Origin of the sequence: Photobacterium sp. Hal280, assembly GCF_037162255.1 — a bacterium.
In the GTDB taxonomy this organism is placed as follows: domain Bacteria; phylum Pseudomonadota; class Gammaproteobacteria; order Enterobacterales; family Vibrionaceae; genus Photobacterium.
In genome coordinates this window covers 288358-346028 of sequence record NZ_JARLUO010000005.1, presented here as the reverse complement: position 1 = coordinate 346028, position 57671 = coordinate 288358, and the positions used below count along the sequence as shown (strand labels likewise).

At 55.4% G+C, this 57671-nt stretch carries 48 protein-coding genes and 3 pseudogenes (2 of these 51 only partly in view); 16 read left to right on the top strand and 35 right to left on the bottom strand.

What is annotated here, in order from left to right:
• Both kefB and kefG read right to left on the bottom strand, forming a co-directional pair.
• Nucleotides 1-1673, bottom strand: partial view of a glutathione-regulated potassium-efflux system protein KefB gene (gene kefB, locus P4S53_RS10705; protein WP_337112690.1) — the 5' portion only. Its footprint begins 133 nt before the window's first position; only the first 1673 of its 1806 coding nucleotides appear in the window; the start codon lies at nucleotides 1671-1673; its stop codon lies beyond the left edge, outside the window.
• Nucleotides 1663-2238 carry a glutathione-regulated potassium-efflux system ancillary protein KefG gene (gene kefG / locus P4S53_RS10700; protein ID WP_337112689.1) on the bottom strand — a complete coding sequence of 192 codons (576 nt, stop codon included), beginning with the start codon at nucleotides 2236-2238 and terminating at the stop codon, nucleotides 1663-1665. Before kefG ends, kefB begins: the two co-directional genes overlap by 11 nt.
• 242 nt (nucleotides 2239-2480) lie before the next feature.
• Between kefG and P4S53_RS10695 the strand changes: the two genes are divergently transcribed.
• Together P4S53_RS10695 and P4S53_RS10690 are read left to right on the top strand one after the other, a co-directional pair.
• Nucleotides 2481-4409 carry an ABC transporter ATP-binding protein gene (locus P4S53_RS10695; protein ID WP_337112688.1) on the top strand — a complete coding sequence of 643 codons (1929 nt, stop codon included), beginning with the start codon at nucleotides 2481-2483 and terminating at the stop codon, nucleotides 4407-4409.
• Nucleotides 4396-4869 (top strand): TIGR02444 family protein, encoded by a 474-nt coding sequence (locus tag P4S53_RS10690; protein WP_337112687.1) that lies wholly within the window; start codon nucleotides 4396-4398, stop codon nucleotides 4867-4869. Before P4S53_RS10695 ends, P4S53_RS10690 begins: the two co-directional genes overlap by 14 nt.
• Nucleotides 4870-4911: 42 nt before the next feature.
• Here P4S53_RS10690 and P4S53_RS10685 read toward each other — a convergent pair whose 3' ends face one another.
• Entirely contained in the window at nucleotides 4912-5514 is a 603-nt protein-coding gene (locus P4S53_RS10685) for a LysE family translocator (RefSeq protein WP_337112686.1), read from the bottom strand.
• 129 nt (nucleotides 5515-5643) lie between these two features.
• On the opposite strand from P4S53_RS10685, the gene P4S53_RS10680 reads away from it, so the two are divergent.
• Nucleotides 5644-7044: an aminotransferase-like domain-containing protein gene (locus P4S53_RS10680; RefSeq protein ID WP_337112685.1), complete on the top strand. Its 1401-nt coding sequence runs from the start codon at nucleotides 5644-5646 to the stop codon at nucleotides 7042-7044.
• A gap of 11 nt (nucleotides 7045-7055) precedes the next feature.
• Nucleotides 7056-8027 carry a hydrolase gene (locus P4S53_RS10675; RefSeq protein ID WP_337112684.1) on the top strand — a complete coding sequence of 324 codons (972 nt, stop codon included), beginning with the start codon at nucleotides 7056-7058 and terminating at the stop codon, nucleotides 8025-8027.
• A 39-nt stretch (nucleotides 8028-8066) separates the two neighbouring features.
• Here the strand turns inward: P4S53_RS10675 and P4S53_RS10670 are convergent, their stop codons facing one another.
• From P4S53_RS10670 to P4S53_RS10660, 3 genes are all read right to left on the bottom strand, one after another.
• Entirely contained in the window at nucleotides 8067-8936 is an 870-nt protein-coding gene (locus P4S53_RS10670) for a phosphoribulokinase (RefSeq protein WP_027250653.1), read from the bottom strand.
• 127 nt (nucleotides 8937-9063) lie between these two features.
• Entirely contained in the window at nucleotides 9064-9285 is a 222-nt protein-coding gene (locus P4S53_RS10665) for a YheU family protein (protein ID WP_337112683.1), read from the bottom strand.
• Between the two features lie 53 nt (nucleotides 9286-9338).
• Nucleotides 9339-9743, bottom strand: a complete 405-nt coding sequence (locus tag P4S53_RS10660; RefSeq protein ID WP_337112682.1) for an OsmC family protein — start codon at nucleotides 9741-9743, stop codon at nucleotides 9339-9341.
• A 274-nt stretch (nucleotides 9744-10017) separates the two neighbouring features.
• On the opposite strand from P4S53_RS10660, the gene crp reads away from it, so the two are divergent.
• Together crp and P4S53_RS10650 are read left to right on the top strand one after the other, a co-directional pair.
• Nucleotides 10018-10650, top strand: a complete 633-nt coding sequence (crp, locus tag P4S53_RS10655; protein WP_027250650.1) for a cAMP-activated global transcriptional regulator CRP — start codon at nucleotides 10018-10020, stop codon at nucleotides 10648-10650.
• A 182-nt stretch (nucleotides 10651-10832) separates the two neighbouring features.
• Entirely contained in the window at nucleotides 10833-11042 is a 210-nt protein-coding gene (locus P4S53_RS10650) for a hypothetical protein (protein WP_337112681.1), read from the top strand.
• A gap of 71 nt (nucleotides 11043-11113) precedes the next feature.
• On the opposite strand, the gene P4S53_RS10645 is transcribed toward P4S53_RS10650, so the two are convergent.
• The 9 genes and pseudogenes from P4S53_RS10645 to rpe all read right to left on the bottom strand — a co-directional run bounded on the left by P4S53_RS10645 (nucleotide 11114) and on the right by rpe (nucleotide 21930).
• Nucleotides 11114-11908 (bottom strand): DUF1338 domain-containing protein, encoded by a 795-nt coding sequence (locus P4S53_RS10645; protein WP_337112679.1) that lies wholly within the window; start codon nucleotides 11906-11908, stop codon nucleotides 11114-11116.
• A 38-nt stretch (nucleotides 11909-11946) separates the two neighbouring features.
• Nucleotides 11947-13404, bottom strand: coding sequence for a succinylglutamate-semialdehyde dehydrogenase (astD, locus tag P4S53_RS10640; protein WP_337112678.1), 1458 nt, complete (start codon nucleotides 13402-13404; stop codon nucleotides 11947-11949).
• 17 nt (nucleotides 13405-13421) lie between these two features.
• The gene (gene astA / locus P4S53_RS10635; protein ID WP_027250646.1) at nucleotides 13422-14438 is read right to left on the bottom strand and encodes an arginine N-succinyltransferase; all 1017 of its coding nucleotides are present in this window, start codon (nucleotides 14436-14438) and stop codon (nucleotides 13422-13424) included.
• A 136-nt stretch (nucleotides 14439-14574) separates the two neighbouring features.
• Nucleotides 14575-15792 (bottom strand): aspartate aminotransferase family protein, encoded by a 1218-nt coding sequence (locus tag P4S53_RS10630; RefSeq protein ID WP_337112677.1) that lies wholly within the window; start codon nucleotides 15790-15792, stop codon nucleotides 14575-14577.
• 409 nt (nucleotides 15793-16201) lie between these two features.
• Nucleotides 16202-16776: pseudogene (locus P4S53_RS10625) on the bottom strand (aminodeoxychorismate/anthranilate synthase component II).
• Between the two features lie 104 nt (nucleotides 16777-16880).
• Nucleotides 16881-19229, bottom strand: coding sequence for an ExeM/NucH family extracellular endonuclease (locus tag P4S53_RS10620; RefSeq protein ID WP_337112676.1), 2349 nt, complete (start codon nucleotides 19227-19229; stop codon nucleotides 16881-16883).
• 234 nt (nucleotides 19230-19463) lie between these two features.
• Nucleotides 19464-20468 (bottom strand): tryptophan--tRNA ligase, encoded by a 1005-nt coding sequence (trpS, locus tag P4S53_RS10615; protein ID WP_337112675.1) that lies wholly within the window; start codon nucleotides 20466-20468, stop codon nucleotides 19464-19466.
• Nucleotides 20469-20572: 104 nt separating this feature from the next.
• Entirely contained in the window at nucleotides 20573-21256 is a 684-nt protein-coding gene (locus tag P4S53_RS10610) for a phosphoglycolate phosphatase (protein ID WP_337112674.1), read from the bottom strand.
• Nucleotides 21253-21930 carry a ribulose-phosphate 3-epimerase gene (gene rpe / locus P4S53_RS10605; RefSeq protein WP_337112673.1) on the bottom strand — a complete coding sequence of 226 codons (678 nt, stop codon included), beginning with the start codon at nucleotides 21928-21930 and terminating at the stop codon, nucleotides 21253-21255. The genes P4S53_RS10610 and rpe overlap by 4 nt, the downstream gene beginning before the upstream one ends.
• 170 nt (nucleotides 21931-22100) lie before the next feature.
• On the opposite strand from rpe, the gene P4S53_RS10600 reads away from it, so the two are divergent.
• Nucleotides 22101-22298: a DUF2970 domain-containing protein gene (locus tag P4S53_RS10600; RefSeq protein WP_337112672.1), complete on the top strand. Its 198-nt coding sequence runs from the start codon at nucleotides 22101-22103 to the stop codon at nucleotides 22296-22298.
• Here the strand turns inward: P4S53_RS10600 and dam are convergent.
• The 10 genes and pseudogenes from dam to pilM form a co-directional block, all read right to left on the bottom strand.
• Complete coding sequence (gene dam / locus P4S53_RS10595; protein ID WP_337112671.1) at nucleotides 22276-23103, bottom strand: adenine-specific DNA-methyltransferase; 828 nt, start codon at nucleotides 23101-23103, stop codon at nucleotides 22276-22278. The two genes, P4S53_RS10600 and dam, sit on opposite strands and share 23 nt — an antisense overlap.
• Before the next feature lie 134 nt (nucleotides 23104-23237).
• Complete coding sequence (locus tag P4S53_RS10590) at nucleotides 23238-23540, bottom strand: SPOR domain-containing protein (protein WP_337112670.1); 303 nt, start codon at nucleotides 23538-23540, stop codon at nucleotides 23238-23240.
• A gap of 17 nt (nucleotides 23541-23557) precedes the next feature.
• Entirely contained in the window at nucleotides 23558-24865 is a 1308-nt protein-coding gene (locus P4S53_RS10585; RefSeq protein ID WP_337112669.1) for an ATP-binding protein, read from the bottom strand.
• Nucleotides 24866-24879: 14 nt separating this feature from the next.
• Nucleotides 24880-25952 (bottom strand): annotated as a pseudogene (aroB, locus tag P4S53_RS10580) (3-dehydroquinate synthase).
• 20 nt (nucleotides 25953-25972) lie between these two features.
• Nucleotides 25973-26490, bottom strand: a pseudogene (aroK, locus tag P4S53_RS10575) (shikimate kinase AroK).
• Nucleotides 26491-26697: 207 nt separating this feature from the next.
• Nucleotides 26698-28032 carry a type IV pilus secretin PilQ gene (locus P4S53_RS10570; protein ID WP_337112667.1) on the bottom strand — a complete coding sequence of 445 codons (1335 nt, stop codon included), beginning with the start codon at nucleotides 28030-28032 and terminating at the stop codon, nucleotides 26698-26700.
• Between the two features lie 67 nt (nucleotides 28033-28099).
• Nucleotides 28100-28546: a hypothetical protein gene (locus P4S53_RS10565; RefSeq protein ID WP_337112666.1), complete on the bottom strand. Its 447-nt coding sequence runs from the start codon at nucleotides 28544-28546 to the stop codon at nucleotides 28100-28102.
• Nucleotides 28543-29166, bottom strand: coding sequence for a type 4a pilus biogenesis protein PilO (locus P4S53_RS10560; RefSeq protein ID WP_337112665.1), 624 nt, complete (start codon nucleotides 29164-29166; stop codon nucleotides 28543-28545). The genes P4S53_RS10565 and P4S53_RS10560 overlap by 4 nt, the downstream gene beginning before the upstream one ends.
• Nucleotides 29159-29752 (bottom strand): PilN domain-containing protein, encoded by a 594-nt coding sequence (locus P4S53_RS10555; protein ID WP_337112664.1) that lies wholly within the window; start codon nucleotides 29750-29752, stop codon nucleotides 29159-29161. The genes P4S53_RS10560 and P4S53_RS10555 overlap by 8 nt, the downstream gene beginning before the upstream one ends.
• The gene (gene pilM, locus P4S53_RS10550) at nucleotides 29746-30696 is read right to left on the bottom strand and encodes a type IV pilus biogenesis protein PilM (RefSeq protein WP_337112663.1); all 951 of its coding nucleotides are present in this window, start codon (nucleotides 30694-30696) and stop codon (nucleotides 29746-29748) included. The genes P4S53_RS10555 and pilM overlap by 7 nt, the downstream gene beginning before the upstream one ends.
• A gap of 143 nt (nucleotides 30697-30839) precedes the next feature.
• Between pilM and P4S53_RS10545 the strand changes: the two genes are divergently transcribed.
• Nucleotides 30840-33389, top strand: a complete 2550-nt coding sequence (locus tag P4S53_RS10545; protein ID WP_337112662.1) for a penicillin-binding protein 1A — start codon at nucleotides 30840-30842, stop codon at nucleotides 33387-33389.
• Between the two features lie 72 nt (nucleotides 33390-33461).
• Here P4S53_RS10545 and oxyR read toward each other — a convergent pair whose 3' ends face one another.
• A complete protein-coding gene (gene oxyR / locus P4S53_RS10540; protein ID WP_337112661.1) occupies nucleotides 33462-34361 on the bottom strand; it encodes a DNA-binding transcriptional regulator OxyR in 900 nt (299 codons plus the stop codon).
• Between the two features lie 161 nt (nucleotides 34362-34522).
• Here oxyR and P4S53_RS10535 point away from each other — a divergent pair, with 161 nt between their 5' ends.
• Nucleotides 34523-35251, top strand: a complete 729-nt coding sequence (locus P4S53_RS10535) for a glutathione peroxidase (protein ID WP_337112660.1) — start codon at nucleotides 34523-34525, stop codon at nucleotides 35249-35251.
• Between the two features lie 74 nt (nucleotides 35252-35325).
• A complete protein-coding gene (locus P4S53_RS10530; RefSeq protein WP_337112659.1) occupies nucleotides 35326-36777 on the top strand; it encodes a dihydrolipoyl dehydrogenase in 1452 nt (483 codons plus the stop codon).
• Nucleotides 36778-36896: 119 nt separating this feature from the next.
• On the opposite strand, the gene argH is transcribed toward P4S53_RS10530, so the two are convergent.
• The 4 genes from argH to argC all read right to left on the bottom strand — a co-directional run bounded on the left by argH (nucleotide 36897) and on the right by argC (nucleotide 42019).
• Nucleotides 36897-38774, bottom strand: a complete 1878-nt coding sequence (gene argH / locus P4S53_RS10525; protein ID WP_337112658.1) for an argininosuccinate lyase — start codon at nucleotides 38772-38774, stop codon at nucleotides 36897-36899.
• A gap of 72 nt (nucleotides 38775-38846) precedes the next feature.
• Nucleotides 38847-40055, bottom strand: coding sequence for an argininosuccinate synthase (locus P4S53_RS10520; RefSeq protein WP_046220339.1), 1209 nt, complete (start codon nucleotides 40053-40055; stop codon nucleotides 38847-38849).
• Nucleotides 40056-40199: 144 nt separating this feature from the next.
• Nucleotides 40200-40979, bottom strand: a complete 780-nt coding sequence (argB, locus tag P4S53_RS10515; RefSeq protein WP_046220340.1) for an acetylglutamate kinase — start codon at nucleotides 40977-40979, stop codon at nucleotides 40200-40202.
• A 26-nt stretch (nucleotides 40980-41005) separates the two neighbouring features.
• Complete coding sequence (argC, locus tag P4S53_RS10510; protein WP_337112657.1) at nucleotides 41006-42019, bottom strand: N-acetyl-gamma-glutamyl-phosphate reductase; 1014 nt, start codon at nucleotides 42017-42019, stop codon at nucleotides 41006-41008.
• Nucleotides 42020-42581: 562 nt separating this feature from the next.
• On the opposite strand from argC, the gene ppc reads away from it, so the two are divergent.
• Nucleotides 42582-45215, top strand: coding sequence for a phosphoenolpyruvate carboxylase (ppc, locus tag P4S53_RS10505; protein ID WP_337112656.1), 2634 nt, complete (start codon nucleotides 42582-42584; stop codon nucleotides 45213-45215).
• Nucleotides 45216-45581: 366 nt separating this feature from the next.
• Nucleotides 45582-46154, top strand: a complete 573-nt coding sequence (locus P4S53_RS10500; RefSeq protein WP_120513767.1) for a PadR family transcriptional regulator — start codon at nucleotides 45582-45584, stop codon at nucleotides 46152-46154.
• 131 nt (nucleotides 46155-46285) lie between these two features.
• Here the strand turns inward: P4S53_RS10500 and metF are convergent, their stop codons facing one another.
• The 3 genes from metF to P4S53_RS10485 form a co-directional block, all read right to left on the bottom strand.
• Nucleotides 46286-47188: a methylenetetrahydrofolate reductase gene (gene metF / locus P4S53_RS10495; RefSeq protein ID WP_337112655.1), complete on the bottom strand. Its 903-nt coding sequence runs from the start codon at nucleotides 47186-47188 to the stop codon at nucleotides 46286-46288.
• A 281-nt stretch (nucleotides 47189-47469) separates the two neighbouring features.
• A complete protein-coding gene (locus P4S53_RS10490) occupies nucleotides 47470-49875 on the bottom strand; it encodes a bifunctional aspartate kinase/homoserine dehydrogenase II (RefSeq protein WP_337112654.1) in 2406 nt (801 codons plus the stop codon).
• Nucleotides 49872-51041, bottom strand: coding sequence for an O-succinylhomoserine (thiol)-lyase (locus P4S53_RS10485; protein WP_337112653.1), 1170 nt, complete (start codon nucleotides 51039-51041; stop codon nucleotides 49872-49874). Before P4S53_RS10485 ends, P4S53_RS10490 begins: the two co-directional genes overlap by 4 nt.
• A 187-nt stretch (nucleotides 51042-51228) precedes the next feature.
• Between P4S53_RS10485 and metJ the strand changes: the two genes are divergently transcribed.
• Complete coding sequence (gene metJ, locus P4S53_RS10480) at nucleotides 51229-51546, top strand: met regulon transcriptional regulator MetJ (RefSeq protein ID WP_027250617.1); 318 nt, start codon at nucleotides 51229-51231, stop codon at nucleotides 51544-51546.
• Nucleotides 51547-51621: 75 nt separating this feature from the next.
• On the opposite strand, the gene P4S53_RS10475 is transcribed toward metJ, so the two are convergent.
• Nucleotides 51622-52869, bottom strand: coding sequence for a malic enzyme-like NAD(P)-binding protein (locus P4S53_RS10475; protein ID WP_337112652.1), 1248 nt, complete (start codon nucleotides 52867-52869; stop codon nucleotides 51622-51624).
• Nucleotides 52870-53128: 259 nt separating this feature from the next.
• On the bottom strand, nucleotides 53129-53341 hold the full coding sequence (gene rpmE, locus P4S53_RS10470; RefSeq protein WP_027250615.1) for a 50S ribosomal protein L31: 213 nt from the start codon (nucleotides 53339-53341) through the stop codon (nucleotides 53129-53131).
• A gap of 229 nt (nucleotides 53342-53570) precedes the next feature.
• Here rpmE and priA point away from each other — a divergent pair, with 229 nt between their 5' ends.
• From priA to P4S53_RS10455, 3 genes are all read left to right on the top strand, one after another.
• Nucleotides 53571-55769, top strand: a complete 2199-nt coding sequence (priA, locus tag P4S53_RS10465; protein WP_337112651.1) for a primosomal protein N' — start codon at nucleotides 53571-53573, stop codon at nucleotides 55767-55769.
• A 177-nt stretch (nucleotides 55770-55946) separates the two neighbouring features.
• The gene (gene cytR / locus P4S53_RS10460; RefSeq protein WP_337112650.1) at nucleotides 55947-56960 is read left to right on the top strand and encodes a DNA-binding transcriptional regulator CytR; all 1014 of its coding nucleotides are present in this window, start codon (nucleotides 55947-55949) and stop codon (nucleotides 56958-56960) included.
• Nucleotides 56961-57121: 161 nt separating this feature from the next.
• Nucleotides 57122-57671 carry the 5' portion of an SPOR domain-containing protein gene (locus tag P4S53_RS10455; RefSeq protein ID WP_337112649.1) on the top strand. 104 nt of this gene lie beyond the right edge of the window, so the window shows 550 of its 654 coding nt (coding positions 1-550); it begins with the start codon at nucleotides 57122-57124; the stop codon falls past the right edge of the window.

Below are 57671 nucleotides of genomic sequence, written 5' to 3'. Positions count from 1 at the left end.
AAGGCGGTGGTATCTAATTTCCGAAAATGTGCTTCTGCCCGTTTGGCTTTGTAAGGATGCATGCCCAGTGCCACCAGTGCCTGGCGTCCCAGATCCAGCGCGCCGGCAAAGGTCTCACGGGAAAACCTGTCCACACCGTGGCTGAGTAACTGATGCGCTTCCACCCGGCTACGGGCGCGTGCCAGTATTTTCAGGCGCGGAAAATGTTGCTGACAAAGGACCACCACCTGCATCACCTCTTCCGGATTGTCGGTACAGATAATAATCGCTTCTGCTTTTTCTGCGCCCGCCGCACGCAGTAAATCGAGCTGACTGGCATCGCCATAATACACCTTATAGCCAAACTTACGCAGGAACTGAATCTGACTTGGATCCCGTTCTAATATCGTGACCCGGATTTTATTGGCAAACAGCAGCCTGCCGACAACCTGACCAAAACGGCCAAACCCGGTAATGATCACCCTGGGTTCGCGATCGACCACATCGGATTCCGGTTCGTCGCTGGCTTCAGCTTTAAAAGTGCGTATGAACCATTTGTCCTGCAAACGCAAAATCAGCGGCGTGGTCATCATCGACAAGCTCACCACCACTAGTAAGAAACTGCTGAGATCCGCCGCGAGCAACCCTTCACTGCGTGCCGCCGTAAAGAGCACAAACGCAAATTCACCGCCCTGGCTGAGAATCGCCGCCATCTGGCTGCGCGACTTGGCCTGAATACCGAACAGGCGGGCCAGCAGATACAGGATTAAGCCCTTGATGACCACCAGAGCCACAACAGCGCCGAGAATTTGTAACGGGTACTCCAGCAGCAGGCCGAGATTGACCGCCATACCGACAGAGATAAAAAACAGGCCGAGCAGCAAGCCCTTAAACGGCTCGATGGCAATTTCCAGCTCGTGCCGGTATTCGCTTTCCGCCAGCAGTACCCCGGCCAGAAAGGTCCCAAGCGCCATCGACAGGCCGAGAATTTCCATGCCCAGTGCAATCCCTATCACCAGCAGCAGAGCCGTGACGGTAAAGAGCTCGCGCACCCCGGACATCACCACCCAGCGAAACAAGGGCCGCAGGAGAAAATGCCCACCAACCAGCAACACGGCTATACCTGCCACCATGGCGCCTAAATCGAGCCAGGTGCCACCATCGCTGCCCGCCAGCAGGGGCAACACCGCGAGCATAGGGATCACGGCGATATCCTGAAACAGCAGCACAGCAAAACCGGACTGTCCGGTCTGCGAGCCGCCGATGCCCTGCTCTTCAATGATCCGCAGTGCTATCGCGGTGGAAGATAACGCCAGCCCCATCCCGATCACCAGGGCGACCCGCCAATCCACCGCCCCGACAAACTGGCCGCACAAGAGCACCAGAGTGGCAATCACTAAACTGGTCAGTACCACCTGACTGCCGCCCAGGCCCAGAATGGGCTGCCGCATCTGCCAGAGCTTGCTGGGGTTCAGCTCCAGTCCAATCAGAAACAGCAGCAGCACAACCCCGAACTCAGAAAAGTGCAGCACTTCCTCGACATCATTGATCAGCCCCAGCCCCCAGGGGCCAATGCCGATCCCGGCCAGCAGATAGCCCAACACCGATCCCAGCCCGAGGCGCTGGGCGACCGGCACAGCCACAACGGCCGCGGCCAAAAACACCACACCGGCACTCAATACATCAGACGCCATAGCGCTTCTCCCTGTCGGCGCCGGTCTCGGCCAATGGCGAGTTCAGCCACTCCCGGTACAACTGCGCATGTTCGCGCCGCTCGGCATCCGGCACCCGGCGTGCCCAGTGCAGCACCAGAGGCGGTATCCAGTGCATCTGACACAGCTCGGCTGTGAGCTCAAACGGTTTGAGGATGTCATCCACACTGCTGCGGTTATACCCGTCCGGCGTGTAAGCTTCGGCCGCCCCGCCCGTCGTGATCACTGAACGCCAGTATTTGCCCTTGGTGGCCTTACCATCCCCGTGGGCGAACCCTTTGCTGAGCACCACATCAATCCATTCTTTGAGCAGCGAAGGGCATGAGTACATATAAAGAGGATGCTGAAAAACCAAAATATCATGCTGCGCCAGCAAGGCTCGCTCATAAGTGATATCGATGAAAAAGTCCGGATACTTGCCGTAAAGATCGTGAAACGTCACATGAGGCAGATTCGCCACTGCCGATAGCATGGCTTTATTGGCAACAGACGCATCCGGGTCCGGATGCGCGTAAATCAGCAAAATACGTGGTGGGGCGTGCTCCATAGGCCTGGTCCTCATTTCCCTGAGTCACATCATGAGCATTAACGGGATGTCCCGGCTCTTGAAACATCATACCGAATTCTGGCGCCAAAAGGTCGCTTAATTCCTGAGATTTCAACAGCAACAATAATGCGCTGCCCGTTCCTGAGTCTTCGGCCTTGTTCGCAGTTCACCGAGGTTTAGTATAGACTGCCGCCCCAGAAACCTATTTGTTGTGGAGCGGCAACAGCCGGTAGTAACAGGCGATGATCACTTTTTCTGATATTCAATTACTCAGGGGCGGAAATGTCCTTTTAGATCAGGCAACTGCCACGATTCATCCGGGCGATAAAGTCGGACTGGTGGGCAAGAATGGCTGTGGGAAATCCACCCTGTTTTCGTTGATCAAAAACGAGCTGACCGTCGATGCCGGGCAACATTCTATCCCATCGCACTGGGAGCTGGCCTGGGTCGCGCAGGAAACACCGGCACTGGTACGCACCGCGCTGGATTATGTGATTGACGGCGACCGCGAGTACCGCCAGCTGGAGCAGACACTGCAGGCGGCAGAGCTGGCCGATGACGGCAACAAGGTGGCTCTGCTGCACGACAAGCTTGACGCCATTGGCGGTTACAGTATCAAAGCCCGGGCATCCGAACTGCTCGATGGTCTGGGCTTTTCGCAGGCCCAGATGGATTGGAACCTGACGCAGTTTTCCGGTGGCTGGCGGATGCGCCTAAATCTTGCCCAGGCTCTGCTGTGCCGTTCCGATTTACTGCTGCTCGATGAGCCGACCAACCACCTGGATCTGGATGCCGTGCTGTGGCTGGAAAAATGGCTGCAAAATTACCGGGGCACTCTGGTCCTGATTTCACACGACCGCGATTTTCTCGATCCGGTTGTCGGCCGCATTATTCATGTCGAGAACCAGCGCCTGAACGAATACACAGGCAACTATTCGTCGTTTGAGAACCAGCGGGCGGAAAAACTGATTTTGCAGCAGTCGATGTATCAGAAGCAGCAAAAGCAAATGTCGCACATGCAGTCCTATATCGATCGCTTCCGCTATAAAGCCAGCAAAGCCCGCCAGGCGCAAAGCCGGATCAAAGCGCTGGAGCGACTGGAAAAAGTGCTGCCCGCCCAGTTCGACAACCCCTTCAGCTTTGAATTTCGCGAGCCGGACTCACTGCCTAACCCGATTATGATGATGGATCAGGTCGCGGCGGGTTATGGTGACACCCGAATTCTGGATCAGATCCGTCTGAACCTGGTCCCGGGCAGCCGGATTGGTCTGCTGGGCCGTAACGGGGCCGGTAAATCCACGCTGATCAAACTGCTGTCGGGTGAACTGCCGGTGCAGGCCGGCGATCTGACCTTCTCACAAGGCGTGAAGATTGGCTACTTTGCCCAGCACCAGCTGGAAACCCTGCGCCTGGATGAAACCCCGCTGCAACACATGAACCGCCTGGCACCGGAAGCCACAGAACAGCAGCTGCGCGACTACCTCGGCAGTTTTGGCTTCAAAGGCGACAAGGCCCTGGATCAGGTTGGCCCCTTTTCCGGCGGTGAAAAAGCCCGACTGGTCCTGGCGCTGATCGTGTGGCAGCGCCCGAACCTGCTGCTGCTGGATGAACCGACCAACCACCTGGATCTCGACATGCGTCAGGCACTGACGCTGGCCCTGCAGTCCTTTGAAGGGGCGATGGTGATCGTCAGCCACGACCGTTATCTGCTGCGCGCCACCACAGATGATTTGTATCTGGTGCATGACAGAAAAGTTGAACCGTTCGATGGCGATCTCAATGATTACCATAAGTGGCTGGCAGAGCAGCAGCGCAGCGAACGCCGCGAACAGCAGGCCGGCAAACCGGACACCGCCAGTAAAGACCACAGTGCCGCGTCACGCAAAGAGCTCAAACGCCTGGAAGCTGAGTTTCGCAAGCAAACCGCGCCGTTGCGCAAGCAGGTTGAAAAACTGGAAGCGAAGATGGAAAAACTCAGCCAGTCTCTGGCGACAGCAGAAGCCGCCTTGTCTGATGCCAGCATCTATGAGGCGGACAATAAAGCCCAACTGAACCAGACACTGCTTGATCAGAGTCAGGCCAAAGCCGCTTTGGAAGAGGTTGAGATGGAATGGATGGAACTGCACGAGCAGTTAGAAACAATGGAACAGGAATTCAATGTCAAATTCTGAGCACTCCGCCCGACAGCCTTTTCAGCCGGATCAGTTCTGGCGCTTCTGCCTGCAGCACTACAGCCTGGGCGGGGTCAGCCAGGCCTGCCTGCAGCTTCAGGATGATTTCCGGGGCAATGTCAATCTGGCCCTGTTACTGCTCTGGCTCGACAGCCAGCAGTACCCCTTGTCAGAGACAGAAATCCGCCAGCTGAATCAGGCGCTGAGCGCGAGCGACAGCCAGCTCAAAGCCTACCGTCAGTTGCGGCGCACACTGAAACCTCAGCTCGACCAGTCCGGTTACCAGCAGATGCTGGATTTTGAGCTGCTGCTGGAGCAGAACCAGCAGCAGGATCTGATCCGCTGCCTGAACCATCAGGCGCAGCAGGCCAGAGCCGCGCTGCCGCCGCCGGCCGACAACCTGGCCCAGTACTGCCAGCAGCTGGATGCCGCCAGCCTGACCGCCGCGATTCGCGGCTGACCATCGCAGTAAAAGCAGCATGAACAAGGCAGCCTGGCTGCCTTACCATATCATCACCACACAACCCGCAGTCAGTGCGCCCATCATCAGATTGAAAATCTGTCTGGCTTTCGGCTGATCCAGCCAGCGGCCAATCATGGTGCCGAATCCTGCCCAGAGCGAGACGCAGGGAAAGCCCACTACAAAGAAAATCAGGGCCACCGCCGCCGCTGACAGCCAGTACCCGTCCCCGCTCATGGTAAAGGTACTGATCGCGGTCACCGACATCATCCAGGCTTTGGGGTTCACATACTGAAACAGGGCCGCTGCGAAGAATGGCATCGGTCTGGCGTCACTGTCTTCTGTCTGAACCTTGCCTCCGGCAGAGGCAATCTTCCAGGCCAGATACAGCAAATAGGCACTGCCCAACCAGCGCAGGGCGTCATGCAGCACAGGATATTGCACAAAAAGCACCCCCAGCCCAGCCGCAACCAGCAGAATCATACTCACCAGCCCCCCGCCGATGCCCAGCATGTGCGGGACGGTGCGCCAGTAGCCAAAATTGGCCCCCGAGGCCGTTACCATCATATTGTTCGGCCCGGGGGTTCCGGTCATTGTGGCCGCAAATGCGGCCAGAGAGATTAAAAATTGCCATTCCAGGTTCATCTGCGACTCCGTGATTCACACCTAATTGTATTGATACAATTTTAATTTTCACTTGCTTAAACCCCACTGAAGCGGTCAAAATGCAGACTATCAAGGGTGTAAATTGCGATCAAAGGATTTATTGTCACCATGACAATCGAGACCATTCAGCAAGAATTTTTCGCCAGGTGTGACGATGGCCTGCCCAAATACCGTCGCCTGGCCGAAACCATGGCACATCTGATTGAATCGGGCCGGCTGACCGCCGGCAGCAAGCTGCCGACGCACAGAGCCATGGCCGATCAACTGCAGGTCACGGTCGGGACCATTACCCGCGCCTATGCCGAAGCTGAACGCCGGGGGCTGGTGGAAGCCAGAGTGGGCGCCGGCACTTACGTCAGCCAGAGTCAGCGCCCGGGCTGGGTATTCAGTTACCCCACTCAGGCACCCGATGAGTGCAATTTTGGCTATAACATCCCGCCTTATCTCGACCGATCAGCGCCGCTGGCGCAGGCCATGCAGACGATCGCGCAGCAGGCCGATCAGCTCAACCACCTGATGCTGTATCAGGATCCGCAAGGACTGAGCGAACACAGAGAGGTGATTTGCCGCTGGCTCAACCGCCATGGCACTCAGCTCGACCCGGCGCGTATGCATTTCACCTCCGGCGCGCAGCATGCCATTCAGCTGGTGCTGTCGGTGTTCTGCCGCAGCGGCGATACCCTGCTGACCGAACAAGTGGTCTATCCCGGCTTTCTCGGGCTGGCCCGTCAGATGCAGCTCAATGTCAGAGCGGTGGAGATGGATGAGCAAGGCCTGATCCCTGAGAGTCTGGAGACGGCCTGCCGCCAGTATCAGCCCCGGATGCTTTACTGCACGCCCACCCTGCAAAATCCGACCACAGCCGTCATGAGCCGGGAAAGGCGCGAAGCCATTCTGGCGGTATGCCGCCGTCACCAGGTGCTGGTGATTGAAGATGATGTCAATGGCTTGCTGCCGGTCGACGCTCCGCCGCCGCTGGTCAATCTCGACCGTGAACAGGTGATCCACTTCGGCAGCCTGTCGAAATGCCTCGCCCCGGGTTTGCGGCTGGGGTATATCCAGGTGCCGGGCAAACATCAGGACCGGCTGAACACGGCGCTGCACCATCACTGCCTGATGATCAGCCCGTTGCTCAGTGCCCTGGCCTGCGAGCTGATCCACCAGGGCGATGCCGACCGGCTGCTGACCGCGATCCGGCAAGACATCGCCCAGCGACAATCGTTGCTCGACCGCTATCTGCACCCCTATCAGATACAGCATCACGCGCAGAGCTTCCATGCCTGGCTCAGCTTGCCGGACCACTGGCGCTTGAGCGACTTTGTCGCGGCCGCTGAAGCCAGAGACGTGATCGTCAAGTCAGCTGAGCTGTTTACGCCGCCGGGCAGTACCATCCCCCAGGCAGTGCGTCTGGCCGTCAGCGCGCCGCACAGTCATGATAAACTTGAACAGGGTCTGGCTATTCTGGCTGAGCTGCTGGCTCAGGAACCATACCCGGATTTTCCGCTGTGAGGGAGCAACTGATGCATCATTTTGAGCCTGCCGCTGGCCTGCGTAACGCCCATCTACAAACCATTCTGCCGCGGATGATTCGCCGGCAGCCCCGGTTCGAGCCGCTGACAGAACGCATTCAGACCCCGGATGATGATTTCCTCGATCTGGTCTGGACCGGCACGCCGTCTCATCACCCGGCGGAGAAACCCGTCATGATCCTCTTTCACGGCCTGGAAGGCAGTTTTCGCAGCCCTTACGCCCACAGCCTGCTGTTTGCGACCAGGCAGCAGGGCTGGCTGGGGGTGATGATGCATTTTCGCGGCTGCAGCGGCGAAGTGAACCGTCAAGCGAGAAGCTATCATTCGGGGGAAACTTCCGACGCCACCTTTTTTATCCGCCATCTGCGTGCGCGTTTTCCCCGCAATCCCCTGCTGGCGGTCGGTGTCTCGCTGGGCGGAAACATGCTGGTCAATTATCTTGCCGAAACTGGCGCCGCGTCGGAACTCACTGCCGCTCAGGTGATCTCACCGCCTTTGGATCTGGCGGCCTGCTCAGACCGGATACAGCAAGGATTTTCGCGGGTCTACCAGCGCTATCTGCTGGGTTCGATGAAGAAGAATATGCTGAAAAAAATGGCGTCCTTACCCGACGTGCTGCCATTTCAGAGTGAGCAGATCACGGCGCTGCGCTCGCTGCGTCAGTTTGACGATGCCGTCACCGCGCCCCTGCACGGCTTCAGCAATGCCGAAGATTATTACCAGCGCTGCAGCGGACTGGGCAAACTGGCCCGGGTCACCACGCCGTTGCGGGTGATTCATGCCGCCGACGATCCCTTCATGACCGAGGCCGTGATCCCCAAGCAACCGCTGCCGCCGCACATCGACTATCATCTGACCCGGCATGGCGGCCACGTCGGCTTTATCAGCGGCACCTGGCGCGAACCGGTATTCTGGCTGGATCACACTGTACCGGCCTGGTTCCGGGACAAACTGGGGGCATAAAAAAACAACGCCTGGCATCAGGCGTTGTTCCGTCACTGTCTAACCTATCTTACCGGTGTCAATGAGCTGTTGAATCAGCGGCCGCATGATCAGCTCCATCGCAAAGCTCATTTTACCGCCCGGCACTACCAGGGTATTGTGGCGCGACATAAAAGAGCCCTGGATCATCGCCAGCAGATAGGGGAAGTCCACGTTTTTGATGCCGCGAAAACGGATCACCACAAAACTCTCGTCCAGACTGGGGATCGCTTTGGCACTGACCGGGTTTGAAGTATCCACGGTCGGCACACGCTGAAAGTTGATATGGGTCCGGGAGAACTGTGGCGTGATGTAATTGAGGTAATCATCCATTGAGCGGACAATCGACTCCATCACCGCCTCGCGGGAATGGCCGCGATCCCGCGTATCACGGACGATCTTCTGGATCCACTCCAGGTTGACAATCGGCACCATGCCAATCAGCAAATCCACATGCTGTGCCACATTGACATCGCCGTCCACCACACCGCCATGAAGCCCTTCATAAAACAGCAGATCGGTATTTTCCGGCAAATCCTGCCAGGGGGTGAATGTGCCCGGCATCTGATTATACGGCACGGCCTCGTCAAAGGTGTGCAGGTAACGGCGAAACTTGCCGCTGCCGTCTTCACCATACTGGCGGAAAAAATTACCCAATTGAGCAAAGTCGTTGGCCTGCGGGCCAAAATAACTGATATGACGGCCTTGCTCTTTGGCTTTGCGGATCTCCACATCCATTTCAGGGCGGGTGAACCGGTGGAAGCTGTCCCCTTCCAGCCAGGCCGCATGAATGTTCAACATGTTAAACATCTTACGGAAGGCTTCTGAGGTGGTGGACGTTCCTGCTCCGGAGGAACCTGTTACTGCAATGATCGGGTGTTTTGCAGACATGACATACCTTGTCGTTAATCCTAACGGAATCAGTTAGTAACAGGGCCAGAGAAAGCAGTCAAGTTTCACAGGCCCGTTCATCGGCGTCAGCTTCCGTTTTCTGCTGCCGCTTTTCATTATGGCAGCTTTATTCTGCGCTCAGTGAACGGCGCAGTTTAATATCAACCGTTTCATGGAGTTCAGAGAACAGAATCACTGCCTCGCCACTCTCCAGTTGCTGCCTGACTCTGGCGACCTTCTGTTCCAGACTTAGCTCGCGTTCGCCGTAGTCCGTGCCTTCGCGCAGGACAAAGTGTTCAATTAAATTATCGAGTGTCTCTGAGTCCAATTCTTGCCAGGGGATGATCATACTGCTCACCGAAAAATAAGGGGAAAAACCGGCACGGCATTCCCGAAACACCATTAAGCGGCGACGATTTCATAAGAATGGGTCAGCGTGACACCTTTACCCAGCATCAGGCATACAGAGCAATATTTTTCCAGCGAATCACCGACCGCTTTGGCCACCAGCGCGTCATCCAGATCATGGCCGGTCACCACGAAATGCAGATTGACCGAGGTAAAATAACGCGGCGCCTGCTCGCGGCGCTCTGAGGTCATGTTGGCTTCGCAGGCCGTGATGGCCTGGCCGGCACTTTTCAGGCCGTCGACCACATCGACAGAGCTGCAACCACCAGCCGCCATCAGCACCAGCTCCATCGGACTCGGCGCCGTTTTGCCGCCGTTCCCGTCCATGACCACACTGTGGCCCGAGTTTGACTGGCCGACAAAAGTCAAACCTTCTACCCATTTAACACGTGATTGCATGCGATGCTCCTTACTACTCAAACCCGCATTTAAAAACTAAGTCACAACTGTGTGATCATGTGCACAGTAATGCGTCCAAAATGTGCATTTATCGTCACCCAATATCAAGCAATGCGTGTCGAAAAAAGTTAAACTCTTGGACTGAATGTTCACATGCGCTTGCAGCCCAGCCGTTGACTGAATATCCTAGTTGGCAAACAATGATATTGTTATACCCAACCCCAATTCAAGGAATGACGTTGTTGGGCAATACACTGCAGAGGAAGTTAGTAATATGGTTCCAGGTAAACCGCAAACAGATCCAACCTTGGAGTGGTTCCTTTCTCATTGCCACATTCATAAGTACCCTTCAAAGAGTACACTGATCCACGCTGGCGAGAAAGCAGAGACCCTCTACTACATCGTTAAAGGCTCCGTTGCCGTTCTTATCAAGGACGAAGAAGGCAAAGAGATGATTCTGTCCTACCTCAACCAGGGCGACTTCATCGGTGAGCTTGGCCTGTTTGAAGAAGGCCAGGAGCGTACTGCCTGGGTTCGAGCAAAAACACCATGTGAAGTGGCAGAGATTTCCTTTAAGAAATTCCGTCAGCTGATCCAGGTCAACCCGGACATCCTGATGCGACTGTCTGCTCAGATGGCGCGCCGTCTGCAAGTCACCAGCCAGAAAGTTGGCGACCTGGCCTTCCTGGATGTGACCGGTCGTATTGCCCAGACGCTGCTGAATCTGGCCAAACAGCCAGATGCCATGACCCACCCGGACGGGATGCAGATCAAAATCACCCGTCAGGAAATCGGTCAAATCGTTGGCTGTTCCCGTGAAACCGTTGGCCGCATCCTGAAGATGCTGGAAGAGCAGAACCTGATTTCTGCCCACGGTAAAACCATCGTGGTTTACGGCACTCGCTGATCACTCAGCTGTGATGCAGCCAATGTGAGTATCAGAAAAGCCGCCGGTGCGGCTTTTCTTGCATTTGCACCCCATCCCCCCGGCTTTGCATCGGGTTCCTCTAGTGACCTCACAGTTTTTCAGTTGCCTTCCTCATCCCTAGTGCTACATTTGGCATATTAGTTTGATGTGGATGTCGCGATATGGATATCGAACGTTTTGCCCCGAATGCACAGCACAGTCAGGTGCCGCCCCGCCCTGTAGTCACGATGGGGCGTTTTCTCACAGCGTCAGTAGAGATGACAGGGTTTCAGTCACCCCGCCAGTTACTGGAACAGGAAGCCGGTTTACACGCCGGGATCCTGAGCCGTGACAACGATGCCTGGTTACTGCCCTTGGATCAACATCACTGACACCAGGTATTTCAGACATAAAAAAACAGCGACCCAAAGGCCGCTGTTTTGTGTATTTCAGTCTGGCTGAATTACATATTGGTACTTTCGAAGATTTTATCGGCTGACGCTTCGACAAAGCCCGGATAGAGCTCACCGTCCGCCTGCGGATAACGCTTGGCGAACTCATAAAAACCACCCGGAATCGTGCGTACGCCGTCGGTGAAGGATACATCCACACGATCCGCCATCGTCGAGGACTGCTCCAGCATCACTTCCGGATTGCCTTTCACTTCGCCGCCGGCTTCGTTGATACTGAACCCGTTGTGACGCAGCAAACTGTTGACCGCCGCCACTTCCGTGAACTGCTCCAGCTGATTAACGCTCACAGTAAAGTGATTCGCACCGTAACCGTGAGCGGCCACCCAGCCGGCATACTCGCTTTCCGCAGCCAGCATTTCATAGGTTGCAAAGTCCAGCTCCCACAAACGGCCGTTATAGAGGAAAGACGCATCCTTCATTGCACCGTCAGGGATCTGCTTGACCAGCGCACGCACCGTGTTCTGCAATTGTGCAGAGCACTGACCAACCAGCAGTTCACTGATAAACACTTTCGGGGCAGCCGGATTCGGGTGCTCGAAGTGCTCTGCGTACAGTTTCTTCTGCTCGAAATGATAAGTGCCGCACGGCTTGTAGCCGATGGCGATAAAAGGTGCCGCCAGAACATCCAGGCTGACACCCGGCAGGTTAAAGGTACGCAGCGCAATATGATCATTTTGCAGAGGCTCTTCCTCTGTCAGCAGATCGTGTACCTGCGCCGCCGACGGGCAAAGACGGGTCGTAAAGTCCTGCCACAGGGCATCAAACAATTTTTCCACTCTTTCCATGATGCGGTTCCCCTTCGAAAATACGGGTTAAGTATGAGTTACAGTTGGATCCCTGGCGACAGCTGTGCCGGCAGTTCGGTTGCCTCACCTTCCATCGATGCCATTGGGTAGGCACAATAATCCGCGGCGTAGTAAGCACTCGGACGCAGGTTACCCGAGGCACCCGGACCACCGAACGGCGCATCGCCGCTGGCACCGGTCAACTGGCGGTTACGGTTGACGACGCCCGCACGGATATGATCAATAAAGTATTCCCACTCACTGTCGTCAGTCGACACCAGACCGGCAGACAGACCGTAACGGGTGTTGTTGGCCATCTCGACCGCCTGAGGCAGTTCCTGGTAACGCGCCACCTGCAGCAGCGGTCCGAAGTATTCTTCGTCCGGCAGTTCGGCAATCTTACTGACTTCAATGATACCCGGGGTCACGATGGCGCCCTGACCACGTTCGGCTTTCAGCAGTGGTTCACCCCCCATCTCAATCAGACGCTCCTGGGCTGCCACGATATTATCGGCGGCCAGCGTCGAGATTTGCGGGCCCATAAACGGTTGCGGCTCGGCAAACGGGCCGTCCACCTTGATGGCTTTGGCCGCTTCGACCAGCGCCGCAATCAGGGCATCCCCTTCTGCCCCTTCCGGGACATACAGACGACGGGCACAGGTACAACGCTGTCCGGCACTGATGAAGGCCGACTGGATGATGGTGTACACAGTGGATTTCAGATCGCCATAGGCCTTGGAGATGACCATAGGATTGTTGCCGCCCATCTCCAGTGCCAGCATTTTGCCCGGCTGACCGGCAAACTGACGGTGCAGGATATGCCCGGTATTGGCACTGCCGGTAAACAGCAGACCATCAATACCGGCCGACTGCGCCAGCGCTTCACCGGTCGCCCGCGCGCCCTGAACCAGGTTCAGTACACCGGCTGGCAAACCCGCCTGTTCCCACAGCTTGACGGTTTCTTCCGCCACTTTCGGCGTCAGATCTGAGGGTTTGAATACCACAGTGTTCCCCGCCAGCAGCGCAGGAACAATGTGGCCGTTTGGCAGGTGGCCAGGGAAATTATACGGACCAAAGACCGCCATCACGCCCAGCGGACGGTGACGCAGTACGGCTTTGGTGCCGGCCACGTCTTTTTCACGCTCGCCGGTACGCTCATTGTAAGCACGCAGAGAAATGGCAATCTTACCCACCATGGCGCCGGCTTCAGTGCGCGTTTCCCACAGCGGTTTACCAGTTTCTTCAGCGATAGTGCGGGCAAGGTGCTCGCTGTTGTCTTTGACCAGGGCAGCGAAGCGCTCAACGATAGCCTGACGCTCTTCCAGGCGGGTATGACGCCAGGTCACCAGTGCCTGACGTGCGCTGGCCACAGCCTGCTCAACCTGCTCGGTTGTGGCACTCTTACCTTCCCAGATCACTTCACCGCTGAATGGGTTCAGCGACTGCATCGCTTCGCCCTGACCGGCTTGCCAGTTGCCTGCAATCCATTGTGTCATTTTGTATTCCACCCTAGTTATTGAGCAATCAGGCGAACCTGATCCCCGTTTTTCACTTCTAACACCTTGGCCATTTCCGGAGAAATGATGGCCAGATTACGTTCACCATCCAGTGCCGCTTTACCGACCGTTGCACGGAAACCGGCAAAACGGGTATTACTGATGATGTAATTATGCGAGCTGTGATGTTCGCCGATCTCAACCGTACAGCGCTGAGATGCACGGACCGACTCAATATGGCGAAGATCGCACTCCACCGTGGGGCCGGCATCAAAAATATCGACATAGCCACGGTTGACGAAACCTTCTGCTTCCAGCAATTTTAGCGCCGGGCGCGTATTGTCGTGCACCTGTCCAATCACGGCCTGGGCCTCTTTGCTCAGCAGGTTGACGTAGATGGGCAATTTCGGCATCAGATCGGCAATGAATTCTTTCTTGCCGATCCCTGTTAGGTAATCGGCCTCGACGAAATCAATCGAGAAAAAGTGCTCTTTCAGCCATTCCCAGAACGGGGAATTTCCCTGCTCATCCGATACACCGCGCATTTCGGCAATCACAGTGTCAGAAAAACGGTGGCTGTGCTCGGCCAGCATAAGGAAACGGCACTTGGACAGCAGCTTTCCGTTCAGCCCCTGACGCCACTGAGGACGCAGGAATAAGGTGCACAGTTCACTCACACCCGTGTAGTCATTACCAAACGTGAGTACCTTCAGCACTTTGTGCACATCCAGATGATGTGAATTATGGACCAGGGTGCTGAGGTGATAAGTATAGAATGGGTTATCCAGTCCGACTGCCGCTTCCAGGGCGGTCGTACCAGCAATTTCGCCTGTCTCAGTATCTTCCGCCACCATGAGGTAGCCTTCCGGACCCGGTGCAGTGACGTCTTTATTAAAGCTTTCCACTGAATGCGCAATCCGATTACTGAGGATCTCCTCGTTAACCGGCAATGATGTGAAGCCGTGACCTGATTCGTCGGCGCACATCATCAGTGCAGGTAAATCAGCTTTTGTAATGGGACGTATAACCAGCATCGAACTCCCTCCTGATGCAGGTAGCAACACAGGTTGCTAACTCTGAATATCTGTTATTTCTTTCTCTTCTAAAAACTACCCCGGGTGACACCCGGGGCAGCAAGCAGGGCAAGCGGTTGTGCCTGCCCTTGTCTTATTATTGGTTGTAAAGCTTGGCAATCGCACGTTCCAGACGGGCCAGACCTTCTTCGACATCCGATTTTTCAATCACCAGAGAAGGCGTGAAACGCACAACATTGGTACCGGCTACCAGCACCATCAGACCTTCTTCGCCGGCCGCCAGCAGCACATCACGTGCACGGCCCTGCCAGTCTGCATTCAGGGCTGCGCCCAGTAGCAGGCCCTTACCGCGTACTTCGGAGAAGATAGGGTACTGAGCATTGATTTTCTCAATCCCGTCGCGGAACCATTGCTCACGCTCTTTGACACCGGCCAGGACTTCCGGCTTGCTAACTTCCTCAACCACAGCCTCAGCCACGGCACAGGCCAGCGGGTTACCGCCGTAGGTAGAACCATGGGTGCCGATTTTCAGGTGCTGAGCCAGCTCAGTGGTGGTCAGCATCGCGCCGATCGGGAAGCCGCCACCCAGCGATTTCGCTGTGCTCAGGATGTCCGGCGTCACGCCCAGCCCCTGATACGCATAAAATTCACCGGTACGGCCGTTACCCGTCTGTACTTCATCAAACACCAGCAGCGCATTGTGTTTGTCACACAGCTCACGCACGCCCTGGATAAATTCCTGGGTCGGAGAGATGATACCGCCCTCGCCCTGCAGCGGCTCCATCATCACCGCACAGGTGCGGTCAGAGATATGTGCGGCCAGCGCTTCCAGATCGTTATACGGCAGGTGCGTCACCGCCTGAGGTTTTGGACCGAAGCCGTCAGAATACGCAGCCTGACCACCTACGGTCACAGTGAAGAAAGTACGGCCGTGGAAACCTTGCTTAAAGGCGATGATTTCATCTTTTTCCGGACCGAATTTGTCGGCAGCATAACGGCGCGCCAGCTTCAGCGCGGCTTCGTTCGCTTCGGCGCCAGAGTTGGCAAAGAAGACTTTCTCAGCAAAGCTGACTTCCGTCAGTTTTTTCGCCAGGCGCAGGGCCGGCTCATTGGTCATGACGTTGCTCAGGTGCCAAATTTTCTCACCCTGCTCTTTCAGTGCTGACACCATAGCCGGGTGACAATGGCCCAAGCAGCTCACCGCGATACCACCGGCGAAATCGATGTACTCACGATCATCCTGGTCCCACACACGGGCACCTTTACCTTTCACCGGGATGATTTGCATTGGGGCATAACAAGGTACCATGACCTCATCAAAGGTTTGACGTCCTACTTTTTGATCCGTCGCCATTATACTTTCCTTCTGTGTATATCGCTTTGCGCATAGTATTTACATAATTTTAACCGATTCCAATAGCAGAAAATGTTTTTCCTTTGCGGAAAGTGCGTCATATAACTGCGATGGATACATATTTATGCGTGAGTAAGGAAAACTTATTAAGACGATTTTGAGGAAAGGTGTTTTTCCCTGTAGGAATCAATGCCCCTGTGGATGATTTGACGAAATGCATAAGCTTGCGACAAAGGCCGGATGAATATTTTTTGGCCAATGTTAAGAAAAGTGATACAGATCGCGCTTGTGAGACAGCCAAAATCGCCCAAAACACCCATTAGTAAGACTAATGGGACATTAGCCAGACCGCATTTGACAAGGCCTGACAGCGAAAAAAGCAAAATCCAAGGAGAGAGAAAAACCGGTTTCAGCGACGCAGAAAATTGGCCAGCAACTGATGCCCTTGTTCAGTGAGAATACTTTCTGGGTGGAACTGAACCCCTTCGAGCGGCAAAGTGCGGTGGCTGATGCCCATGATCTCATCCGGCTCGCCGTCTTTTTCTGTCCATGCCGTCACTTCGAAACAGTCCGGCAGCGTCTCGGGTTGAACGACCAGCGAGTGATAACGGGTTACCGTCAGGGGATTATTCAGGCCGCAAAACACACTGCGGTTATTGTGTCGCACCGGGGAGGTTTTGCCGTGCATAACTTGCCGGGCGCGCACCACTTTGGCACCAAAGACCTGCGCCATCGACTGATGCCCCAGGCAGACGCCGAGGATCGGAAATTTGCCCGCAAAATGGGCAATCGCCGCCAGCGAGATCCCGGCATCATCCGGGGTACACGGGCCGGGGAAATCACCAGATGGGACGGTGCCAGCGCGGTTATCCCCGCCAGATCAATCTCGTCATTACGGACCACCTTCACCTCAGCGCCCAGCTCACAGAAATACTGGTACAGGTTGTAGGTAAAAGAGTCGTAATTATCAATGATCAACAGCATAAGGATCCCTGCCCTGGCAAAATCGGCGCCCTATTTTGCAACAGAGAGGAGAAAGGCAAGCAGGATTGCCTCCTGCCAGCCTTTTTCACCCCAAAAGCGCGGGATCAGTGCTTCATCTGACAGCTGTCACCGTTATACACAGCTTTCAGGCGGCCGGTTAAGCGCAGCGGCGCGTAGCTGCAGGGCACTTCGAACACCCCGTAAGCCAGCAGGCTCAGGCTGACCTGATCGCCGGCACCAATGCCGACATGGTTCAAGAAGCGATTATCCTCACGGTAGCGACGCTGCTTGCCCGGCATCAGCCATGTTTGCGTACTGTCCCAGTACCAGCGATTAAACACCGGATAGACAGGATGGGCACTCTTGTTTTTGAAAGTCAGCTGGAAACCGCGGTTATCCGGCTGTGGATAGCGCAGACTGACCACCACAGGATCATGATCTGAGGCTGAATAAGGCCCGGTTGATTTCACCAGATCCCCTGTGTGCTTGTCTGAGTATTCAAACAACGTACTTTCGACCGAATTGATGTGCCACTCTTCGACCCCGGCGACTTTGCCGGCCAGTGACAGATTAGCCAGCGCGTGATCCAAACTGCCCAGCTCTCCGTCATAGCTGTAAGAATAAGCCGGCGTGTCGTGGCCTTGGTCGGCCAGATTCACCAGCCCCAGCCCTTGACCGGCTTCGATGCCCTGTTCATGCAGCACTTTGCCGGCCACTGAGGTGCCGGACGCCGACACTATCTTGCGCTCGGCACTGGCCGGATCATAGTCGGTCAGGATACGGATCGGATCTTCCTTGGCGTAGGCATTCATATCGCCCAGCACCAGCAGATCGCCGTCGATATTTTTCAGCGCTTCAGACAACACCATCGCGGCAGAGACCCGGAACGCATTACAATGACCCTGCAGGTCCGCCGGATCGCTGTCAAACTCGCCGCTGACCCAGTCTTCGTAACAACCTGAGCCTTTGGATTTCAGGTGATTCACCACCACAGTCAGCGGTTTGGCCCCCTGAACACCTTTCACCGTAAAGGACTGCATCAGGCTGTCGCGCTGGAAGACCTCCAGCTCTTTGACCTCACCTTGCGGATTAGTCCCGGTCAGTTGCTGCTTGGGCAGTCGGATCACCTGAGCAGCCTGAGCCGGCTCTGCTTTGGCCGGACGATAGATCAGCGCCACGGTAATGGCGTCTGTCCCGAGAAACTGGCCCTGATGCATCTCGGCCGGGTCAATGGTGATATAGCGGTAATGGTCAGCCGGATCACTGAACTGCTGGTTCAGCGTGCTGACCAGATTGGCCAGCGCACTGTCATCGCCAAAGCCGTTGTTTTCCATTTCCATGATGCCGACGATATCGGCATCCATGGCGGTGAGCGCATTGACAATCTTCGTGCGCTGCAGCTGGAAATCACTCAGGGTTTTGGCACCACGGTTGCACCCCTTGGCCGCATCGGCATCGGCCTGATCTTTACATCTGGCATTGAGCGGACCGCCGATATCGCTGTCGCTGGTGAAGAAGTTGAGCACGTTAAAACTGGCGACTTTCAGCTGCGTCTCCGGCACCGCCTGCGGGGCCAGGGTGCGATCGTCGTGGTGGATAAAATCCGCCGCCGATACGGTATTGGTCGGGATCAGACGGTATTCGCCGTAGCTGTAGCCAATCACCCCCTCAAGGTTCACAACCGTATCACCCACCCGAACATAGCCCTGCTCGGCATCCAGACCCGGGAAATAAGGCATCACGCCATCCGGTGCTTTGGCGTCCGTGTCAATATAGAGCTGATTGCGGTCATTCGCCGCGGCCAGGGCTTTGGCTTGCTCGCTGCCGGCCACATAGAGCTGGGTCGGTTTCATTAACGGCGCCGTGTGTGACAGCACCATATTGTTCCGGTACGAGGCGTAATCGAAACCAAAATTGCGGGTCACTTTCAGCTGGCTGTCTGTCACCAGCCGGACACGCATGCCTTCATAGCGCTCCATGGCATCAGCCAGCTGCTCACCGTCTCTGACGGTAATGGCAACCGGTGCCGGTACAACACCGGGGGCCTCAATCGCCAGCTGGTCCTGCTCGGCCAGCAACTGCGTCAGGTCGTAATGCTCTTTAACCCTGGCTTTGAGGCACACCGTCATGCCCGGCTGCACATCCGCCGCCACCTTAGTGCCGGTGTAGACAAAGATACCGTCAGAAGTGTCAGGGTTGTCATCACCCTGCAGATCCTGCATGAAGAAGCCTTTGTAAAGGCTGGTCGCTTTGGCCGTCACCACCCCGCGCACGTAATAAGCCTCCGGGCTGGTGTACTGGCCCTCAGGGATCACCGGGCTCTTGAGGCCGTCTCCCTGAAGCTGATAAATCGGGGTCAGGGTTTGCGTGTCACAGCGAAAGGTATCGGCCATTGCCGACACAGGCAATAAGCCCATCGCAGCCGCCAATGGCAAAAGTGTGGTTCGTAACATGTCTGCAATCCTTTACATTTATTGAGAGCTATATCTAAAAAGGAATGCATTATTTAACAGGTATACATCTCATAAATGTGACAACATTAACAAACACCACACATATGCATCATGTGACGTCATTTTAGTGATCTTACTCTAAAAATCAGCAGAGGTAATTTGCGGTAAACGGGCACAAAAAAAGCAGAAGGTGCTGCCTTCTGCTTACATTTGTACGCTGAATGAGATTGGCGATTAAGGACGGGTGACAAAACCCACGGCCTGGTAGACCTTCTTCAGCACCTCGGCGGCACGTGCAGAGGCTTTCTCGGCACCGGTTTTCATCACCTGATCCAGGAAAGCACGGTCTTCACGGTATGCGTGATAGCGCGCCTGAAGCGGTTCCAGCATCGCCACGACCGCTTCAGCGGTATCTTTCTTCAGATGGCCATACATCTTATCGCTGTATTCGGCTTCAATGTCGGCCAGGCTCTTGCCTGTCACACCCGACATAATCCCCATCAGGTTCGACACCCCAGGCTTGTTCTCGATATCAAACACCACGCGTGGCGGCTCTTCGGAATCGGTCACTGCGCGCTTGATCTTCTTGGTGATCGCTTTCGGGTCTTCCAGCAGTCCAATCACATTGTTGCGGTTGTCGTCTGACTTGGACATCTTCTTCAGCGGATCCTGCAGACTCATGACACGCGCGCCAACTGGCGGAATGTAAGGTTCAGGCACCACAAAGGTCTCGCCGTACAGGTTGTTGAAGCGAATCGCGATGTCACGGGCCAGCTCCAGGTGCTGCTTCTGGTCATTCCCCACAGGCACCTGATGCGCGCCGTACAGCAGGATATCTGCCGCCATCAGCACAGGGTACGAGAACAGACCGGCATTGATGTTTTCCGAATGGCGCTGCGATTTGTCTTTAAACTGGGTCATACGGTTCAGCTCACCCATCTGGGTGTAGCAGTTCAGCACCCAGGCCAGCTGCGCATGCTCAGGCGCATGAGACTGCACGAACAGCGTGCTCTTTTCCGGGCTGACGCCCACTGCCAGGCACAAGGCCAGCGCATCCAGCGTGGCTTCACGCAGTGCGGCCGGGTCCTGACGAACGGTAATGGCATGCAGATCCACCACACAGTAGTGGCAGTTGTACTCATCCTGCATTTGTTCCCACTGACGCAGCGCACCCATGTAGTTACCAATACTTAACTCACCGGAAGGCTGTACGCCACTAAATACAATGGGTTTACTCATGATGGGATATTCCTGTTTTTCCTAAACATATCCGGCGGCACCGATGCCGCCTGACAACAATAAGTGACCGGCTGAACCTGACGCCGATCGGGTCCACGCTGCGATTAGGCGATAGCCACCACATCCAGCAACTGGCTGAACTGATCCAGTACCCGGTCCGGGTGACTGTCACTGATCGGCAGGCCATAGTTGTAGCCATAAGTCAGGCCGACAACATAGCATGAGGCCGCCTGAGCCGCCAGAACATCGTTGCGGGAGTCGCCGACCATCAACATCTCGCTGCAACTCAGGCAATGTTTTTCCATCAGCCAGTGCAGCGCGTAAGGGTCCGGCTTTTTCTTCGGGAAGGTATCGCCACCGATCACATCGGTAAAATACTGGCTGATCCCGTACTCTTCAAGAATGTGCGGCACGAACTGTGAGGGTTTGTTGGTGACAATCGCCATCGGGATCCCTGCCTGATGCAGGGTCTCCAGTGTTGCTGTCACCCCCGGGTACAAGACTGTCTTCTTATGGCCGCCTTCACGATAAAAGCGGTTAAACATCACCAGCGCTTGTTGATGCAGATCCGGATCCAAATCCGGGTCCAGCTCAATGCTCTGGCTCAGGGCGCGGCCAATCAGCGTCTCAGCTCCATTGCCTATCCAGGTCTGGGTCTGCGCTTCAGTCACGCCGGGTAAGCCCAGCGCCTGCATGGTTTTATCGGCAGCGTCAGCAAGGTCCGGCACACTGTCGAGCAAAGTGCCGTCCAAATCAAACGCGATAAATCGAATGCCTTCAATTTTCATGAACGCTTCACCTTGGCCAGTTCTGCCCGCATTTCGTCAATCACGGTTTTATAATCCGGCTGACCAAAAATCGCCGAGCCGGCCACAAACATGTCGGCACCGGCCTGAGCGATTTCACGGATATTGTCCACTTTCACCCCACCGTCGATTTCCAGCCGGATTTCACGGCCTGAGGCCTCAATCCGCTCACGCACCATACGCAGTTTGTCCAGTGTATGCGGAATGAAAGACTGGCCGCCGAACCCCGGATTGACCGACATCAGCAAAATCATGTCCAGCTTGTCCATCACATGATCGAGATAATGCAGTGGCGTGCCGGGGTTAAACACCACCCCGGCCTGACAGCCGTGGTCTTTGATCAGCTGCAGGCTTCTGTCCAGATGCTCTGTCGCTTCGGCGTGAATGGTAATCATAGTCGCACCGGCCTTGGCAAAATCCGGAATAATGCGATCCACCGGCTTGACCATTAAATGCACGTCAATCGGTGCAGTAATGCCATAGTCACGCAGCGCTTTACAAATCGGGGCACCAAAGGTGAGGTTCGGGACGTAGTGGTTATCCATTACATCAAAGTGGATCACATCGGCACCGGCAGCCAGCACTTTTTCAACGTCTTCACCCAAACGGGCAAAATCGGCAGACAAAATGGAGGGAGCGATCAGAAAATCCGTCATGTTCAGCCTCTGTACTTGAATAGGTTCCCGCGCGGTAGCTATACGGGGCAGTAAATGGGCAAAATTCTACCCGATATCCACCCCGATGTCTTACCGATTTGTTCCGCGGTCCTCTTTGTATTTACAGGCTAAGCTAAACCTAAGGGAAGCGAAGACGACAGGAGTCTGAAATGAAGGACAAGCCAGTGCCGAAGAAAACCAACCTGTGGCGCAGCGTGGGTGCTGCTCTGCTGGGAGTGCAGTCCGATCACAGCCGGCGACAGGATTTCAGCCAGCCCAGTGCCCTGCCCTTCATTCTGGCAGGACTGGCCGCGATTGTGTTGTTTGTCGGGATGCTGGTGATTATCAGTCGTTTTGTGGCGGGCTGAACAGCGCCAGCAGCTCGTCCACTTTATTGCGGCCACCGCCGTTTCGGCTGATGGTGCGCTTTACCCGCACCACGGACAAATCCGCACCGTGATACAGGCGGCGGGTCAGTGTGGTGTCGTGATTGGAAATCAACACCGGGATCTGCCTTTCTGTTGCCGCTTTTTCTGCCACATCGGCCAGTGCTGCCTGGTCGTCCAGGCTGAACCCATTGCCAGAATAAGAGGTAAAATTGGCCGTGGATGACAGCGGCGCATAAGGCGGATCGCAATAAATCACACTGCCTTTGCGGGCGCGGGAAAAGGTCTGGTGATAGCCTTCACAGATAAAGGTCGCTTTCTTGGCCTTTTCCGCGAAGTGATACATTTCTGCTTCCGGGAAGTAAGGCTTTTTATACGAACCAAACGGCACATTAAAACCACCTTTCTTGTTGTAACGGCACAAACCGTTAAAACCATGGCGGTTCATATAGAGAAAATACAGGGAACGCAGGTAGGTATCCTGAGTCTGGTTAAACGCTTCGCGGATAGCCAGATAGGCACCTTTTTGATTGTATTCCGGGGTGAAATACTGCCGGGCGTCTTCGATATAACGCTCGGGTTCATGCTTAATCACATTGTACAGGTTGATTAAGTCCGGATTGATATCAGCCAGCAGATAGTCGTCGTAGTCCGTGTTCAGAAACACAGAACCCGCACCGACAAAAGGTTCAACCAGTTTTCGTGCAGGTGGCAGATGTCGTCTGATGTCCTCGACCAGAGAAAACTTGCCTCCGGCCCATTTCAGAAAGGCACGCTGCTTTTTCATTTGGTTAACCTACCACCCATAACGACTGTCTTTTCAAAGGTGGCGGATTGTAACCTATTTCTCACCTGACCCATACTGCTTGGGGACAATTATCCCCCCAACAACTGAATTACTGCCGACCGGGCACCATGCGGTTACTGAACCCGGTCAATTTCACGGTGGATCTGAGTAAAAGATTTAACCCAAGGCTGCACCGATTGCACTTTCGCCGGTAACTGCGCCTGTGCCCGGCGGGCGGCAGCTACGCTGCTGTAATCGCCGGTGACCACAATATACCAGCGCACGCCCTGCCGCTGGGTCTGATACACCTGAGCAATCTCTTCAATCCCGTATTCATTGAGGAAACTGCGGGTGGCTTCCAGCGAATGCATGGCGGCCAGCTGCAGCGCATAATGACGGCTATTGACCGACTTGAGCGTTGCTTTATCTGCGGCCATGGCCGCCTGCAGGCCGGTCAGTTGCGGTGCGATTGGAGCCGCTTCTGCCGGTGCTGTGCGTTCAGGTTCAGCACCTTGCGTTTGCTCGGGCGCCGAAGCCGCACCGGGAATGCCGGTTTCTCCCCCTCAGCCACGGGAGTGTGAGCCGCCAGACTGAGCGCATCCTGAGCCGCCACTGCCAGCTCGCCTGAGCCACCGGTTTCCTGCTCGGTCATCATGGCATCCACCACATCTGAGGGCACCACTACGCGCTGGCCTGCGGTATTACTGCGGCCAACAGTCAATCCTTCAATCTTGACCGGCTCGGGCAAGATCTCCGCGTTGGCCTCGGCAGATGCGGACGACTCCGTTTCTGCGACCTGGCTGTCACTCTTGTCTGTGAGGTCAACGGCTGCGCTGTCCGTTGCAAGGGGCAGCCCGGCCTGCTCATCCGGTGACACAGCAAGGCCATCAGCCGATTGCGCCAGCACTTCATCTGCTGCAGTCATCTCCGGGCTGAGTGATTCCGTATCGGTTTGAGATGATGCCGGCTGATCGGGAAAGTACCAGAACACCAGGCCGGCCGCCGCAATAACCAACAACAACAGCAAAAGTGCGGCTGGGGAAAAGGTTCTGGAGTTTGTATTGGCCATATTCGCCACCTCCGTGTGATTGAGTGCCGATAAAGCGCCGGGGGTCGGTGTGACCTCAACCGCCTGCGCTTTGAGTGCCCGACGTTGATTGGCATCAAGTGAATGGGTGGCCAGAACCAATTCCAGAAATGCCTGTACTTCCTGTTCAGGCAACAAGGGAATTTCCAGCTCCAGCGGCGCCTGCCCCTGACCATGAGAGACCTGCTGCAAGGCTTTGGTTAACCGGCCGGTCTGACTAAAGAGTAGTACATTGACCTGCCAGTCTGCTGACTCTTGTGCTTTTACCACCAACGCCCACAGCTCGCCAATCAGTGCCGGACTGAGCATATGTGCATCATCGATCACCAGCAGCAGCTCGACCGGTTTCCCGGCCAGCAGACGCTCGACACTTTGGTGCAGGGGATCACTGTCGTTAAACACGGCGCCCGGAATCAGCTGATTCAGCAATATGGTTCTGTGCTGGCTGTCATTCTGTGCCGGGTGACACATCAGCAAGGCCTGTCGGGTATGGTGAATACCGTCCGAGTCGGCCCATTGCTCAAGATAGCGTTGCGCCAGCCAGGATTTACCGGCCCCGGGTTCACCGCTGATTTGGATCAAATGGGAGCTGAATCGGGTCAGAAACTGTACCCGGGAAAGCAGTTGGATCTGGCTGTCCAGATCCAGAGACGTCAGAGAAGCGGCTATCGTCATGTATGATTACAACATCAGGGTTCTATCACCTGACGCAGGATGTCATTCGGTACATCAGAAACGACCTCAGCACGACCAATTCCAGTCGGTAATACCAGCCTGAGCTTACCTGACAACACTTTTTTATCCCGCATCATGTGCTTGATATAATGGTCAAAGTTCATAGTTTCCGGTGCAACGACCGGTAGGTCAGCTTGCACCAGCAATGAACGGATTTTTCCGCTTCTGCTGATGTCATCAAACCTAACAGACAAGCCGTTTGTGCCGCTTGTACCGTACCGGCAGCAACAGCTTCACCGTGAAGCCAATTACCATACCCCATCTCAGCTTCAATCGCATGACCAAAAGTGTGACCTAGATTCAGCAGCGCGCGTACACCTGACTCTTTCTCGTCAGCGGCAACCACATCGGCTTTGATCTGGCAGCATCGGGCAATCGCCTGGCTCAGTGCGTTGGCATCCAGCGCACGCAGTTGATCCAGATGTTGTTCCAGCCACTGGAAGAAATCCTGATCCACAATAATGCCGTATTTGATCACTTCCGCCATACCGGCAGCAAACTCGCGGGCAGGCAGGCTTTTCAGACAGTCGGTGTCAATGACCACCGCCTGAGGCTGATAAAATGCCCCGACCATGTTTTTACCCAAAGGGTGATTCACGGCCGTTTTACCGCCAACCGATGAGTCCACCTGCGCCAGCAGGGTGGTCGGAACCTGAATAAAATCCACCCCACGCTGGAAACAGGCAGCGGCAAAGCCCACGACATCACCAATCACGCCACCGCCCAGTGCCACCAGCACCACGTCGCGTCCGTAACTGCCTTCCAGCAGAAATGTCATGATTTGATTAAAAGTATCGAGGGTTTTGTACTGCTCGCCGTCAGGGAGGTTGAGCAGGGCCACGTCCTTTGCCAGTGGACTGAGCGTGGCCTGCAGTGTGTCGGCATAAAGAGGGGCGACAGTGTCATTACTAACAATAACAACCCGTCGACCAGTCACAGAGGTGAAATAGTCCGGATCAGACAGTAATCCGGTGCCAATTGAAATATCGTAACTTCTCTCACCCAGACTGACTGTAATCCGCTCCATGACTCGTTGTTTCTCCGTCGTTAACGCTCTTCCAGCATTTTGATAATTTGATTAGCAACGACCTTAGCACTCTGGTCGTCGGTACGTACTGTGTAATCCGCTACTTCTTCATACAATGGATTACGCTCTTCTGCAAGCGCTTCAAGCACTTCACGAGGTTGATCGGTTTGCAGCAGAGGGCGCTTCTTGTCACGCTGAGTACGTGCCAGCTGTTTCTCAATGGTGGTTTCCAGATACACCACGATACCACGAGCTGACAGACGGTTTCGGCTCTCTTTGCTTTTCACCGAGCCTCCCCGGTCGCCAGGACAATGCCTTGCTCCTGGGTAAGATCGTCGATGACCGCTTCTTCACGGGCACGGAAGCCTTCCTCGCCTTCTACGTCGAAGACCCAGCTGATGTCGGCGCCGGTACGCTCTTCGATCACAGTATCTGAGTCAAGAAACTCCATATGTAACTGCTGTGCAAGGTGTCTGCCAATGGTGCTCTTACCGGCCCCCATTGGTCCTACCAAGAAAATATTTCGTTTTTCAGCCATGTTTAGCAAATATACGCGCGATTAAAAAATAGACAAAACCGCCCACAGGCTATTGATTTGCAAGCCTGAGGCGCCAACTTCCTCACATTTCATTCGTGATAAGACCGAAAATTATCTCAGGACTCACTGCTGTTTGGCAATAGCCAGTCTCAGTCAAGCGTCTAATCTCAGCAAAATAAACACCCCCTGCGCCTGCGCCTGGCCTCACTATCGGAGGATTTTCGGGGTCACGAAAATTAATAATTCACGTCGGGTATCACGTTCGAGCTCTTGCCTGAACAGACTGCCCAGCAGAGGGATATCCCCCAGCAAGGGAACTTTACGCACGGCCTGACTGAACTGGTGCTGGAAAATGCCGCCCAGGACTATGGTCTCGCCATTGTCCACCTGTACCTGGGTGCCTATCCGCTGGGTATCAATCGCCACCGCTTCCCCTGTGCCTGTCATCACTGTCTCGCCGGGCTTGTTCTGTGTAACTTCAAGATCCAGCACCAGCTTGTCATCCGGGGTGATCTGCGGCGTCACCATCAGGCTCAGCACCGCTTTCTTGAAGGAAACAGACACAGCACCACTTGACGAGGCTTCGAGATAAGGGATCTCTGTCCCCTGCTCAATATAGGCCATTTTTTTGTTCGTTGTGACCAGTCGGGGGCTGGAAATGATTTCTGCTTTCTCCTCAGCCTGCAGGGCCGACAATTCCAGATCCAGCAACTGATCCCCCCATCTTGCCACCTGAAAGGCGATTCTGGCAGCGCCAGCCTGAGCGCCGAGATTCACATTAAGATAATCACTGACATCCGGCTCAAGGTTATCGGCTCCCAACGCCGCCAGGTTTCCTTCAATGGAGCCCCCGATCGTCATGCTGCCACTGGTGTCTAACATCCCCCAACGTACGCCAAGATCCGTGATATCCTTTTCATTCATGCTGACAATGCGCGCTTCTATCTGCACCTGCTTGACCGGTTTATCCAAGGCGTCAATGATGGCAAGCAAGGTCTCCATGCTGTCCGCCACTTCCTTGACCACCAGAGCATTCGTTCTGTCATCCACATGCAATGCGCCGTGCTCGGTCAGCAACCCCGACTGACCGGGTTTACCCGCCAGCATGTCCGCTAAATCCGTGGCTTTGGCGTAACGGATTAGAATCACTTCGGTTTTAAGTTCCCCGCCCTCCAAAGGCTGGCGGATACTCTGCGGCTCCTGAGCGGCCATTGCCGCTCTTGGCGCCACCACCATAATATTGCCATGGCGCTGGTAGGCCAGCCCTTTCATCTGCAGCACAATATCCAGCGCCTGAGACCAGAGCACATCTTTGAGATTCAGGGTAATATTGCCCTGTACTTCATCGGAAACCACCAAGTTATGCTGCTGGTGATCGGCCATCACCTGTAATAACTGACGAACCGGGACATCCTGAAAGTTAAGCGACAATCGCTTGCTATTCGCTGGAGATGTTCCCTCAGACTCTGCCATTGCCGGGGCTGCACCAAGCACTGCGATCATGCAGTATGTCAGCATGAACAGTGCACAAATAATCTGCATGTTTTTCTTTCCTGAATAATTCTGCTCAGACCGGGGTCGGGAGAGGCTGTCTGGCGCGATCAACCGCCTACCGCTGAGACAGATGAAGAATATGATGAGTCACAACAGGGCAGCCGGGCACGCCGCCGGTCTGTAAAATCAGCCCTGTTTGCCCGGCATCCACGCTGAGCACCCTGACTCTGGGCCCGAGAACCTGATCTGGCCAGGCTTTGAACAGCCGCCCGTCCTCAGCGCTCAGCAGCGCCGCCCATCCGTGCTCATCCTTGACGCTGCCCTTCATCCTCAGCCCCTGAACCAGCATGTCTTGAGCCGATCCCTGACACGCTTCGGCTTCGGCTTCGGTCGCCATCACCTCAAAGCGCTGAAACGGAGAACCAAGCGGACTGCCGCTAAACACAGGTGCGTCTGCCAGGCTGAACCCTGTGGCGGGCACAGCCACCAACAGCAAAGCAAAGCTACCCATGCGGTAAAGAAAAAGACGGTAAGAAAGCTGACGGAGGCAAACAGTGATCATTGGCGCACCTCCTGTTCCTGGCCATCCCCCTGCATCGGGTCACCGGACGGCAGCGGCATCTGATACAGGTACGCACTTCCTGTCACCCGCAGCTCAGCCGATTGCCCGTCGACTGGCTGCATCGTCAGTTCACTGACCACCAGCAGCCAGCGCATGGATGCCAGCCGGGCGAACAATGTTCCTGCCGAGTCATAGTCGCCCTGCCAGGCAAAGCGCAAAGGCTGCACACTGTACCAGGGGTGAGTTTCCCTTTTTCCCCACCTGAGGTGCTGCAAGGTGACCCCAGCCGCCACACTGAGTGCTTCAATTTCAGCCAGTACTTGTGGCCAGGCTGATTTACCGGGTAACCGGGCCGCTTGCTGCCGGTAAAGAGCCGCCATTTGACCAGTCCGTTCAGCCCACTCAGGCAGCAACGCCGCCTGTACACGCTGCTGGTTAAGCTGTGCCCTCAGTGTCCGGGCTTGCGCTTGCAACGCATGCTCTTGTTCGATCAACGCTTGAATGCTCCAATGCCAAAACACCAGACTCAGCAGCCCCAGCAGCCCCAGACAGCCAGCCAGTTGATAACGCAGTGGCCAGTTTGGCATCGACTCCAGGGTCAGATCCCGCCAGTCAGTCATGAACATCCTCCAACAGCGGCGATACTAAAGTCATAGTGACTGAAAATCGCTGAAAAGCTCCATCGCCGACTGTGAGTGACTCATTCGCTCCCGCCGGGTTATCGCGTTGCACCGAATGCAACTGGCTGTTGCTCACCCACGCCTGGCGCTCAATCCGGGCCAGAAAGTCCGGCAAAGCCGCCAGTTGCCGGGTCTGACCGGCCAGCACTATGACATTGTCTTTCAGTGTCAGCCGCTCCAGCCCGGCGGACAGCGGCAGGAGATCAGGCAATTCACTGAGCAGATAAATCAAGGGAAAACGCGCATGATGCCAGCGGCTCAGCGCCGCCAAGCGAGACTGGTACATTTGATTTTGGCGCTGATAATCAGCCAGTTTGGCAAGATCGGGCGCCAGCGCGAGTATTTGCTGCTGAATGCGCTCGTGACTGCTTTTCTGACGCGCCACCCGTTCTCCGTGATAAAACCGCAAGCTCCCCATCAGCAGCGCCGCCAGCACCACAGTCGCCGCCAGGCAGTACCAAAACCGCCGGGCATGCGCGATGAACTGTGCTTCACGCCAGGGCAAGAGATTGATCGGGATCAGCATGACAACGCTCCTCTGATTGCCAATGCCGCCGCTCTGGCCCAGGCGGTACCCTTCGGCATCACCACCGCCGGCGAACGGCACAGCAAAGGAAACACCTGCCCTGGGGTCAAAAAAGCAACGGGCAACCCGCACGCTTGCTGCCACACAGCCAGTTCCTCGTCAGACAAAGGCCGGCCTGTCAGCCACAGTCCGGTTAATGGTGATAGGGAATGATAATGTTGCAGTTGCCGGAGCAGTTCCGATGAGGGCGCATTACCAGGCCGGCTCAGCATAAAGGTGCGATGCAGTGGCAGGCTGTGCGAAAAGCCTGCGGCCAGATCAACATCCTCAGTACCTAAACAGACCAGCGCCGGATTGCCGCCCATTGTTGTGATTGCCTGCCGGTGACAGTATTCCAGCAGCCATAAGAGTGCACGCGCCTGCAATTCCATGATCACCGGCTCAAAACCGGCCTCACGCACATGCTGGGTTCTTGCATCAACGGCAGTGGTTTTGGCCGCAAAGACCTGAAAACGCAATCCGCTGTCTGTGGTCTCCTGCTCGGGAAATGAGGCTGGATAATAGTCCAGACTCAGCGCCTCGGGCTCCATCGACAAGGTCCCCGCCAGTATCTTTGCCAATTCGATTCCGATATCCTGACCCCAGCGTTGTTCCAGCGTAAGCTCTTGCTGCACCACCTCATTGTCCGGCAGTGACAGCACAGTGCGAGCAGCGCGCTTTGGAAGCAGCGTCCGTATTTTACGCAAGGCTGACAACAAGATAGGCCCGGAAAGGCTATTGTGATGGAGCCCGCCACCGGGGGACGCCCCGGCATGTCCGACAGGAGAGAAAGCGACTTCAGCGTAATGCAATAACGCAAGCCGCCCTTTATTTTGCTTAAGCACGACCGCCTTTACACTATGGTGACCGATATCTATCCCGGTCCAGACTGGCTTGTGCAACATGGCGTGGTATGCTCCCCTGGTAAAGACAAGGCAAAATTATTCGAATAAACACCTCTGACGGCGTTAAATTTATTTGAGTTATCTTTATACTACTGACTGAAATAGCGCGGATGGCCAAACGAAGGTGTAACGGGAATTCTCAAGTGAAGTTCATAAAGCGATTATTTATTTTTGCAATCATTTGCATCATTCTTGGAGTCAGCACGATTTTTGGTTTCTACCTGTATCTGAAACCGGATCTCCCTGATGTCGCAACGCTTAAAAACGTTGAGTTACAGACACCTATGCAGGTCTACAGTGCTGACGGCGAACTGATTTCCCAGTTTGGTGAGAAGCGCCGTATCCCGCTGACTCTGGATCAAATTCCTCAGCAGATGATCAACGCGGTGATCGCGACTGAAGACAGCCGCTACTATGACCACCCGGGTATTGACCCGATCGGCATCGCCCGTGCAGCCTTTGTGGTGGCGACCTCAGGATCGGCCAAGCAAGGCGCCAGTACCATTACCCAGCAGCTTGCGCGTAACTTTTTCCTCAGCAATGAGAAAAAAATCATGCGTAAAATCAAAGAGATTTTCATCGCCGTTCATATTGAACAGTTGCTGAGCAAAGATGAAATCCTGGAGCTGTACCTGAACAAAATTTACCTGGGTTACCGGGCATACGGCGTCGGTGCGGCGGCACAGGTCTATTTTGGTAAAGACGTCAGCCAGCTGACACTGAGCGAAATCGCTATCATTGGCGGCCTGCCGAAAGCGCCTTCCACCATGAACCCGATTTACTCGCTGGATCGGGCAACCACGCGCCGCAATGTGGTCTTGAGCCGGATGCTGGATGAAGGCTACATCACCCGCACTGAATTCGAACAGGCCAAAGCTGAACCCATCGTTGCCCGCTATCACGGTGCGGAGATTGCGCTCAATGCCCCTTACTTTGCAGAGCGCGCCCGAGCCTGGATGCTGGATCGCTACGGCGAAGATGCCTATACCTCAGGGATGAAGGTCTACACCACTGTCAATCCCAAATTGCAGCGGGCGGCGCAACAGGCCGCCATACAAAACCTGATGGATTATGACCAGCGCCACGGTTACCGTGGGGCAGTGGCCACCCTGTGGATGCCGGAACAGGCGGTGTGGGATGAGCAGATGATCCAGGATCATCTGGCCAAACAGCCAAGCTACGGTGAACTGGAACCCGCCGTGGTGGTGAAGGTTGACCCGAAAAACGCGGAAGTCGTCCTGCGCAGCGGCCAGCACCAGCATCTCGACTGGGACGGCATGAAATGGGCGCGCCGCTTCATTACCGACTCCAGCCAGGGCCCGGCACCGAAGTCCGCGACTGAGATCCTGGCACCCGGCCAGCAAATCTGGGTGCAACACAAAGGCGAGAGCTGGGTGCTGAGCCAGGTACCCGATGCCAACACCGCCTTTGTTGCCATTTCGCCATACAATGGCGCCGTGCAGGCCATGGTGGGCGGGTTTAACTTCGTCCACAGCAAATTTAACCGGGCCACCCAGTCCATCCGCCAGGTCGGTTCCAGCATCAAGCCGTTTATCTATTCGGCCGGTCTGAACTCGGGCATGACGCTGGCAACCCTGATCAACGATGCACCGGTGAACAGCTGGGATAAAAGCATGGGCACCGCCTGGCGTCCGAAAAATTCACCGCCGACATACAATGGCCCGACCCGCCTGCGTATCGGTCTGGCCCAGTCGAAAAACGTGATGGCGGTCCGCGTCCTGCAGGACGTCGGGCTGGACGACACCATCAGCTACCTGACCCGCTTTGGTTTCAAGCGTGAAGATATCCCGCGGGCAGAAGCCATTGCGCTGGGTGCCGGCAGCCTGACTCCGCTGGAAATGGTGCAGGGCTTCTCTGTGTTTGCTAATGGCGGCTACTTTGTTGAGCCCTATTTCATCGAACGCGTGGAAGATGCCTACGGTAATCTGGTGTATCAGGCCCATCCGAATGTGGTCTGTAATGATGATTGCCAGCGCAAAGAACAGCTGGCTGGGAACCATGTGGTGGCCAGCCGCGCTGTGATGCATGACATCGCCATCAGTGAAGAAGAGCTGGGCCCGACAGGCAGTGCTACTGAAACCGATCAGCAACCGATTCGCATCGCACCACAAGTGGTCACCGAGCAGAACGCTTTTCTGGTCCGTGAAATGCTGGAGAGTAATATCTGGGGCGGCGGCGACTGGCGCCACGGCAGTGGCTGGAACGGCACAGGCTGGCGGGGTCAGGTACTGAAACGTCGTGACATCGGGGGTAAAACCGGCACCACCAACGATTCCAAAGATGCCTGGTATACAGGGTTCGGGCCGGGGATTGTCGCCACTGCCTGGGTCGGCTTTGATAATCACAGCCGCGAACTGGGTCGCACCAGCACTAACCCTAACATTACCGATGATCAAACGGCCGGTGCGGAAGCGGGCGCCAAAACGGCGCAACCGGCCTGGATTGGCTTCATGGAGCAGGCGCTGCAGGATGTACCGGAACAGCGCAAGCAATTGCCGCCCAACATCGTTCAGGTACGTATCGACCGTGACACGGGCAAGCTGACCAAAAAGAATGATTATACTTCTATGTTCGAGTACTTCATTCAGGGGAGTGAACCGAAAGAATATGTCGGTGAAGGGGGCAGCGACAGCGGCCTGTTTGAATCCGACAGCTCGGACGAACTGTTCTGATCCACTGTACTGAACAAGGATTCTCAACCACAAAAAAACAAGCGCGCCTCTGGGCGCGCTTGTTTTTTTGAATTAACTGTCCAGATGCAGGCTGATACTGCGCCTGATTTGCTCCGCCAGTTGCTCATAGCGCCCTTTCAGCGGTGAGCCGGGACGGTAAGCCAAGGTAATTAAACGGCTCGGTTCAGGATCACAGGCTTTGAGATAACACACCCCATCGCGTTTAGCCGTATGAGGCGTCGCCAGCTTAGGCAACAAAGTTATCCCACTGCCGGCCGCCACCATATTGCGCAAGGTTTCCAGACTGGTTGCTTTGAAACTGCCGTCCTCTTTCGCACCGGCGGCAAAACAAAACCCCATCGCCTGATCCCGCAGGCAGTGCCCATCCCCCAGCATCAGCAGGGTATGGCCATTCAGCTCCTGCATCGGCAACTCATTTCTGTCTGCCCAGGGATGCCCTTCCGGCACCGCCAGCACCATAGGCTCATGGTAAAGTGACAGCTCTTTGAAATGCTCGCTTTCTTTGACCGCGGCCAGAATGATGCAGTCCAGTTTGCCTTCTTCTAATTGCTGCACCAGCACCTGAGTCTGCGCTTCATGCAGATACAACTCTAACTGGGGAAATGCCGCTTTAAGTGCTGGAATAATCAGAGGCAATAAATACGGCCCGACAGTAGGAATAAAGCCGACATGCAGCGGGCCGGCCATGCTTTCCCCCTGCTGACTGGCCATTTCTGCCAGTACTTTAACTTCGTGCAGCACCTTTCTTGCCTGAGTCACCAGACTGAGCCCGACATCCGTAAACAGCACCTTGCGGCTGGTGCGCTCCAGCAAAGACACCCCTAACTCGGTTTCCAGCTTACGTATCTGCCCGCTCAGGGTCGGCTGACTGACAAAGCACGCCTCTGCCGCTTTTCGGAAATGACGGTGCTCAGACAGTGCCACCAGATATTCGAGATCTCGGATATTCATCAATCAGTTCCCATTTTATTTAATAGAAATTAACGATTGATAAGATAACAGCAAACGATTAGAGCTATCAATCCAAATTTCGCATACTAGCCCCATCAACAGGAACAAGACAAAAACGTTCCACAAAATATTGAAATCAAAATATCCAATAGGAGAACAACATGTTTAAATCAAAAGAAGGTCAAGCGATTCCACAAGTTACTTTCCGTACCCGTCAGGGCGATCAGTGGGTCGACGTAACCACCGATGAGCTGTTCAGCAACAAAACCGTAGTCGTGTTCAGCCTGCCGGGCGCGTTCACGCCAACTTGCTCATCCAGCCACCTGCCGCGTTACAACGAGCTGGCTTCTGTCTTTGCTGCACACGGCGTGGATGACATCCTGTGTGTATCTGTCAACGACACTTTTGTAATGAATGCCTGGAAAGCCGATCAGGACGCGGAAAACATTACTTTCATCCCTGATGGTAACGGCGAGTTCACCAAAGGCATGGGCATGCTGGTACAGAAAAACGACCTGGGCTTCGGTGACCGTTCATGGCGCTACAGCATGCTGGTGAAAAACGGCGTTGTCACAAAAATGTTTATCGAGAACGACGAACCGGGCGACCCGTTCAACGTTTCTGACGCTGATACTATGCTGAACTATATCGCCCCTGACCATAAACTGCAGGAGTCGGTTACCATTTTCACTAAACCGGGCTGCCCGTTCTGTGCCAAGGCGAAGCAGAACCTGATCGACAAAGGTCTTCAGTTTGAAGAGGTTATCCTGGGTAAAGATGCCACCACGGTAAGCCTGCGCGCTGTCTCTGGTCGCAGCACAGTGCCTCAGGTCTTTATTGGTGGCAAGCACATCGGCGGCAGCGAAGAGCTGGAAGCCTACCTGGCTTAAGCCATTCCCCAAGGCAGGGCTGAACGCCCTGCCAGATTGCACACCGTTGAACTGAATGTCGTTGGAGAGAAAAGATGAAAACCTTAACCGTGGATGTGGCCGTCATTGGTGGTGGTACGGCTGGCCTGGGTGCTTACCGCGCCGCCAAAGCGCACACTGACAGCGTAGTCATGATCGAAGGTGGCCCATACGGCACCACCTGTGCCCGTGTGGGTTGCATGCCATCGAAATTACTCATTGCCGCTGCCGAAAGCGTCCACAACATTGAAAAAGCCCCCGCCTTTGGTGTTCATCCGCAAGGCGAAATTCAGATCAACGGCCACGAAGTCATGGACCGGGTCAAACGTGAGCGTGACCGCTTCGTTGGTTTCGTGCTGGAGAGCGTCGATGAGATTCCGTCAGAAGACAAAATCAGCGGCTATGCCAGATTTGTTGATAACACCACACTTGAGGTCGACAACCACACCCGTATTGAAGCCAAGCGGATTGTGATTGCCACCGGCTCCCGTCCGGCCTATCCCGGAGCATGGAATGAGCTGGGTGACCGCCTAGTGATCAATGATGATGTCTTTGACTGGGAAGATCTGCCGGCCTCGGTGGCGGTATTCGGTCCGGGTGTGATCGGACTGGAGCTGGGTCAGGCGCTGCATCGCCTCGGGGTTGAGGTCAAGATCTTCGGTCTCGGCGGTCAGGTCGGTCCGCTGACAGACGATGAAGTCATGGCGTATGCCAATACTGCACTCAATGACGAGCTGTACCTGGATGCCGATGTCAAAGTCGAAAGCATGAAACGCATCGGCGACCGCGTTGAGATTCAGTTCCTCAATAAATCAGGCGAGCTGGAAACTCAGACGTTTGACTATGTGCTGGCCGCGACAGGTCGTCGCCCGAACACAGATAAGCTGGCGATTGAAAACACAGATATGGCACTGGATGAACGCGGCGTGCCGGTCGCCGATCATTTCACCCTGCAAACCTCGGTCGCTTCCATTTTCATTGCCGGTGATGCCAGCAACCAGCTGCCTCTGCTGCACGAAGCCGCCGATCAGGGCCGGATCGCCGGTGACAATGCCGGCCGCTTCCCGGATATTCGCGCCGGATTGCGCCGCTCGAAAATTTCCGTGGTGTTCACCGAACCGCAAATTGCCATGGTCGGGGAAAGTCGCCGCGAGATTACCGAGCGGCTGGGCAACTGCGGCTGCTTCGAGGTCGGGACTGTCTCGTTTGAAAATCAAGGCCGTTCGCGAGTGATGCTGCGCAATAAAGGCATACTGAACCTGTACGGCGAACATGGCACCGGCCGTTTTCTGGGAGCCGAGATGATAGGGCCCAATGCTGAGCACCTGGCGCATTTACTGGCCTGGGCGCATCAGAGCAAAATGACAGTGGCGCAAATGCTGGATATGCCCTTCTATCATCCGGTGATCGAGGAAGGTGTCCGTACCGCACTGCGCGATCTCAACGCCAAGCTGCATCTGGGGCCGGAAATGATCAAGCACTGCATGGACTGCGGCCCCGGCTGTTAATTCATCCTCGACACTGACGGGGAAACAATCACCACCGCCCATAGGCGGTGGTTTTGAAGATGACAAAAAAGCGCCGGATCACCGGCGCTTTTTTTATGTTTCATTCAAACACCTGACGATCAGGCGACGTTGACGCTCGGAATCACATGCTGCTGATCCAGCCTGACTTCCAGTGCCACCTCATCGCAAGCATGCTGACGCGGACACATGTCGCAGTCTTTCATCACTTTCTCAGGCAACAAGGATTTTGAGGTCGGAATAAACTCCTGCTTCATGAAAAATTCAGGCACACGGGTCAGCACAAACACCCGCTTAATCGCCATCTGGCTGGCTTTTTCCAGTAAATGCTGGATCAGAGCCTTGCCCTGCCCCTGGTGCTGCCAGCCCGCCTCAATCCCCAGCGAGCGAATTTCCGCCAGCCCTGAGTCATAGACATACAGCGACGCACAACCTGTGACCACACCCTGAGTTTCTGCCACCGCAAATGAGCCGATATCCCGCACCAGTTCATTCCGCGGACGCGGCAGGTTCTCACCCAGTCCGGCCCAGTAAGCCACCATGCCTTCAATGGCATCCAGATCGGTCAGCCGCGCTCCCCGTACTTTCACGCCCGGCGCATGGCGTTTCGACAGCCGTTTTTCCGTCTGAGAAATCGCGTGATCGACCTGATTGGGTGCCACACCGCCCAGCGCGCAGCGTTTCTCCAGACAGGACTCAATGGTCAGGATCGGGTACACATCCTCCGCAATCACTGGCGAGAAGGCTTTCATCTCCTCCAGTGACAGCTCTTCCAGTGCACAGCCTTTTTCAATCGCCGCCACGACAGCCACGCCGACGATATGGTGTGCTTCCCGGAACGGAATGCCTTTAGCCACCAGGTAATCGGCCAGCTCGGTGGCATTCGAATAGCCCTGCATCGCCGCTTCCAGTGTCCGGTCTTTGTTGACCTTGATACCGTCAAAGCACAGTGCGGCCATTTCCATGCATTCATGCCAGGTGTCCAGCGCGTCGAACAAGCCTTCTTTGTCTTCCTGCATGTCTTTGTTGTACGCCAGCGGCAACGCTTTAACCGTCATCATCATGCCCGCCAGTGAGCCGTAGACCCGGCCACACTTGCCGCGGATCAGCTCCAGCGCATCCGGATTCTTTTTCTGCGGCATCAGGGAAGAGCCTGAGGTCACCGTATCAGCCAGCTCAATAAAGTTGGACTCGCCCGAATTGTAGAAGATCATGTCTTCTGCCAGACGGGACAGATGCAGCATGGAAATCGACGCCGTCGACAGCAGCTCCATCACATGATCACGGTCAGACACAGAGTCCAGACTGTTACGGGTGGCGCGGTGGAAACCCAGGCTGTGCGCCAGGGCTTCCCGGTCAATCGGGTAAGCCGTACCGGCCAGCGCACCGGAACCCAGCGGACAGGTATCTAACCGGTGCAGCGCATCACTCAGACGGGAATGGTCCCGCTCAAACATTTCCACATAAGCCAGACACCAGTGGGCAAACGTCACCGGCTGGGCACGCTGCAGGTGGGTGTATCCGGGCAGCACTGTGGCCTGATGTTCACGGGCCACCGCGGTCAGCTGGCTTTGCAGGTGATCCAGCATCATGAGTAACTGGTGTCCCTGCTGACGGCACCACAGCTTGAGATCGGTCGCCACCTGATCGTTACGTGAACGCCCGGTGTGCAGCTTTTTGCCCAAATCACCCACACGATGGATCAGCTGCTGCTCAACCCAGCTGTGGATGTCTTCGGCGTCAGACTGGAGGATCTGTTGCGGATCCTCCATCACAGCCAGCTTGAGCTCATTGAGTGCCAGCTCCAGCTTCTGCTGCTCCGCTTCGGTCAATACCCCGACCTGACGCAGTGCTTTGGACCAGGCCACCGAGCCAACGATGTCTTGCTCCGCCAGGCGGTAATCAAAACGCAGGGAATCGTTAAACTGCTTGAACCGAGTATCTGCTGCCTGACTAAAACGTCCGCCCCATAGTGCCATGGTACTTCTCCTTTGCTGTACGACCGACTTGCTCACATGTCTTTGTTAGTAATGCGCTTGACGCTAGTTAGATTATTTTTTCTGTTCGTTCAGGGCACGGATACGGCTTGCCAGCGAGTACAGGCGGATAAAGCCACCCGCATGGCTGTGGTCGTACACTTCGTCTTCACCGAAGGTTGCGAACTCTTCCGAGTACAGGCTGTTCGGCGAACGTTTCTGAACGGCAGTGACCTGACCTTTGTACAGTTTCAGCACCACTTCGCCATTGACGTCCTGCGCCAGCTCATTGGCAGCGGCCAGCAGTGAACGACACAGCGGCGTAAACCAGCGGCCATCGTAAATCAGGTGTGAGGCTTTCAGGCCGATGCTTTCACGGAATTCAAACGACTCTTTGTCCAGGACCAGTTGTTCAACGGCACGCAGGGCTTCCATCATGATGGTGCCTCCCGGTGTCTCATAACAACCACGGGATTTGATCCCCACCAGACGGTTCTCGACGATATCGATCCGACCGACACCGTGCTCGGCACCTTTCTTGTTCAGATACACCAGGGCTTCATACGGTGACATGGCTTTGCCGTCTACCGCCACAATTTCACCTTTTTCGATCAGTACAGACACTTCTTCCGGAGTGTTCGGCGCATCTTCAGGATCTTTGGTCCACACCCAGCACAGCTCGTTCGACTGGTTCCAGGTGTTTTCCAGCACGCCGCCTTCGGTTGAAATGTGCCAGGCGTTCGCATCACGGGAATAGATTTTTTCCAGCGTTGCCGTGGTTGGAATCTTACGCTCGGCCAGATAATCCAGCAGGGCTTCACGGCTGCGCAGATCCCATTCACGCCACGGGGCGATCACCGTCAGCTGTGGTGCCAGTGCCGCGTAGGCACTCTCGAAACGCACCTGATCGTTGCCTTTACCGGTACAACCGTGGCACAGGGCATCTGCGCCCACTTCCAGCGCACACTCCACCTGGGCTTTGGCGATAATCGGACGGGCCATTGAGGTACCCAGCAGGTATTTGCCTTCATAAACAGCGCCGGTTTTCAGACTTGGATAGATATAGTCCTTGACCATTTCTTCTTTCAGATCGGCGATATAACAAGCCGATGCACCTGACGCCAGGGCTTTCTCTTCAATGCCGACCAGTTCCTCTTCGCCCTGGCCCACATCGGCCACAAAGGCAATCACTTCACAGTCATAGTTCTCTTTCAGCCATGGAATGATGGCCGAAGTGTCCAGACCGCCGGAATAGGCCAATACAACTTTACTTACCTTGCTCATTGTTACTCTCCTCTGTTGCCTGCGCGACGGTCTACCCGTTCAGGCGATATCAATCTTTATTGTTTGAAACATCAAACGAAATCAGGGTAATTTTTATATCCAAACGCCGGGTTGCCGCCAGCGTTTGTACTCAATTCTGCTGGTTCAGAGCACAAATCGGGTGCCGATTTGCTCACCGTCAAACAGATTCACCAACTGCTCAGGGTAGCGCCAGCCGGCAATTTCGACTGCACGTCCCAGCCCTTTGGCTGCCTCAAACGCGGCTTTCACTTTGACAATCATGCCATCGGTGATCACCGCCTGCTGGATCAGCGCATCTGCCTGAGGCTCGCTCAGCGAGGCAATCAGATGTCCTTTGCCATCCAGTACGCCACTGACATCCGACAGCAGCACCAGTTCGGCATCCAGTGCCGCGGCTACGGCCACCGCCGCCTGATCCGCATTGACATTCATCAGCTCACCGTCAGCCGTCAGGCCAATCGAGCTGACAATCGGCAGGTAACCTGCCGCAATAATACCGGACACTAAGTGACTGTTTCCGGGTGCAGCTTTGCCGACCGCACCCAGCTCAGGGTCCAGCTCAGTAACCTGACACAGCCCCCCGTCTGCCAAGCTTAATCCCACCGCTTTCACCCCGGACTTGATGGCCTGGCCCTGCAGCATTTTATTGGCCGTGCCCGCCAAGGCGCCGGCAATCACGCCGATTTGGTCGGCAGGCGTCACACGTAACCCCTGTTTTTTCACCGTCGGCAGGTTCAGTTTTTTCATCAGGTCATCGACCAGATAGCCGCCGCCATGGACCAGTACCAACGGCCGGTTAGCCTTGGCCTGATAGGCATTGATGGCACCAAATACTTTTTCCAGCGTGTCGGTGCACGACAACACTGCTCCACCCAATTTGATTACTAACGGCGACTGTTCCATCCCGGTTCTCCTTTCAACAGCCAGACTTAACCAACCAACGCGGTCAATGGCGCAAAACCATTACGAATATTTATGCACTGCATCGCCTGAGACGATGCGCCTTTTAATAAGTTGTCGATAGCCGACGTGAGGATCACATGCTGCCCCTGCACTTTCCAGCCAATATCACAGAAGCAAGTATTCACCACATCCTGCAAACGTGCTGCGTTATTGCCTAAAAGCCGCACCGCCTGATCCCCCGGCTGGGTATAGGCCGCTTCCATCGCTGCCGTCACTGCTTCCGGGGTGACCCCTGGCGCCAGCTTGGCCGTAATCGTGGCCAGAATGCCCCGTTTGAAATTGCCCAGATGCGGGGTAAAGATGACATCAGTGCCCAGGTGCGCGGCAATTTCCGGCTGATGACGGTGGGTAAAGACACCGTAGGCCATCAGGCTGACTTCGCAGAAACTGTTGGTCATGCTGGCTTTACGGCCGGCACCAGACACACCGCTGACCGCATTGATCACAGGCCATTGCTGAGTGTCGAGCAAGCCCGCTGCCAGCAGCGGTTTCAGGGCCAGTTGGGACGCCGTCGGATAACAGCCGGGCACGGCCACCAGCTGGGCTGTGGCGATCGATTCAGCATTCCACTCCGCCAGACCGTACACTGCCGCATCCAGCCAGTTCGCGTGCTGATGCGCGAAACCGTAATACTGCGTATAAAAGTCATCCCCCTTCACCCGAAAAGCACCCGAAAGATCAAATACCTGACAGCCAGCCGCCAGGAACACAGGTGCCAGGTCATGGCTGACTTCATGCGCGGTTGCCAGCAACACAATATCGGACGCCTGTGCCACCGCGGCCACATCCGTCAGAGGCTGCAATGGCAGGTCAATCTGCCCGCGCAACTGGCCATGCAGCTCACTGATCGCCTTGTTGGCGTCTAAGCTGTTTTCAGACACATAAAGTCCGGCCAATTGCAGATGCGGGTGTTTATGGACCATAGCGGCCAGCTCTGCGCCGGTATAACCGCTGGCACCGATGATAGATGTGTTCAACATATTGGATCCCGTTGTCATCGTTGTGAAATTCACTATCAAGAAAATATAACTGCTGCGTGTTCAGCGTGTGGCGCCGGGCAGGCGCAATAGAAAGGTGCCAGAGGCACCAGGCGATATTGACTTAGCGTCGTCGGAAGGAATACTGCTTGTAATTCATCGCCTGGTTCATACTACAACTGATGGCCTCTGGTCATTCGGATAAAAGGGTTGTTAAACCTGATTCTCTGCCGGGAAAGGTTCAAGTGAACCCCCAAACCGCAAAGAATATTTTTATTCACTTATTATGAATTTTTATATTTACCTTTTCCTGCCTTTTGTGTCAAGAGAAGCAGAAGAAAAAATGCCTTTCCTGGCGCGGAACCAGTGTTAAAGCGCACGCTAAAACTGTAAAGGTAAAGAAAGTAAATTACAGGAATGAGACACACAGCGGCCTTATGCAGGATAAACTGGTGGGATTTTGGTCTAAAAAGGGTGCACTTATTGACCTTTCGCCCCAATGAAGGCTAGATTGTTGGCTACGCCTTGGCGATTGGATGTAACAAAATTACGATATGGATGCGATATGAACGAAAAGTACAGTGCGTTAAAAAGCAATGTCAGTATGCTTGGTCACTTGCTGGGTAATACAATCAAGGACGCCCATGGCAGCGAACTGCTGGAGAAAGTAGAAACCATTCGGAAACTGTCTAAGTCGGCCTGCGCCGGCAACAGCGATGACCGGGAAAAACTGATCACAGAGTTGCAGAACCTGCCGGACGATCAGTTGCTGCCTGTGACTCACGCGTTCAGTCAGTTCCTCAACCTGACCAACATCGCCGAGCAGTACCACACCATTTCCCGCCACTGCGAGGAGCTGGTGTGCAATCCGGATGAAATGGATTCACTGTTCGCCAAGCTGAAAGACGAAAAGATCGGCGAGCTCGACTCGTTGCAAGCGGTCCGCGATTTGAATATCGAACTGGTGCTGACAGCCCACCCGACCGAAATTGCCCGTCGCACCATGATTCACAAGCTGGTGCAAATCAACAAATGCCTGTCCAAACTCGAGCTGAGCGAGCTGTCCCACAGTGAGCGCCAGAAAGCCGAGCGCCGTCTGGAGCAACTGATCGCTCAGGCCTGGCATTCTGATGTGATCCGTAAACAACGCCCCAGCCCGCTTGACGAAGCCAAGTGGGGCTTTGCCGTGGTGGAAAATTCCCTGTGGCAGGCCGTACCGGAATTTCTGCGTCAGTTTGATGAGAAACTGCACCAGCACCTGGGCGAAAGCCTGCCGCTGGACGCTGCACCGGTGAAATTTTCCTCCTGGATGGGCGGCGACCGTGACGGTAACCCGTTTGTCACTGCCACGATCACTCGCGAAGTACTGCTGCTCTCCCGCTGGAAAGCGGCCGACCTGTATCTCAATGATATCCAGGAGCTGGTCAGCGAACTCTCTATGGTCGAGTGCAACAGCGAAGTGCGCGAACTGGCCAATGGTGCTCACGAACCGTATCGTGAAATCATCAAAGGCCTGCGAACCTTACTGACCCAGACCCGCGATGTGCTGGATGCCCAGATCAAGGGCAGCGACAGTGTACCGAAAGTCGCTATCCTGGAAGATATCGATCAGCTGTGGCAACCGCTGCACGCCTGTTACCGCTCCCTGCATGAGTGTGGCATGGCTATCATTGCTGATGGCTTACTGCTGGATACCCTGCGCCGTATTCAGTGTTTCGGCGTCCACCTGGTGCGCCTGGATATCCGCCAGGAAAGCACCCGCCATTCGAATGCCATTTCTGAGCTGACCCGCTATCTGGGTCTGGGCGACTACGATCAGTGGAGCGAACAGGACAAAGTGGCTTTCCTGGTTCGTGAGCTGGCGTCAAATCGTCCCCTGCTGCCCCGTAACTGGCAGCCATCGGAAGCGGTACAGGAAGTGCTGGATACCTGCCGTGTCGTGGCTGAGCAGCCGCGTCAGGCGCTGGGAGCCTATGTAATTTCCATGGCCCGTACCGCCTCGGATGTACTGGCGGTCCATTTGCTGCTCAAAGAATCCGGCTGCACCTTCCGTCTGGATGTCTGTCCGCTGTTTGAAACCCTGGACGACCTCAATAACGCTGAGGCTGTGATCACCCAGCTGATGAATATCGACTGGTACCGTGGTTTCATCCAGAACCATCAAATGGTGATGATCGGCTATTCCGACTCAGCCAAAGATGCCGGTGTCACCGCCGCAGGCTGGGCGCAATACCGCGCCATGGAAGCCCTGGTCAATGTGTGTGACGAGGCCGGTGTGGAACTGACCCTGTTCCACGGCCGTGGCGGCAGTATTGGCCGTGGCGGTGCGCCTGCGCACGCCGCCCTGCTGTCTCAGCCGCCGCGCAGCCTCAAAGGCGGCCTGCGGGTGACCGAACAAGGCGAGATGATCCGCTTTAAACTGGGTCTGCCTGATGTGGCCGTCAACAGCCTGAATCTGTACGCCAGTGCCATTCTGGAAGCCAACCTGCTGCCGCCGCCGGCGCCTAAGCAGCAATGGCGGGATGTGATGGACGTGCTGTCCGATGTTTCCTGCGAAGCCTATCGCTCGGTGGTCCGCGGCCATGACTCCTTCGTGCCTTATTTCCGTGCGGCAACGCCGGAAATGGAACTGGGCAAACTGCCACTGGGTTCACGTCCGTCCAAACGAAACCCGCAGGGCGGCGTAGAAAGCTTGCGCGCCATCCCGTGGATTTTCGCCTGGAGTCAGAACCGTCTGTTGCTGCCAGCCTGGCTGGGCGCCGGTAAAGCGATTCAGCATGTCATCGATCAGGGCCATTCTGAGCTGCTGGAAGAAATGTGCCGTGAATGGCCATTCTTCTCAACACGACTAGGTATGCTGGAAATGGTGTACAGTAAAACCAACATCCAGATTGCCGAATACTATGATCAGCGGCTGACCGATAAGAGTTTATGGCCGCTGGGACAGGAACTTCGCGATCAGCTGCAACACGATATCAAGGTGGTGCTCAACGTGGAAAACAGCGACCACCTGATGGAGCAGGATCCCTGGGGGGCCGAATCTATCCGGCTGCGTAATGTCTATGTTGAGCCACTCAACATGCTGCAGGCGGAATTACTGCACCGTACCCGCCAGCTGGAGAGCGAGTCGCCGATCCTGGAAGAAGCCCTGATGGTTACCATTGCCGGTATTGCCGCCGGTATGCGCAATACGGGTTAATATTTCGCCTCTTCGCAACATCAAACAGGTCACCGGCAGGTGGCCTGTTTTTTTGTTCACAATTTAGACAGCATAACTTTTTTCAATTCAACTAAGGTCTATATGAGTGCTGTGAATCAATTTGATTGAAACTTTGTGCACTGCGCGCAGTCTACATAATTGGACGAGCGTCACAAGATAGGTAATTGCTCACTGTTCATCATAGAATATTTATGCTTCCAGTGGTTGCAGAGAATCAATTGATGATATCCTATGTGATCTCGACCGGGCACTGCAACAAGACGATTATAAAAACGCCTGAGAGCGGAAGGGTAACGTTACGCCTGGTCGGTTTATTTTTTTGTAGTATTTTAACGGATAGAAGAGATGTCACTACCACACGTCATATTGACCGTGCTGAGTTCGCGCGATGCGACCGGCTACGACATAACAAAAGAGTTTTCTCACAGTATCGGCTATTTCTGGAAAGCCAGTCATCAGCAGGTTTACCGTGAGCTAAACAAAATGGCCACCAACAACCAGGTTACCTGTAAACTGGAACCTCAGGAAGGCAAGCCGGATCGCAAGGTCTACTCTATCACTGATCTGGGCCGTCAGGCGCTGTTTGAGTGGTTCCAGGAGCCAGCGCGCAATCCGACCATTCGTGATGAATTCTCTGCCAAACTTCTGGTTTGCGGTGTTCACAACTCACTGCCGATGCAGCGCCAGTTGGAAGCACTGATCGAGGAATCACACACCCTGATGAACCATTACCACGAGCTGGAAAAAGTTCATTTCGCCAATTACAAAGAAATGGATCGTCAGTCGCGCCTCGATCGCCTGACACTGCGTCGCGGGATCCATAACCGACAGGCTTGGATCGACTGGGCGGAAGAGGTTCTGGTGGAACTGCAAGATATCGACAGCGCCGACAGCAATGTCGCCATGGCTGCTGAGTAACCCTGCAGCCCCCGATGCACAGGCATCAGCGACCTATCGGCTCCTGCCACTCACGGGCCGATTCGCCGTGTGCCAGCCAGAGACAAAAAAAGCCGCAATGCGGCTTTTTCTTTTCCTGCCCGATACAACCATCAGGCAATGACCTCAGCTTCGGCACGCACCCCTAAGGTATGGCAGATCGCATAAGTCAGCTCAGCACGGTTCAGGGTGTAGAAGTGGAAATCTTTGACCCCTTCACGGCTCAGGACCCGCACCATATCAATCGCGTTGCTGGCTCCCACCATCTGACGGCTCAGTAAATCGTCATCCAGCCCCTGATACTGTTTCTCTAACCAGTTCGGGATTTTCACATTATTGGCCTGCGCGAAACGCTTGGCTTGCTTCATGTTCACCACAGGCAGGATGCCCGGGACGATTTCAACATCAATACCGGCGGCCACACAGCGGTCGCGAAAACGCAGGTAGCTTTCAACATCAAAAAAGAACTGAGTGATGGCACGGCTGGCACCGGCATCAACTTTACGCTTGAGGTTGATCAGATCCGCCTGGGCGCTTTTTGCTTCCGGATGCACTTCAGGGTAAGCCGCCACAGAAATATCGAAATCCGCTTCTGCACGCAACAGCTCGACCAGGTCGACCGCATACATGTCCGGCTTACCGCCCTGTGGCGGCAAATCGCCACGCAGCGCCACGATATTGCGGATCCCGTTTTTCCAGTAATCACGGGCGATGGCACGCAGTTCATCACGCGTGGCATCGATACAGGTCAGGTGAGGCGCAGCCAGCAGGCCGGTCTGCTCTTTGATATCTTTGATGATAGAGTGGGTACGGTCACGCTCGCCTGAGTTGGCACCGTAAGTCACGGACACAAATTTCGGCTTGAGCGTCTTCAGACGATGGATGGATGACCAGAGGGTTTCTTCCATCGCAGGCGAACTTGGCGGAAAGAATTCAAATGATACATTGATGGCGCCGTTCAGATCGGCGATGTTTTGATTTAGCGCATCCAAGTGACTGGCGTAAGAATAACCCATAATTGAAACCTTCCTGCTGCTGGCCTGCGGCCTTCCCTCTGAACTCTGACGCCAAACAACCATTTAGACGTCTATATGTCCACAGAATGTCTTGTAACCAAATTAATGTCAACCGCATGAACATGAATTTTTCTCAACATCAAGATCCACTTTATTCAAGTCCAGAGTTTTACTGTGCCGATTGCCCGCCAGGCAGTACCAATACTGGGAAAAAGCAGAAACAAGAAACAAAAAGGGCAGCGCACGGCTGCCCTTTGGATCTATCTCATAACGGGAAAATCTTACAAAAGCCGGGCCAGCCGGTTCAAATCCGATAATAACGCCCCTGCCGTGACATCCCTGCCCGCGCCAGGGCCGCGGATAACCAACGGATTGTCCCGGTACCAGCGGCTTTCAATCGCAAAGATGTTGTCGCAGGGCAGCAGGTTCGCCAGCGCATGCTCAGGCTCCAGCGCTTCCAGGCCCACCACGGCGTGTCCATTTTTATCCAGCCGTGCGATATAGCGCAGCACTTTTCCCTCGCGCTGTGCTTTGCTCAGGCGCGCCTGCAACCGCTCATCCAGCACATCACTGCGTTCAAAGAAAGCGTCAAGGCTCAGGGCTGCCAGCTCTTCGGGCACCAATGACTCAACTTTAACCTGCTCCGGCTCCAGCGTCAGTCCGGATTCACGGGCTAAGATCACCAGCTTTCGCATCACATCGCTGCCGTCCAGATCGTGGCGCGGATCCGGCTCCGTCAGACCCTGCTGCCAGGCCTGTTCCAGTAACTGACTGAAAGGCAGACTGCCGTCGAACTGCTGGAACAGCCAGGACAGAGTGCCCGAGAAAATGCCGGATACGGCAATAATCGTATCCCCGCTGTCACGCAAATCTTTGACCGTATGATTGACCGGCAATCCGGCGCCCACCGTGGCGTTATACAGCCAGTGGCGGCTGCTTTTCTCGAACGCATCCACCACAGCGCGATAAACTTTGCCTTTTGCAGAGCCTGCGACTTTGTTGGCCGAGATCAGATGCAAGCCGTGGCTGGCAAATTCCGGGTAACGCTCTGCCAGTGCTTGGCTGGCGGTGACATCCAGTACCACCAGCTCATCATAGTCATGCTGCCCCAGAGCCGGCAGCCAGTCGGTGCCGTCTGTGGCTTCATCATCAAACCGGGTCAGTGCCTGAAGCGGCTCAATGCCCTGCAGATCCAGCCAGTAGCGCCGGCTGTCAGCCACCCCGATCAGGGTAAAGCTCATGCCGTGACGCTTTTCCAGCGCTACCTTTTCTTCTTCCAGCAGCTCCAGCCAGCGGCTGCCGATATTGCCCTTGCCACACAAGATCAGACCGATACGTTTTTGCGCCTGAAATAAATTTTGGTGGATCAGCTGAACCAGGGCCTGGGTATCGGCCTGACGCAGGACGGCGACCAGACTCAGCCCGGATTCGGCTTCGGCAATAAATTCGACCGGCTGGCCCTTTAGCTGCTGCTGGAAGCCATGACAGTGCACCGGGTTGATCACCACCCCGGCCCCTACCGCGGCCACCATAGTAAAACCGTCGCGCAAACGGATCTCAGCCGGTAAACCGCTGTCCTGCAGCAGTGCCAGTACCCCGTTGGCCACTTCGGCGGTATACGCCAGCAGAATCTGTCCTTTGTCGGTTTCCACCGCTTGAGCCAGCGGGATCAGCTGCGCTTTCGGCAGCAAAGTCGCCAGTTCGCGCTCCACCTGCGCCAGCGTCTGGGCACGTGAGACAGACAGCTCCAGCAGACAGACCTCATCCAGAGAAGTAATGATTTTTGCGCCGCGACCGGATGCCAGTACCCGTTCCACTCGGGTCGAGCCAGATTCCGGCTGCAGGCTGCAGCGCAGCGTCAGGTCGATGGCACTCTGGGCCACAGGCTGCAGCGTGCGACTGTGCAGCACGGGCGCTGCCAGACGGGCCAGCTCGTCGGCCTCATCCAGACGCAGCAAGGGCAACAGACACGCATCGCTGACCAGGCGGGGATCCGCACTGTAGACACCGGCGACATCGCTCCAGATGGTCACCCGGCTGACACCGGCCAGGGCACCGATCACAGTGGCGGAATAATCCGAGCCATTGCGACCCAGCAGCACGGTTTCACCGGCTTGATTGCTGGCCATAAAACCTGTGATCACCATACGATGGCCACTGTGCTGCGCCAGCTCATTTTGCAGCAACGGCAGTGAACGGCCGCGGTCAACTTCCGGCTGCGCGGCGCGTTCAGCACGCAGGAAGCGCCGCGAGTCCAGCGCCCTTGCCGCCATGCCTTTGTGTGTCAGCAATGCGGCCAGCAAGCGGGAGGACCAGAGTTCACCGTGTCCGAGCACCCAGGCTTGTCTGGCCGGGGTAATATCACTGTCGGTAAGCTGACCCAGCTCGCTGAATTCCAGGTGCAGCGAGGTTAACAGCTCATCCGCCACGGTTTCCTCCAGCAGCTCTTCGATAAGATGTTGCTGGAAGGTGCGCAAATCCTGCAGGCTTTCATGCGCCAACCGGCCGTCTTTGCTCAGTAAAGACAGCCACTGAATCAGGCGGTTGGTGGTTTTGCCGGCCGCCGAGACCACCACCAGATCCTCAGCGCTGGAGTATTGCGCCAGAATATGGGCGACATTCCGGTAACAGCTGGCATCCGCTAAACTGCTGCCGCCAAATTTGTGCAGCTGACGTTTCAGGGTCATTCACTGGCCTCCGCGGCTTTGGCAAAGGCCTGGGCCAGATCGGCAATCAAATCATCGGCATCTTCCAGGCCCACAGACAGACGCAGCAACGACGGCAAGATACCTGCCTCGCGCTGCGCCTCATCCGACATGGCGCGGTGGGTCATGCTGGCAGGATGCGCAATCAGACTTTCCGTGCCGCCCAGTGACTCAGCCAGAGAGAAATCGTTTAAAGACGCCACAAAGATTTCCAGCTGCTGCGTGCTGCCGGCCAGCTCAAAACTCAGCATGGAGCCAAAACCTTTTTGCTGCCGGGCCGCAATGGCATGACCCGGGTGATCCGCCAGGCTGGGGTGGTAAATCTTGCCCACCAGCGGCTGGGTTTGCAGATAGGCCAGCAGCCGGGCAGAGTTTTCTTCATGGACACGCATCCGCGCCATCAGTGTACGCACACCGCGCAGGGTCAGGTAAGCATCAAAGGGGGCGCCGGTAGCGCCGATACAGTTGGCCCACCAGGACAAGTTCTCGGCGTGCTCGCTGTCTTTGGCAATCAGCACCCCGCCCACCACATCGGAGTGACCATTGATATATTTGGTGGTGGAATGCACGACAAAGTCTGCGCCCAGGGCAATCGGCTGTTGCAGTGCCGGCGACAGAAAGGTGTTATCCACTGCGACCAGCGCCCCAGCATTATGCGCCTGCAGACACAGCTGCGCGACGTCGATCACCCGCAACAGCGGGTTGGACGGCGTTTCGACCCACACCAGTTTCGGCTTTTTCGCTAATGCCTCTGCCAGCGCCTGAGGGTTGCCCTGATCGACAAACAGTACCTTGAAGTCACCTTTGCCGGCGCGGGTATTGAACAAGCGGTAGGTACCGCCGTAGCAGTCATGCGGCGCCACAACCAGATCATCCGGCCCCAGTTGCGCCGTGGCCAGCAAGTTAATCGCCGCCGTCCCGCAGCTGGTCACCACACCGCCGGCTCCGCCTTCCAGCTCCGCCAGGGTCTCTGCCAGTAAATTACGGGTCGGATTGCCCGAGCGGGAATAATCGTATTGAGGTAAAGTCCCTAATTCAGGGAAGCCATAGGTTGAGGTCAAGTAAATCGGTGGCACCACTGCACGAAATTGCTGATCGGTTTCAATGCCGCTGCGAACAGCGATAGTAGCTGTTTTCTTGTCACTCATGTAATTTGCTTCCTTGTATCTGGGACCAGGCCAGAGGCCGACGAGAGTAAGATGCCTCAACCTTAGCGAGATTTAAAAAAGACGTCAACACTTCTAGACGTCTATATGTCTTTGCTTGTGGCAGTAAATGCCGCTAAAATTCCCCCAGACAATATTTCAAAACCCTATATCGCTGAGAAGGTAAACAATGGCAAAGTGGAACGGTGAGTACATCAGCCCTTATGCGGAACACGGCAAGAAAAATGAGCAGGTCAAGAAAATCACTGTCTCTATCCCATTAAAGGTGTTGAAAATCCTCACAGATGAACGCACCCGCCGTCAGGTCAACAACCTTCGCCACGCCACCAACAGTGAACTGCTGTGCGAGGCATTCCTGCATGCCTACACCGGCCAGCCACTGCCAACGGATGAAGATATCCGCAAAGATCGCCCTGACGATTTGCCGGCAGAAGCCAAGGCCATCATGGACAGCCTGGGCATTGAGTACGAAGACATCAACGAATAATCAAGATAACGCCCTGAGATAAAAAAACCAGCCATATGGCTGGTTTTTTCAATCATAAGCACACACTGTGTGTCATTACACTTCCATGTAACCCACAGGCATTTCAATACGGGCAACGCCGGATTCCACCGCCGCAACCGCAACCGCTTTGGCCACCCGTGGCAGCAAACGCGGATCCATAGGTTTCGGGATAATATAGTCAGGACCGAACGCCAGCTTATCCACCCCTGCAGCTTTCACCACTTCTGCCGGCACCGGTTCTTTGGCCAGTTCGCGGATCGCGTTGACGGCAGCCAGTTTCATTTCATCGTTGATTTCGCTGGCACGCACATCCAACGCACCACGGAAAATAAACGGGAAACAAATAACGTTGTTCACCTGGTTCGGATAATCCGAACGGCCGGTTCCCATGATCAGATCATTGCGAACCGCATGGGCCAGCTCAGGTTTAATTTCCGGATCCGGGTTTGAGCAGGCAAATACGATCGGCTTATCAGCCATCAGCTTGAGCGACTCAGGCGCCAGCAGATCCGGGCCAGAAACACCGACAAAGATATCCGCCCCTTCGATTACATCTTCCAGGGTGCGCTTGTCTGTGTTGTTGGCAAACAGTTGCTTATACTCATTGATATCATCACGACGGGTGTGAATCACCCCTTTGCGATCCAGCATGTAGATTTTTTCACGCTGCGCGCCGCATTTGATCAGCAGTTCCATACAGGCGACGGCCGCTGCACCGGCACCCAGGCAGATGATCACGGCTTCTTTGATATCTTTGCCCTGCAGCTCCAGTGCGTTCAGCATACCGGCAGCCGTGACAATCGCGGTACCGTGCTGGTCATCATGGAACACAGGCACCTGGCAGCGTTCAATCAGACGCTTTTCAATCTCAAAACAATCGGGTGCTTTGATATCTTCCAGGTTAATACCGCCAAAGGTATCGGCGATATTGGCTACAGTATCAACAAACTCGTCGATCGTGCGGTGTTTCACTTCGATATCAATTGAATCCAGGCCAGCGAAACGCTTGAACAGCAGGGCCTTGCCTTCCATGACCGGCTTGGAGGCCAGCGGACCAAGGTTACCCAAGCCAAGAATGGCCGTACCATTGGTAATCACGGCAACCATGTTGCCTTTACCCGTGTACTTGTACACATTCTCTGCATTCTGGGCGATTTCCCGCACCGGCTCAGCCACACCTGGGCTGTAGGCCAGAGCGAGATCTTCTACTGTATTCGCAGGCTTGCTGAGTTCAACCGAAATTTTCCCGGGGACAGGGTAAGCATGATAGTGAAGTGCTTGTTGACGAAAATCTTCAGACATAATTATTAGAATCCTGAATGGATGGATGTTCTGTTCGGTTCGGTATTGAACAATCAATCATATTCGATAGCAGCACAAAATCCTAGTTCGCACAAGCTGGTAATACCAAGGCAATGACCGTGACAGGCCAGAAGATATGCAGGAGAAAACGAGCGGGAGTCATCACGACTGATTTATCAGTCATTTAAGGCAGGGAGAAACAGCAGACAGCAAAAAGGGACGCCTGAGCGTCCCTTTTCTCGACAGTGTCTTAAAGCAATTACTTGCTAGACAGAGCGCCGAAACGCTTGTTGAATTTGTCGATACGGCCACCGGTGCTCACTTGACGCTGCTTACCAGTGTAGAATGGGTGACATTTGTCACACACATCCAGGTTGATGTCTTTTTTCATGGTTGAATTAAAGACAAAAGCGTTGCCGCAAGAACATTTTGCGTTTACAGCTGTGTATTCTGGGTGGATACCTTGTTTCATGGGAAACCTCTAAGCTAAGGCCGTGTCGCTCTCCCGATCCAAAGCCGGGCACCACACGTGGTTAATAAATACTGCCAGGCCAAAGGCGCTGGACAAATAGGCGGCGTATGATAATCAATCAGCCGACACAGATCAACCTGCAATCACAGTGTCGTCTTGCTTTGCCTCACCCCTTGTGCAAGGTACACTGCCATCTATCTGTAAGTATAAGTGATATCAGCCAATACCCATGACTGCCACCATCGCCAGGGTTGCCCTGCCCGTTCCGCTGGACAAAAGCTTTGACTACCTGATCCCCTCAGGCCAACGGCCTGTGGTCGGTGGCCGGGTACGGGTGCCGTTTGGCCGTCAGCAGCTGACCGGGATAGTGATTGCCCTGACCGGGCAGTCCGATTTTCCCCGCGACCAGCTCAAACCCCTCAAAGCCGTTCTCGATAGCGAACCGCTGTGGCAGCCGCCTTTGTTTCAGTTGCTGGAGTGGACCAGCCGCTACTACCAGTACCCTTTGGGCGATACGCTGGCCAATGCCCTGCCTTCGGCTTTACGTAAAGGCAGACCGGCTAATGCCGAGATTCGTTACTGGCAATTGACAGAAAAAGGTCAGGAACAACCTCTGGCGGCACTCAAACGGGCACCGCGGCAGGCAAAAGTGCTGACGCTGCTGCGCCATGGCGCGCTGAGTCACGATGCCTTACTCGATCAGGAGGTGAACAGCACCACCCTGAAAACGCTGGCCGAAAAAGGCTGGGTCGACAGTTTTCACACCACAGCGCCCAGCGGCCACTGGCCCACGGATTTCGCGGTCACCGAAGAGAAACCCCGCCTCAACGAAGAGCAGGCGCTGGCGATTGCCAGCGTTAATGCCAACCCGGATTATGCCTGTTATTTACTGGAAGGTGTGACGGGTTCAGGCAAGACCGAAGTCTATCTCAACCTGATTGAGCCGGTACTGGCCGCCGGCAAACAAGCCCTGGTGCTGGTGCCGGAAATTGGTCTGACGCCACAGACCATCAACCGTTTTCAGCGCCGCTTCAATGTGCCGCTGTTCACCATCCACTCCGGCCTGAATGATACCGAGCGCCTCAGCGCCTGGCTGGCCGGTCGCGACAATCAGGCCGGCATCATTATTGGGACCCGCTCTGCCCTGTTCACCCCGTTCGCGGATCTCGGCATCATCATTGTCGATGAAGAGCATGACCCGTCTTATAAGCAGCAGGACAGCCTGCGCTATCATGCCAGAGACATGGCCGTGCTGCGGGCCAGCAAAGAAAACATTCCGATTGTGCTCGGTTCAGCCACCCCGGCACTGGAAACCCTGCACAATGCCAAAACCGGCAAATACCACCATCTGCACCTGACCCGCCGCGCCGGTAACGCTCAGGCCGCCCGGCATGGGGTACTGGACATGAAGGGGCTCCATCTGGAGGCGGGGCTGTCCGCGCCGCTAATTGCCCGGATGCGCCAGCATCTGAGCGCCGGTAATCAGGTGATGCTGTTTCTCAACCGCCGCGGGTTCGCGCCCGCGCTGATGTGCCACGAATGTGGCTGGCTGGCTGAATGTAAACGCTGCGATGCGTATTACACTTACCATCAGCACTCCGGCGAGCTGCGCTGCCACCATTGTCAGACCCAGCGCCCTGTCATGCCCCAATGCCAGCAGTGCGGTTCAACCCAGCTCCAGACAGTCGGGGTCGGCACCGAGCAGCTTGAACATCAGCTCGCCACCCTGTTCCCTGAGTTCCGCACAGTACGTATTGACCGCGACAGCACCCGCCGTAAAGGCAGCCTGGACAATTACCTGGAAGCAGTCAGGAACAAGGAATACCAGATCCTGATCGGCACCCAGATGCTGGCCAAAGGTCACCACTTTCCCGACGTAACCCTGGTGGCGCTGGTCGATGTCGACAGCGCCCTGTTCAGCAATGACTTTCGTGCAGCGGAGCGGCTGGCACAGCTGTTCATCCAGGTCGCAGGCCGCGCCGGGCGCGCCAGCAAACCGGGGGAAGTCCTGCTGCAAACCCACCATCCGGAACACAGCCTGCTTCAGGCCCTGCTCTACAAAGGGTACGATCACTTTGCCGCCCAGGCGCTGACAGAGCGCCGCCAGGCTATGCTGCCGCCTTTTACCTATCTGGCCCTGTTCAGAGCCGAGGCCGCACAAAGTGAACTGACCGAGCAATTTCTGCATCAGGTGCGCGGCATTCTGGAAACCAGTCCGCTGTTTGAGGCCCACACGCTGGTGCTGGGGCCCAATCCGGCACCGCTCTCCCGCCGCGCCGGCCGCTACCGGTGGCAGTTACTGCTGCAGGCACCCGACCGGAAAACCCTGCAAACTTTGCTGTCTGTGGCGCGTCCTGCTATTAACTTGCTGCCATTGGCGCGGAAAGTGCGCTGGTCACTGGACGTCGAACCTCAGGATTTAAGCTGAAGATAAGACAATTAATGCGATTTGGATCACAAGCCCAATGTAATTTATGCTATTTGGCACATGTTTAAACCCGCATAAAGCGCCTACAATAACAGGCTTGTTGGACCAGGTTTCTGCACCGATTTGGTTGCGATCCTCCAGCATTATTGAGAGAAATGTCTTAGAGAGGAACTATTTATGGCGACAATGAAGGATGTTGCCCAGCTCGCCGGAGTCTCGACCGCGACCGTGTCGCGCGCGCTGATGAACCCGGAGAAAGTGTCAGCCTCGACCCGTAAAAAAGTCGAACAGGCTGTCATGGATGCTGGCTATTCCCCCAACTCCCTGGCTCGTAACCTGAGGCGCAATGAATCGAAAACCATTGTCGCTATCGTCCCTGACATCTGCGATCCCTATTTCACGGAAATTATCCGGGGCATAGAAGAAGCGGCGATGGAATATGGCTATCTGGTACTGCTGGGCGACAGCGGCCAGCAGAAAAGCCGGGAGAATTCATTCGTGAATCTGGTGTTTACCAAACAGGCGGACGGCATGTTACTGCTGGGCACGGATTTACCCTTTGATATCAGCAAACCGGAGCAGAAGAACCTGCCGCCTATGGTGATGGCCTGTGAGTTTGCCCCTGAGCTGGAGCTGCCGACCGTCCACATTGATAACCTGACCGCCGCGTTTGAAGCCGTGAACTACCTGACCCAGATGGGCCACAAGCACATCGCCCAGATCACAGGTCCCGACACTGCCATGCTCTGCCAGTTCCGCTCTCAGGGTTATCAGCAGGCCCTGCGCCGCGCCGGCACTGAGCTGAATCCGGCTTACACAGTAAAAAGTGATTTCACCTTTGCCGGTGGAGCCCGCGCCGTGACTACCCTGCTCTCGCTGCCAGAGCCGCCGACTGCCCTGCTGTGCCACAACGATGTCATGGCCATCGGCGCCATGCAGCAAGCCAAGCGGTTAGGGATCAATGTCCCTCAGGATCTGTCCATCGTCGGGTTTGATGATATTCAGTTCGCCGAATACTGCGATCCGCCGCTGACCACAGTGTCACAGCCCCGCTATGAAATTGGCCGTCAGTCGATGCTGATGCTGCTGGACATACTGCAGGGTAAGGACATCGCTGCCGGTTCGCGCCTGCTGGATGCCAAACTGGTCATCCGGGAAAGTGCCGCGCCACCGCCAGGCAATCCGCAATAGCCACCGCGACCTGAGCTGAAAAAATCATCACTTTGAGCAAAAGGTCACAGAATGATCGGGAAGCGCTGCCTCTTCGGCAGGTACCGGCTTCCCGACACTAGCCAGTGTGAGCACTTCTTTGTACCATGTCTGACCATTAGTCCAACAATCATCAAAACATTGTGGCAACCAAAGATTACGTCAAGCGAGGCCGGGCCGCGAAAAAGCCCGCCAGAAGAACGCCTTCCCGCAGCAGTAAACCCAGTGGCCAGTTCCCGGTAAAATGGGCACTGATCGCCTTGTGCCTGGTGATTGCCCTCGGCTATGGCTTATATTTTCTGTCTTCGTCACCCAAGCCAGCGGCATCCCACGCGACCCCGGTTCAGCCGGCGCCGGTCACAGTCAAAGACAAAACGCCGCCTGCACCTGCCGTCAAACCCAAGCAGGAAACCAGCACCAAAGTCGACACCAAGCCTGTGACTGCGCCGAAGCAACAAGAAAAATTACCGCCTAAACCGGCAGAAAAATGGCGCTACATCGAAGAGCTGGAAAATAAAGAAGTACAGGTGGAAGCGAAAAAAGTGCCGGATAAGCCGGGTCGCCCTTATCTGATGCAGTGTGGCGCTTACCGCTCGCCAGGCCAGGCAGAAGAGCGCAAAGCCATGATTGCTTTCCAGGGGCTCACCAGCCAGATCAAAGTGTCTCAGGGAGAAAAAGGCAGTTGGTATCGCG

Coding starts and splice junctions, on each gene's coding strand:
- P4S53_RS10600 (WP_337112672.1), top strand. CDS start 22,101: ATGAAGGACAAGCCAGTGCCGAAGAAAACCAACCTGTGGCGCAGCGTG.
- P4S53_RS10620 (WP_337112676.1), bottom strand. CDS start 19,229: ATGTTACGAACCACACTTTTGCCATTGGCGGCTGCGATGGGCTTATTG.
- crp (WP_027250650.1), top strand. CDS start 10,018: ATGGTTCCAGGTAAACCGCAAACAGATCCAACCTTGGAGTGGTTCCTT.
- oxyR (WP_337112661.1), bottom strand. CDS start 34,361: ATGAATATCCGAGATCTCGAATATCTGGTGGCACTGTCTGAGCACCGT.
- P4S53_RS10535 (WP_337112660.1), top strand. CDS start 34,523: ATGTTTAAATCAAAAGAAGGTCAAGCGATTCCACAAGTTACTTTCCGT.
- astD (WP_337112678.1), bottom strand. CDS start 13,404: ATGACACAATGGATTGCAGGCAACTGGCAAGCCGGTCAGGGCGAAGCG.
- metJ (WP_027250617.1), top strand. CDS start 51,229: ATGGCAAAGTGGAACGGTGAGTACATCAGCCCTTATGCGGAACACGGC.
- P4S53_RS10660 (WP_337112682.1), bottom strand. CDS start 9,743: ATGCAATCACGTGTTAAATGGGTAGAAGGTTTGACTTTTGTCGGCCAG.
- P4S53_RS10490 (WP_337112654.1), bottom strand. CDS start 49,875: ATGACCCTGAAACGTCAGCTGCACAAATTTGGCGGCAGCAGTTTAGCG.
- P4S53_RS10560 (WP_337112665.1), bottom strand. CDS start 29,166: ATGACTGACTGGCGGGATCTGACCCTGGAGTCGATGCCAAACTGGCCA.
- P4S53_RS10650 (WP_337112681.1), top strand. CDS start 10,833: ATGGATATCGAACGTTTTGCCCCGAATGCACAGCACAGTCAGGTGCCG.
- P4S53_RS10630 (WP_337112677.1), bottom strand. CDS start 15,792: ATGGCGACGGATCAAAAAGTAGGACGTCAAACCTTTGATGAGGTCATG.
- P4S53_RS10570 (WP_337112667.1), bottom strand. CDS start 28,032: ATGCAGATTATTTGTGCACTGTTCATGCTGACATACTGCATGATCGCA.
- rpe (WP_337112673.1), bottom strand. CDS start 21,930: ATGACGGATTTTCTGATCGCTCCCTCCATTTTGTCTGCCGATTTTGCC.
- P4S53_RS10685 (WP_337112686.1), bottom strand. CDS start 5,514: ATGAACCTGGAATGGCAATTTTTAATCTCTCTGGCCGCATTTGCGGCC.
- P4S53_RS10690 (WP_337112687.1), top strand. CDS start 4,396: ATGTCAAATTCTGAGCACTCCGCCCGACAGCCTTTTCAGCCGGATCAG.
- cytR (WP_337112650.1), top strand. CDS start 55,947: ATGGCGACAATGAAGGATGTTGCCCAGCTCGCCGGAGTCTCGACCGCG.
- P4S53_RS10565 (WP_337112666.1), bottom strand. CDS start 28,546: ATGATCACTGTTTGCCTCCGTCAGCTTTCTTACCGTCTTTTTCTTTAC.
- priA (WP_337112651.1), top strand. CDS start 53,571: ATGACTGCCACCATCGCCAGGGTTGCCCTGCCCGTTCCGCTGGACAAA.
- P4S53_RS10665 (WP_337112683.1), bottom strand. CDS start 9,285: ATGATCATCCCCTGGCAAGAATTGGACTCAGAGACACTCGATAATTTA.
- P4S53_RS10475 (WP_337112652.1), bottom strand. CDS start 52,869: ATGTCTGAAGATTTTCGTCAACAAGCACTTCACTATCATGCTTACCCT.
- kefG (WP_337112689.1), bottom strand. CDS start 2,238: ATGGAGCACGCCCCACCACGTATTTTGCTGATTTACGCGCATCCGGAC.
- dam (WP_337112671.1), bottom strand. CDS start 23,103: ATGAAAAAGCAGCGTGCCTTTCTGAAATGGGCCGGAGGCAAGTTTTCT.
- astA (WP_027250646.1), bottom strand. CDS start 14,438: ATGCTGGTTATACGTCCCATTACAAAAGCTGATTTACCTGCACTGATG.
- P4S53_RS10500 (WP_120513767.1), top strand. CDS start 45,582: ATGTCACTACCACACGTCATATTGACCGTGCTGAGTTCGCGCGATGCG.
- P4S53_RS10485 (WP_337112653.1), bottom strand. CDS start 51,041: ATGAGTGACAAGAAAACAGCTACTATCGCTGTTCGCAGCGGCATTGAA.
- P4S53_RS10590 (WP_337112670.1), bottom strand. CDS start 23,540: ATGGCCGCAGATAAAGCAACGCTCAAGTCGGTCAATAGCCGTCATTAT.
- P4S53_RS10645 (WP_337112679.1), bottom strand. CDS start 11,908: ATGGAAAGAGTGGAAAAATTGTTTGATGCCCTGTGGCAGGACTTTACG.
- trpS (WP_337112675.1), bottom strand. CDS start 20,468: ATGAGTAAACCCATTGTATTTAGTGGCGTACAGCCTTCCGGTGAGTTA.
- P4S53_RS10530 (WP_337112659.1), top strand. CDS start 35,326: ATGAAAACCTTAACCGTGGATGTGGCCGTCATTGGTGGTGGTACGGCT.
- argH (WP_337112658.1), bottom strand. CDS start 38,774: ATGGCACTATGGGGCGGACGTTTTAGTCAGGCAGCAGATACTCGGTTC.
- argB (WP_046220340.1), bottom strand. CDS start 40,979: ATGGAACAGTCGCCGTTAGTAATCAAATTGGGTGGAGCAGTGTTGTCG.
- pilM (WP_337112663.1), bottom strand. CDS start 30,696: ATGTTGCACAAGCCAGTCTGGACCGGGATAGATATCGGTCACCATAGT.
- P4S53_RS10675 (WP_337112684.1), top strand. CDS start 7,056: ATGCATCATTTTGAGCCTGCCGCTGGCCTGCGTAACGCCCATCTACAA.
- P4S53_RS10520 (WP_046220339.1), bottom strand. CDS start 40,055: ATGAGCAAGGTAAGTAAAGTTGTATTGGCCTATTCCGGCGGTCTGGAC.
- P4S53_RS10585 (WP_337112669.1), bottom strand. CDS start 24,865: ATGACGATAGCCGCTTCTCTGACGTCTCTGGATCTGGACAGCCAGATC.
- P4S53_RS10555 (WP_337112664.1), bottom strand. CDS start 29,752: ATGCTGATCCCGATCAATCTCTTGCCCTGGCGTGAAGCACAGTTCATC.
- P4S53_RS10680 (WP_337112685.1), top strand. CDS start 5,644: ATGACAATCGAGACCATTCAGCAAGAATTTTTCGCCAGGTGTGACGAT.
- ppc (WP_337112656.1), top strand. CDS start 42,582: ATGAACGAAAAGTACAGTGCGTTAAAAAGCAATGTCAGTATGCTTGGT.
- P4S53_RS10610 (WP_337112674.1), bottom strand. CDS start 21,256: ATGAAAATTGAAGGCATTCGATTTATCGCGTTTGATTTGGACGGCACT.
- argC (WP_337112657.1), bottom strand. CDS start 42,019: ATGTTGAACACATCTATCATCGGTGCCAGCGGTTATACCGGCGCAGAG.
- P4S53_RS10670 (WP_027250653.1), bottom strand. CDS start 8,936: ATGTCTGCAAAACACCCGATCATTGCAGTAACAGGTTCCTCCGGAGCA.
- P4S53_RS10695 (WP_337112688.1), top strand. CDS start 2,481: ATGATCACTTTTTCTGATATTCAATTACTCAGGGGCGGAAATGTCCTT.
- rpmE (WP_027250615.1), bottom strand. CDS start 53,341: ATGAAACAAGGTATCCACCCAGAATACACAGCTGTAAACGCAAAATGT.
- metF (WP_337112655.1), bottom strand. CDS start 47,188: ATGGGTTATTCTTACGCCAGTCACTTGGATGCGCTAAATCAAAACATC.